The organism is Brevundimonas sp. 01N35 (assembly GCF_056399785.1).
Genome location: NZ_JBFTRZ010000008.1, coordinates 1 through 55,281, shown reverse-complemented (window position 1 = coordinate 55,281; position 55,281 = coordinate 1). Strand labels below are relative to the sequence as shown.

The following is a 55,281-nucleotide window of genomic DNA, read 5'->3' as shown; positions in this document are numbered from 1 at the left end:
ACAGGGTGCGGGCCGACTGGCTGGCGCACAGCAGGGCCCGCTCGTCGGCCTTGCCGATGACGATGTTGGAAGCCGACAGGTTGCAGAGGATGCGCGCCCCGGCCAGGGCCGCCCGCGTCGAGGGCGGCTGCGGCGCCCAGAAGTCCTCGCAGATCTCGACCGCGAAGACGAAGCCCGGCCGGTTGGTCGCTTCGAAGATCAGACCCGGCGCGAAATCGACGCTCTCGCCGTTGAGGACGACCGAATCCTCGGACCGGCTGGCGGCCGGCGCGAACCAGCGCTTCTCGTAATATTCGCGGTAGTTGGGCAGGTAGGTCTTGGGCACCACGCCCAGCACCTCGCCGCCGCCCCCACTGCCGCCAAGAACCACGGCGCAGTTGAACAGGGCGTCGCCGTTGCGGATCGGCGCGCCGACCACGGCGATCACCCCCGCCTGATCCGCGACCTCGGCCAGTTCGGCGATGCGGTGCTCGACCTCCTCCAGCAGGGCCGCCTGCATCAGCAGGTCGTCGATGGCGTAGGCGCTCAGCGACAGTTCGGGGAAGACCAGCAGGTCCACGCCCGCCTCGCCCGCCTGACGGATCAGCCGCGCGTGCTCCTCGGCGTTGGCGGCCGGGTCGGCGACATGAACCACCGGGGTCGCGGCGGCGACGCGCACAAAGCCGTGGCGGCGCGGGGCGTGGAAGGTATGCGTCTCGGACTTCGCCATCTATTTTCTGCTCCTGCCGGCCGCGCTGTTGAGGTTTCAGACCTCCACGCTTTCCTCCCCTCGTCATCCCCGGCCTTGTGCCGGGGATCCATAAACGCGACGCCGACCCATTCAGACGCCGAGCCCGACCGACCAGCGCAGCGTTTATGGATTCTCGGGACAAGCCCGAGAATGACGCAGGAAAGAAAGCGGCGAAGCGCTCTCAACCCAAGTTCCGCAATCCATATAGGTTCACGTCTTGAAGCCAAAGCGCCCAGGCGCCGCGTCCGCCGGTCTCCGTCGAACGGTGGGAAGTTCGTGACCTGCGAACCGGCGTCGGCTAAGGCTCAGGCCATGAGCGATACGCCCAAAAAAGGCTGGTTCCAGCGACTGAGCGCGGGTCTGTCCCGCTCCTCCAAACAGATGACCGAACAGGTCGTCTCGACCTTCGTGAAGGAGCCTCTGTCCGAAGAGGCGCTGGAGCGTCTGGAAGAGCATCTGATCGAGAGCGACCTCGGCCCCGCCGCCTCGGCCCGCATCGTCGAACGCTTCCGCGAGCTGCGCTTCGGCAAGTCGTCCGACGAGCGCGAGGTCAAGGAAGCCCTGGCCGAGGCCGTGGCCGCCGAACTGCTGCCGCGTCAGGCGACGTTTGACCCCCTCAGCGGGCCCAAGCCCTATGTCGTCCTGTTCGTCGGCGTGAACGGCTCGGGCAAGACCACGACGCTGGGCAAGATCGCCTCGGACCTGACCGCCAAGGGCGCCAAGGTGATGATCGTCGCCGGCGACACCTTCCGCGCCGCCGCCCGCGAACAGCTCAAGGTCTGGGCCGAACGCGCCGGGGCCGATTTCGAGAGCCGCCGCGACGGCGCCGACGCCGCTGGCCTGGCCTTTGACGCCTATGCCAAGGCGAAAGCCGAGAACTACGACGTCGTCCTGATCGACACCGCCGGGCGCTTGCAGAACAAGTCGGCCCTGATGGACGAACTGCTGAAGATCGTCCGCGTGCTGAAGAAGGTCGACGCCGAGGCCCCGCACGAGACCCTGCTGGTGCTGGACGCCACCGTGGGCCGCAACGCCCTGGAGCAGGAAAAGGTCTTCGGCCGCACCGCCTATGTCTCCGGCGTGGTCATGACCAAGCTGGACGGCACGGCGCGCGGCGGGGTTCTGGTCCCGGTGGCCCAGGCTTCCGACGCCCCGATCAAGCTGATCGGCGTCGGCGAAGGCGTCGACGACCTGCAACCCTTCGACGCGCGCGCGTTTTCCCGATCACTGGTCGGCCTCGAGGACTGAAGCAGATGAGTGAACTTTCGCGTCGCAATTCCAACATCCGGCAGGCCGTCGATTTCGGCGCTCTCGTCGCCTTCATGACCGCCTACGCCGTCAACCGCTTCATGCGCGGTCTGGAAGGGCAGGAAGCCCTGGTTCAGGCGACCTGGGTGCTGGTCATCGCCTCCGCCCTGGCGCTGATCGCAGGCTGGCTGATCGAGAGGCGCCTGGCTCCCCTGCCCCTGTTCACCGGCGCCTTCGCCCTGGTGTTCGGCGTCCTGACGCTGGTGTTCCACGATCCCGACCTGCTGAAGATCAAGCTGACCATCCAGAATGCGGTCCTGGCGGCCGTGCTTTTGGGGTCGATCCCCCTCAAAAAATACGCCTTCAAATACCTGCTCGGCGCGGCCTTCCAACTGACCGACGCCGGTTGGCGCGGCCTGACCCTGCGCTACGGCCTGTTCTTTGCCGCCGTTGCGATCGTCAACGAGGTCGTCTGGCGGACGCAGTCCGACGACACCTGGGTTGCGTTTCGAGGCGGGCTCTGGATCGCCTCCGCAGCCTTCGGCGTCTGGCAGGTCTTCTTCATCATGAAACACGTCATCAAGGACGAGGACGCTGAGCCCATCTCGCCCGACACGGGACTGTAACGCGCGCCTCTCCCTCGTCATCCTGGCCACGCCCGCCAAGCCCGCAAGGGCGCCGAGCCGGGACCGCCACAGACGCAACCTTGGGCTGGGCGCGGCGTTTTTCTGCGGTCCCGGATAGCGGCTGCGTCGCTTCCGGGATGTCGCGCCTCAAGTCGTATGAAAGCGCGATAGCCCTGACGAAATGTAGCCTTACCGTCGTCAAAGCGTAAAGCGCGGCTGTTAGCTGTCACGCTGTCCGGCGCGCCGGAACGGGGATCGAGGACGATGGTCAAGTCGGGCAAGCAGGCGAAGATCAAGGGCGGGCTGGCGGAATCGCCCAGCCACCTGATGCACCGGGTGTTGCAGCTCTCGCTCGACATCTACGCCGAAGAAGCCGGGCCTGACGGCCTGACCCAGCGTCAGTTCGCGGTGCTCGAAGCGGTGTCGGCGCGCTCGGGCCTGACCCAGACCGATCTGGTCAAGGCCACCGGCATTGACCGCTCGACTCTGGCCGATCTGGTCGCCCGCATGACGACCAAGGGCCTGCTGCAGCGCGAACGTTCGGCGCTGGACGCGCGGGCCAAGGCGGTGCGCCTGTCGGCCGAGGGCGAAGCCGCCCTGATCGCCGCCCGCCCTCGCGTCGAGGCCGCCGACAAACGCATTCTGGCCCTGCTGCCCCGGTCCAGGCGCGAGGGCTTCCTCGACCTGCTGACCAGTCTCACCGACGCCGCCGACGCGGCGCCGGAACAGGCCCGCGCCGAAGCCAAGGCGGCCCGCAAGGCGGCCAAGGACGCACGCAAGGCCGAGAAGGCCGCCAAGAAGGCTCTGGACGGCGGAACGAAGCCGAAAAAGAAGAAGAAGCTCGTCGAACCGGCGATCGACGCAGCCGCGACCGAAGCGGTCGTCATCCCGCTGAAAGACGCGGCGAAGGCCTAAAGCGAAATCGGTTTGGACACCGATCGCGTCCAAACTCGGATATTGGCTCCAGCATCATGCCGTGAATCAGGCTCTAGACCCTGATATCCAGCAGCGAACCCGGCCGCTGATAGCGCGCGGCCGGCGGGGCTTCCTGGGTCTGCACCGACCGCACCGGCGTGTCCGCCCGCGCCTCGACCGGGGCGGCGGCGATCGGCGCGCTGACGCCCATGGCCGCGCGGAAGAAGGCGGACTGGGAGGTTCTCAGGGCATGGGCCGCGCCGCCTGCGGCAGGCGGGAAGGCCGGACGGTCTGAAGGAATCGCGGACATGGGCCGACGATCCGCCCAAACGGTCTAGATATGGTTAATGCGCGATTCACCGTGTTTCGCGCCGGATGACTTCAGCGCGGCGGCGCCTTGAGCGCATCCACCAGCTTCTGCAGATCGGCGTCGGTCAGGACCGGTCCCGACGACTTGGCGACGATGGTGCCATAGGCGTCCACCGCAAAGCTCTCCGGCACGCCCGAGACGCCGAGGTCCAGCCCCGCCCGCCCCTCGCGGTCCACCAGCACCAGAGCATAGGGGTCGCCCAGTTCGTCGAGGAAGGCGCGGGTGGCGACCGGCTCGTCCTTGTAGGCCACGCCGACGACGTTGATCCCCTGCGCCTTCAGCTTCATCAGCTGCGGGTGCTCCAGCCGGCAGGGCGCGCACCAGCTGGCGAACAGGTTGACGATCATCGGCTTGCCGACGCCCGCCGTCTTCAGGTCCAGCCTCTGGTCGGTCTCGACGTCGCCTTGCAGGATCGGCAGCACCGTCTGCGGGATCGGCTGGCCGACCAGGGCGTCGGGCTTGTACGAACGGCCCTCGCCCGGCGCGCCGGACATCGTGTTCAACTGGACCATCAAGAAGACGCCCAAGGCGGCGAGCGCCGCGATCGGGATCAGGGCGAACCAGCGGTTCATTTGCGGGCCTCTTCCAGACGGGCCAGCTCGCGCTTCCAGCGACGGGCGGCGACCAGGGCGCGCACCGAAATCGCGGCCAGAGCGACGGCGCTGATCGCCCAGGACGACCAGACGAAGACGCCGTAGGGGCTCATGTCGAGATCCAGCATCGGCGTCTCCCTAGGCTTCTTGCGCGGCGCGGGCGCGCAGCGTCAGGACGCGGCGACGGCGCACCTCGGTGCGGATCGACGTCAGCCAGATGGCGCCGAACAGCATCCCGTAAGCCGCCATCATGGTCAGCAGGGGCGTAAGGTAAGCCGGATCCAGACTGGTTCCCCCAGCGCGCAGCAGCGAGGCCGGTTGATGCAGGGTGTTCCACCAGTCGACCGAGAACTTCACGATGGGCAGGTTGATCAACCCGACCAGCCCCAGGACGGCGGCGGCGCGCCCGGCCTTCTGCTCGTCGTCGATCGAGGCGCGCAGGGCCATGTAGCCGAGGTAGAAGAGGAACAGCACCAGCACCGAGGTCAGCCGCGCGTCCCAGACCCACCAGGTCCCCCACATGGGCTGGCCCCACAGCGAGCCGGTGATCAGGGCCAGGCCCGTGAACACCGCGCCCGGCAGGGCGGCGGCGCGCGCGGCGGCGTCGGCCAGAGGGTGACGGAAGACCAGGGCGAAGAAGCTGGAGACGCCCAGCGCCGCATAGGCGCCTAAGCCCAGGGTCGCGGCCGGCACATGGATGAACATGATCCGCACCGTGTCGCCCTGCTGATAGTCGGCGGGCGCGGTGAAGCTGAGCCAGGCGCCGACCGCCAGCAGGACGACCGCCAGCCCCCACAGCACCGGCGTGACCGGGCGGGTGAAGCGCATGAAGCGGTCGGGATTGGCGAGGCCGAACATGGTCCGCCGCTTACGCGGCGCGGCGCCCGACGGCAAGCGGCCCTGAAGTCGCGATCAGCAAAACAGCGGCGGGCGAGACAGCCCCGCCCGCCCTCCGTCATCCCCGGGCTTGTCCCGGGGATCCAGAGACTCAGGCGTGGCTAGCGGCCCGCGCCGAGAACTGAGCTTCAGGCATCGTGCGTCTGGATTCTCGGCACAAGGCCGAGAATGACGACCAAAGCGTGCGGCCTACAGCTTGAGCCCGTGCTGGGCCGCCAGGGCCTCCAGCTTGACCATCGGACGCGGCCCCCAGTGGGCGATCACTTCCGAGGCGGCCAGCGAACCCAGGGCTCCGGCTTCGGCCAGCGACAGGCCGCGCGCCAGACCCAGCAGGACGCCGGCGGCGTACTGGTCGCCCGCGCCCGTGGTGTCGACGACCTTGTCGACCGGGAAGGCGGCGATCTCGACCCGCTCGTCGCCGCGGAAGATGACCGAACCGGCGGCGCCGCGCGTCACGGCGGCGACATCGACGATGCGGCCCAGGTGAGCGGCGGCGTAGTCAAAGTTCTCGGTCTCGAACAGGGCGTGCAGTTCGGATTCATTGGCCAGGACGATGTCGGCCGAGGCCTCGATGAAGGCCAGCAGTTCGGCGCGCCAGCGATGCACCACAAAGGCGTCCGACAGGGTGATGGCGACCTTGCGGCCCGCCGCGTGGGCAGCAGCGGCGGCGGCCTCGAAGGCGGCGCGGGCCGGGGCCGGGTCGAACAGATAGCCTTCCAGATAGACGATCTCGCTGGCGCCGATCAGGTCGGCGTCGATGTCGTCGACCGTCAGTTGGTTGGCGGCGCCCAGGAAGGTGCACATGGTCCGCTGGGCATCGGGGGTGACGTTGATCAGGCAGCGGCCGGTGCCGAAGCCGGCGCCCGCGCCGTCTTCTAGAACCGGGGTGTCGAAATGCACCCCCGAGGCGCGGATGTCGTGGCTGAAGACCTCGCCCAGCGTGTCCTTGGCCACCTTGCCGATATAGGCCGCGCGGCCGCCGAACGAGCCGACGCCGGCCACGGTGTTGCCGGCCGACCCGCCCGAAGCCTCGACCCCCGCCGCCATGGCGTCATACAGCATGGCGCTCTGATCCTCGTCGACCAGTTGCATCGAGCCGGCGACCAGCTTGTGCGCCTCCAGGAAGGCGGGCTCGCACGGGCTCAGCACGTCGACGATGGCGTTGCCGACGGCGCAGACGTCGAAGCGGGCGGAGGAGATGGCGTTCTGGGTCATGCGCGCCCCATAGCGGGCCAACGTCGCCGACGCCAGCGCGAGGCTTTTCGCCGCCGTCGAAAACAGCCTATGCAGGTCGCCGCTGAGGAGGAGCCAACATGATCGACGTCGCCGTCCTGACCCCCGACCCCGCCGACCCGTCCTACGCCGGGCAATGGCCGGGCGTGCTGGATCGTCTGTCGGCGGCGCTGGCCACGGCGGGGATCAAGGCCCGGCCGACGCCCTGGACCGATCACGTCGAGAGCGCCCACGACCTGACGGACTTTGCCCTGATCCTGCCCCTGATCGTCTGGGGCTACCACCGCGACCACGAGCGCTGGGTGCAGGCCTGCGTGACCTGGGCCGAAGCGGGGGCGCCCCTGGCCAATCCCGCCGAGGTGCTGCGCTGGAACTCCGACAAACGCTATCTGGCCCGGCTCGCGGAAAAGGGCGTCGACATCCCGCCGACCATCTGGACCGACCACGCCAGCCCCGCCGTGGTCGAGGCCGCCTTCGCCGCCACCGGGGCCGAGCAGTTGATCGTCAAGCCGACCGTCTCCGGCGGCGCCTGGCGCACGCTCAAGGTCTCGGCCGGCGACCTGCTGGAGGATGTGCTGGCCGAGGCCCCGGAAGGCGGGGCCATGATCCAGCCCTTCCTGCCGACCATCGGCACAGCGGGCGAAACCTCGCTGCTCTTCTTCGGCGGCGAACTGAGCCACGTCGTCAACAAGCGCCCGGCCCACGCCGACGAGTTCCGCATCCAGGTGCAGTACGGCGGCCAGTATCAGCGGCTGGACCAGGCCCCCGAGGGCGCGCTGTCGCTGGCCGAACGCACGCTCGCCGCCATTGACGAGCCGCTTCTCTACGCCCGCATCGACATGGTCCCCGACGCCGACGGCCGCTGGCTGCTGATGGAGGCCGAACTGATCGAGCCCGATTTCTACCTGAGCGCCGCGCCCGAGGCCGGCGCCCGCTTCGGCCGGGCGGTGGCCGACCGGCTGGGGCTGTAAGCCACCCTCTTCTTCCGTCATCCTCCGGCAAGCGGCGCAGCCGCGCAGACCGGGGGATGACGGAAGGGGTCAAACCCCGACGAAACTCGCCCGCGACGGACACAGGTCCGAGATCACGCAGGCCAAGCATTTGGGCCGCTGCGCCAGGCAGGTGTAGCGGCCGTGCAGGATCAGCCAGTGGTGGGCCTTGGGCAGCCAGGCCTCGGGCACCACCCTGTGCAACTGGGCCTCGACCTTGTCCGGCGTCGCCGCATTGGCCAGGCCCAGGCGGTGCGAGACGCGAAACACGTGGGTGTCCACAGCGATGGCCGGCTCGATGCCCAGTTCGTTCAGCACCACGCTGGCGGTCTTGCGCCCCACGCCCGGCAGGGCCTGAAGGTCCGTCCGGTTCAGCGGCACCTCGCCGCCGTGCTGCTCGACCAGCATCCGCGCCGCTGCGATGACGTTCCTCGCCTTGGTGCGATAGAGGCCGATGGAGGAGATCAGCGGGATCAGCCCCTCCTCGCCCAGGGCCAGCATCTTCTGCGGCGTGTCGGCCACCGCGAACAGGGCCTTGGTCGCCTTGTTGACCCCCACGTCGGTCGCCTGCGCCGACAGGGCGACGGCCACCACCAAGGTATAGGGATTGACGAAGTCCAGCTCGGTCTTGGGGTCGGGCATGACGCCCGACAGGCGCACGAAGATTTCCTCGACACGGTCCTCGTCCGGCGGCCAGCCGATCACGGCCCCGACCGGCGCCTTTTTCGGCGCGCGCGACCGCTTGCCGGGCGGCGGGGTCAGGGCGGCGCGGACGGTCTTGGAAGCGGGGCGTTTGCGGACGGTCATATCCTCGCTTCGCCTTCCCGCGCGGCCAGGTCAACGGGGCGCCGGCGACACGCTGCGACGAAATCGCGCAGGGGCCTCTTGATTTATGGACGGACCTGTCCATTTTACGCGCCGGATTTGAAAAGAGCTGTCTCCCCCATGGCCCTCCCCGCCCCTTTGAAGAAACGCCTGCTGCTGATCGTCGGCGGGGTCGTCGGCGTCGCCCTCATCGTCGGGGGCGTGGTCTGGTGGCAGGGCAAGCAGCGCTGGGAGGCGACCGACAACGCCTTCGTCCAGGCCGACACCGTCCTGGTCAGCCCGCGCATCAGCGGCTCCGTGATCGAGGTCCTGGTCAGGGACAACCAGCGCGTCGAGGCCGGTCAAATCCTGGCCCGTTTGGACGACGCCGACGCCAAGGCGGCCCTGGCTCAGGCCCAGGCCAACCTGACCTCGGTCAAGGCGGCGGTCGACAATGTCGACGCCCGCGCCGCCCAGGAACAGGCCACCATTGCTGAGCGGGCCGCCGCCGTGACCCAGGCCCGCGCCCAGGCCGGACTGGCCCACGCCCAGGTCGACCGCTACGGCAAGCTGGCGGAACAGGGCTGGGTGTCGCAGCAACGCATCCAGACCGAGCGCGCCTCGGCCGAAACCGCCGCCGCTTCGGTGGAGCAGGCGCAAGCCGCCCTGACCGCCGAACAGCGCGCCGCCGCCGTGCTCGGCTCGACCCGCAACCAGAGCGTCGCCGCCGTCGAACAGGCTAGAGCCCTGGTCGAACAGGCTCAGCTGACCCTGGACCGCACCGTCATCCGCGCCCCCGTCGCCGGGGTCGTCGGCGCGCGCGGCGTCCGCGTCGGCCAGGTGGTGCAGGCCGGCGGACAGATGATGTCCATCGTCCCCCTGCAGGACACCTACGTGGTCGCCAACTTCAAGGAGACCCAGGTCGGCCGCATGCGGTTGGGCCAGCAGGTCGAGATCAAGGCCGACGCCTTCCCCGGCCAGTCCATCGTCGGCCACGTGGACAGCTTCGCCCCCGCCACCGGCTCCGAATTCGCCCTGATCCCGGTCGAGAACGCCACCGGCAACTTCACCAAGATCACCCAGCGCGTCCCCGTGCGCATCGTCGTGGATCACCGCGCCTCGGGCGAGCCGGTCGCCCTGCGTCCCGGCCTGTCGGTCGAGATCAAGGTGGACCTGAAGAGCCAGGGCGGCGCCGCCTTCGCCGACGCTCATCTGGGCGAGGTCGCTGTCGCGTCTCTGGACCCGGTTCGGTGAGAGACGGCGCTCCTGTCGGCGCCGCGTCTGGCGTCTCGGCCGCTCCAGCCCAGCCCGAGATCAACTGGCCGGTCCTGCTGCTCGGCTTCGCCGGCATGGTCATCGGCCAGTTCATGGCCATTCTGGACATCCAGATCGTCGCCGCCTCCCTGCCCCAGATCCAGGCCGGGGTCGGCGCCTCGGCCGACGAGATCAGCTGGATCCAGACCGCCTATCTGATCCCCGAGGTCGTGATGATCCCCCTCTCGGGATACCTCTCGCGACTGTGGGGCACGCGCCCCCTGTTCCTGGCCTCCTGCGCCGGCTTCCTGATCATGAGCGTGGCCGTGGGCCTGTCGTCGTCGGTCGAGATGATGATCTTCTTCCGCGCGCTGCAAGGCTTTGTCGGCGGGGCCATGATCCCGACCGTCTTCGCCGTGGCCTTCACCGCCTTCCCGCCCGACAAGCGCGTCACCGCCAGCGTCATCATGGGTCTGATCGTCACCCTGGCCCCGACCGTCGGCCCGACCCTGGGCGGACACCTGACCGAAGCCCTCAGCTGGCGCTGGCTCTTCTTCATCAATGTCTTCCCGGGGATGCTCGTCCTCTTCCTGGTCAGCCGCTACGCCCACTTCGACAAGGGCGACGCCCGCCTGGCCAAGGGCTTCGACTGGTGGGGTCTGGGGCTGATGGCCGCCTTCCTGATGAGCCTGCAATTCGTGCTGGAGGAAGGCGCCAAGAACGACTGGCTGGCCGACGACCCCATCCTGCTGCTCAGCGTCGTCGCCGCCGTCTGCGGGCCGGCCTTCGTCTGGCGCTCGCTGACCTATCGGAATCCGATCGTCGAACTGCGCGCCTTCTCCAACCGCAACTTCCTGGTCGGCGTCGTCATGACCTTCATCGTCGGCGCGGCCCTGTTCGGCGGCACCTTCCTGATGCCCCTCTTCCTGGGCCGGGTGCGCGGCTATTCGGCGGCCGAGGTCGGCACCACCATGGTCGTCTCGGGCCTGGCCATGTTCGCCACCGGCCCCTTCGCCGGTCGGCTGGTGCGCAAGGTGGATCCCCGCATCCTGATGTTCGCCGGCTTCATCCTGTGCGCCTGGGGCATGTGGGACGCCCGCGCCGTGACGGGCGAATGGGGCTTCTGGGAATTCGCCGGGGTCCAGGCCATGCGCGGCGTCGGCGTCATGATCGCCATGATCGCCTCGCAGCAGGTCACCATGTCGACCCTGCCGCCGCACATGGTCAAGAACGCCTCGGGTCTGGTGAACCTCAGCCGCAACGTCGGGGGGGCCTTCGGCCTGGCCATCCTCAACACCTCTCTGACCCAGAACACCGCCCTGCACATGGTCGAGCTGACCAGCGCCATCGACCAGTCCAACGTCGCCGTCAGAACCATGATGGCCGGTCTGGCCGAACGCTTCGCCGGCTCCATCGACCCGCACGCCTCGGCGATGAAGGCGATCTACGGCATGCTGCAGAAACAGGCGACGACCCTGGCCTTCGGCGACGCCTTCGCCCTTCTGGGCGTGGCCTGCGCCTGCGCGGCCTTCGTCACCCTCCTGTCCAGGCCCGTGAAGGCCCCGCCCTCGCCCGAACCGTCCGAGATCCACTGATGCCGCGCATTCCCGGTCAGATCGACGAACGCAAGAGCGAGGCCATTCTCGCCGCCGCCTCCGAGCTGTTCGTCGAAAAAGGCGTCGGCGCCTCCATGGCCGAGATAGCGCGGCGGGCGGGGGTGTCGAAACAGACCCTCTACAACCGCTACCCCTCCAAGGCCGAGATCGGCCGCGCCCTGGCCGCGCGCCGGTCGGACGCCATCACCGCCCCCTTGCGCGGCGGGGACGCCCCCGAAGCGGTTCTAGCCGCCGTCGCCGAGGCCCTGATCGTCAAGATCAGAGAGAGCCAGAAGGGCGCCTCCCTGCGCGGCGTCGCCTTGCTGTCGCCCGAGGCCCCCGAACTGGCCGCAGCCATCTATGACGCCGGGCCGGGCGAATCCTTGCGCCGTCTCGCCGCCTGGATGGCCGAGCAGGACCGGCGAGGCGTGCTGTCGACGCCCGACCCCATGCATGCCGCCGAAATCTTCTCGGGCATGACGCTCGGCCATGGCCATCTGCGCGCCATTCTCGGCGTGCCCCACCCGCCCGTGGCCGACGTGCCGGCGCGGGCGCGCGAAGTCGCCCGTCGCTTCTTCCGCGCCTTCGCCGTCGACTGACCGGCGCGGGCCGGCCCGTCAGGCGGCCAGTCCGGCGGCCAGTCCGGTGCGCCGTCGGATTGGCCTGTCGGGTCGGAAGGGCGTAAAGGCCGGACGAAATCCTGTCCTCGCGGAGCCCCCATGCTGATCCACCTGTCGTCCTGGCCTGAAATCGACGCGCGCCTGAAGGACGGCGCCCCCCTCTCCAAAACCGTCATCGTGCCGATCGGCTCGAACGAACAGCATGGCCCGACCGGCCTTCTCGGCACCGACTGGCTCTGCCCCGAGATCATCGCCCACGCCGCCGAAAAGGGCGACGAGCGCCTGATCGTGGCCCCGACCTTCAACATCGGCATGGCCCAGCATCACCTGGCCTTCGCCGGCACCATCTCCTTGCGCCCCTCGACCTTCATGGCCGCCATCACCGACTGGGTGTCGTCGCTGGCCCGCCACGGCTTCGAGCGGATCTATTTCCTCAACGGCCACGGCGGCAACGTCGCCACCATCGAGGCGACCTTCGCCGAGATCTACGCCGAGTGGTCGTTTGTCGAAGAGCAACCGCCCTTCGTGCTGAAGCTGCGCAACTGGTGGGACCTGCCCGGCGTGCACAAGCTGTGCGAGGAAATCTTCCCCGTCGGCCACGGCAGCCACGCCACCCCGTCCGAGATCGCCGTGACCCAGGCCGGCTATCCCGACCGCATCAAGACCGCCGACTACAGCCCCAGGATCGCCCCCATGGGCCCGATCCGCGACGCGCTGGACTACCGCGCCCGCTTCCCCGACGGCCGCATCGGCTCCGACCCCGCCCAGGCCAGCCCCGAGAAGGGCCAGCGCATCATCGACGCCTCGATCCCGGCGTTGATCCAGGACGTCTCGGCCTTCGCCGCCGAAGTCCTGCCCTGAACCCAATAGGCCTGATCCGCTTGCTCGACGGGCGGAACAGGCCCACGGTCCCCGCATGAACCCCATAGATCAGGCCGCCCGCACCGCCCGCGCCGGACAGGAGACGGCCCAGGCTTCGGCCGAGGTCATCGCCCGTCGAATGACAATCATGGGCGAGGCCATGGCCAATCCCCTGCGCGCCGACCACGCCGAACTGGGGCGGATGGGCACGGAAAAGGTCGAGGCCCTGACGGCCTCGGCCGGCGCCGTCGCGGCGGGCGCGCTGGATCTGGCCGAACAGGGCGGCCGCATCGCCGGTCGCGAAGGGGCCGAGGCCTCGGCGCATCTGACGCGTCTGGCGAGCGCCGACAGTCTGGCCGGGGCGGCGGCGCTGCAGGCCGCCTGGGGCATGGGCGTCTGGTCGCGCGCCGTGGCCGACGGCTGGAGCCTGGGCGCCGCCCTGCTCAAGACCCAGGCCGAGGCCCTGTCGCCGATCCACGCCGCGGCCGTCGCCAACGCCGCACGCCTCAAACGCTAGATCATCTCGACGGGATGGACGGCGTGATGGAACGTCGCCCCGACCTGCGGTGTTGCTTGCTGTAGTCCAGCAAGGAGCCCGACATGGCCGAGCAAGACCCCAAGAAGACCAAGGACCCGCACCCCGGCATGATGGGCGACGGCACCGAAGAGCAGAACCTCAACCAGCCCGGCGATCCGTCCAAGCGGATTTCGGAAGAGGAAGTCGACAACGCCTTCACCAAGGACCCGAAGATCGTCCCGAAGAAGTAGGCGCTCCCCTTCCCGTTCATCCCGGCGGACGCTGTGATCCAGTTCTTTGGCGACAAGCGCCTCTTTGACCTTCGGAAAGCCATGTCCGCCGTGGCGCCTGTGTCTCTCACTGGATTCCGGCGTCCGCCGGAATGAACGGAGAGGATAGGTTCAGGCGGTGCGGATGACACCCCCGCGCGCCTCGACCGGCCAGGGCGTCAACTTGCCGCCTGCACAGGGACCGCCGACGCACGATCCGCTCAGCGGCTCGAAGATCGCCCCGTGCCAGCCGCAGATGATCAACGAGCCGTCCGGCGTCAGATAGCGGTCCAGCTCCATAGCGATGGGGAAGCCCGCGTGCGGGCAGCGGTCCACCCAGCCCGCGATCTGGCCGTCCTTCTTCACCACAAAGCCGTGGAAATAGGCCTCGCCGATCTGCAGCACGAAGCCGCGCGAGCCGGGGTCGGCGATGTCGCCCTCGGCGCACAGGGCCACGTTCGGCGGCGTCTTCCAGACCCGCTGACGCGGCGCGGCTTCGGCAGCCGATTCGACGGGCTCGGGCACTATTCGCGTTCGGGCTTGAGCGGTCGGGTCAGCAGGGCCTCGATGGCCGCGTCCACCGTGGTCTCGCCCGCCAGCACGGCGGCGACCGCCTCGCAGATGGGGGTTTCGACGCCCAGTTTTCGGGCCAGTTCGCGCACGGCGGGCGCGCTCTCATAGCCCTCGGCCACCGAGCGTTTGCCAGCCAGAGCCTGCTCCACGCTCATGCCCTGACCCAGGGCCAGGCCCAGGCTCATGTTGCGCGACTGCGGGCTGGAGCAGGTCAGCACCAAGTCGCCCAGACCGCACAGGCCGGCGACCGTCTCGGCCTTGCCGCCCAGGGCCTGGGCCACGCGGACGATTTCAGCAAAGCCGCGCGTGATGACGGCGGCGTGGGCGCTGCGGCCCAGTTCGCGGCCCTCGACGATGCCACAGGCGATGGCCAGGACGTTCTTCAGCGCCCCGCCCGTCTCGGCCCCGATCAGGTCGTCGGCCAGATAGGGGCGGAAGACCGGCCCCGACAGGGCCGTGGCCAAGGCCACCGCCATGGCTTCATCCTCGCAGGCGATGGTCACGGCGCTGGGCAGGCCGCGCGCCACCTCGGCGGCGAAGCTCGGCCCCGACAGGACGGCGGGCGTGGCCGAGGGAATCGTCTCGGCCAGGACGTCGGTCATCAGCTTCAGCGAGCCGCGCTCGATGCCCTTGGCGCACAGCACGATCGGCAGGCCGGGCCGCGCATAGGGGGCAAAGGCCGTCAGCGTCGCCCGCATATGCTGGGCCGGCGGCACCGCCAGAATCAGATCGCAGTCGGCCAGATCGGCCAGGTCGGCGGTGACATTGATGGCCGAGTCCAGCTCGACGCCCGGCAGGAAGGCGTCGTTCACCCGCCGCGCGCGGATGCTCTCGATCACCTCGGGTTCGCGCGCCTGCAGCACGACCGCCAGGCCCGCCGCCGCTGCGCTCTGCGCCAGGGCCGTGCCCCAGGCGCCGCCGCCGATTACGCCTGCTGTGTGAAATTCCATGCCTACTCCGGTCCCCCGACCACCGCGCGGACGAAGGGCCGTCAGGCCTTCGCGCCCTTGCGGCCCGTTTTCTTGTGAACAGGATCGGCGTTCGCGCGCGCCTCGTCCAGAGGCCATCGCGGTCGGGCGGCGACATCAATGTCCGAAACCATGCCTTTTTCCAGCCGCTCCGCCCCCGCCAGCGCGATCATGGCGGCGTTGTCGGTGCAATAGACCATGGGGGGCGCCAGGAAGCCAAAGCCGTGCTTGGTCGCCAGATCCTCCAACATGCGCCGGATCGTCTTGTTGGCCGCCACCCCGCCCGCGACCACAAAATGAAGATGCTCATGCGCCTCAGCATAGGCCACCATGGCCCGCTCGGTCCTCTCCGACAGCTGGCGCGCGATCGCCTTCTGCACTGCGTCGGCCAGATCGGCCTTGTCCTGATCCGTCTCGCAGGTCTGGGCCAGCCGCGAGGCCGCCGTCTTCAGCCCCGAGAAGGAGAAGTCGCAGTCCTTGCGGCCCAGCAGCGCCCTCGGCAGCTCAAACCGCGACCCGTCGCCGGACGCCGCCAGCGTCTCCAGCGCCGGCCCGCCCGGATAACCCAGGCCCATGGCCTTGGCGATCTTGTCGAAGGCCTCGCCCGCCGCGTCGTCGATGGTGGTGCCGAGGCGGCTCATGTCGCCGATGCCGCGCACCTCCAGCAACTGGCAATGCCCGCCCGAGACCAGCAGCAGCAGGAAGGGATAGGTCGTCTCCGCTCCCAGCCGCGCCGACACCGCGTGGCCTTCCAGGTGGTTGACCGCGATCAGCGGCAGGTCGCGCGCCAGCGCCACGGCCTTGCCGTAGGACAGACCCACCATGACCCCGCCGACCAGACCCGGCCCGGCGGTCGCCGCCACGCCGTCGAGCGCGGCATAGCCGATCCCGGCCTCGGCCATGGCCCGGCGGGCGACGCCGTCGATCATCTCGACATGGCTGCGCGCGGCGATTTCCGGCACCACGCCGCCGAAGGCCGCGTGCTCGTCGATCTGGCTGTGAATGACGCTGGACAGGACCTCGGCCCCGCTCGCCGACAGGCGCACCACCGAGGCGGCGGTCTCGTCGCAGCTGGTCTCCAGGCCCAGAACCGTCAGCACGGCGCCGGGGGCGCGGCCTTCGGCCCCACCCGCGCCAAGGCTCGGCTTGGTTGCCCCCGTCGTTCCGCTGCTATAGTCCGCGCCAGTGTTCATCGGGCCCGAGGTAGCGGCCCGTTCCCCCTTTCGCAACGGGCTGCGCGACTTCATGACCCCGCTTCTTCGCATCGGCACCCGCCGCTCCAAGCTGGCGCTGGCCCAGTCCGGCATGATGCAGCGCGCCATCGGCCGCGCTCTGGGCATCGCTGAAGCCGACATCGAACAGCTCGTGCCCCTGGTCGAGATCGTCACCACCGGCGACCGGGTTCAGGACCGCCGCCTGCTGGAGATCGGCGGCAAGGCCATGTTCACCAAGGAGATCGAAGAGGCCCTGCTCGACGGCCGCATCGACGTCGCCATCCATTCGATGAAGGACGTGCCGGCCGAACAACCCGCGGGTCTGGCCATCGCCGCCGTCCCGGAACGCGAGGACGCCCGCGACGGCTTCATCAGCGAGCATTTCGCGGCCTTCGCCGATCTGCCCCACGGCGCCCGCCTCGGCACCGCCTCGCTGCGCCGGCAAGCCCAGGCCCTGTCCCTGCGCCCCGACCTGCAGATCGAGATGCTGCGCGGCAATGTCGACACCCGGCTGCGTCGCCTCAAGGACGGCGACTTCGACGCCATCCTCCTGGCCTGTTCGGGCCTGAACCGCCTCGGCCTGTCCGAGGTCATCCGCGAGCGCCTGTCGCTCGACGCCTTCCTGCCCGCCCCAGGTCAGGGCGCCCTGGCCATCCAGACGCGCGAGGACGACGCCTCCGCCGACTGGACCCGCGCCCTCAACCACGACCTGACCGCTCTCGCCGTCGCCGCCGAGCGCGGCGCCATGTCGGCGCTGGAAGGCTCGTGCCGCACCGCCATCGGCGCCCACGCCGTGATCGAGGGCGACGCGCTGCGTCTGACCACGGAAATGCTCAGCCCGGACGGCTCGGCCCGCTGGCGTCGCGCCGGCGAGATTTCCGGGGTGTCGGCGACGACCGCCCACGACGACGCCCGCCTTCTAGGCCAGCGCCTCGGCGCCGAGGTCCAGGCCGAGGCCGGCGACCAGAAGATCGACCTCTAGGCCATGGGTCCGATCCGGCGCGTCTGGATCACCCGCGCCCAGTCCGGCGCCGCGCGCACCGCCGCCCGGCTGACGGCGCTCGGCTTCGAGCCCGTCGTCGCGCCCCTGCTGACCATCCGGCCTCTGCCCGACGCCCTGCCCCGTTTCTTGGCTGCCGCGCCCGACCTGACCACGGTCGCCGCCCTCGCCTTCACCAGCCCCAATGGCGTCGAGGCCTTCGCCGCCTTGGTTCCCGCCCCCCTGCTGCGCGACCGCCCGGTCTTCGCCGTCGGCGACGCCACCGCCGAGGCCGCCCGCGCGGCGGGCTTCGCCGACGCCCGCTCGGCCGCCGGCGACATCCACGCCCTGGCCCGCCTCATCGCCGCCAGCCCGATCGACGGCCTGATCCTCGCCCCCGGCGCCCGCGAGCCCGCCGGCGACCTCGCCGCCCTGCTGCCCGACCGCGCGATCCAGCGCCTGCCGGTCTACGCCGCCGAGGAAACCGACGCCGCCGTCCCCGCCGCGTTCGACGCCGTCCTCGTCCACTCCCCCCGCGCCGCCCGCGCGCTCGCCGCCGTCCTGCCGCCCGCGGCCGCCCGAAACCGCCTCGCCGTCTGCATTTCTGCCGCCGCTGCAGCCCCGCTGGCCGCCCTCAGCTTTGCTGAAATCCGCACCGCCGAGGCGCCGGATGAAACATCCATGCTGACAGCGCTTGGCAAGTCCGCCCGACCCGTATAAAGAGCCGACCTCGCGCGGCTCTCCGACACTTTTGTGGGGCCGCCGACCGGAGCCGCTTTAGCTCAGCCGGTAGAGCACATCATTCGTAATGATGGGGTCAGGTGTTCGAGTCACCTAAGCGGCACCACCTCTCCTGAGTAGCGTTAGACAGGACGGCTCCCCGCGATGGGCGTAGAGGCGCTTCCGCTTGGGAGTTGCGTGGGTTCCTAGTGGGAGCGCTTCCGCAGGGAACTCAACGACGCCGTTTCAGATTTTGACTTGTAATTGAGGTTCGAAACACCGGCTCAATGGGCTGACCGGCAGCTTATCCCCCTATGTCCGATCTGACGCCCAAGGCCAAAATAAGGTGCTCAGAACGCGCTCTGGAACGGCATGGTGGCGATCATTATTTCACTTCGACGCGGACGTGGCGCGCAATGCGCGAGCCTATGAATGGCGGCATATCGTAGGTTGCGGACTCTCGCGAATCTTCATGATACGAAGAACTTGGGCAACTTCGCCCGCTAGCTAGCTGAGCCAACTTGGACTCTTATCTCGCCTTGGCAGAAAACGTCTTGCGGGCCGCTCGTCGGCCGCTAGCCGCGCGCGAGATTCTTGAGAGCGCCTACGCCTTAGGCATCGTGCCGCCCCAACTCTTTGGGAAAACCCAGCAAAAAACGCTAGGAGCGCGGCTTAGCGAGGACGTTCTGCTGCGGCGGGACCGTAGTGCGTTTTTTCGTACCGAGCCTGGCAAGTTCTTTCTTACAGAGTTTCTAGAAGACGCGACCGTCCCAGAGAACTATCGAACGCCCATCGTCGCTCGGCGAAGGGAGCGCGAGCTCCAGCGAGGCCGCTTCATCGCTGTACGCGAGCGAGAACTGACAGCAGCGGCACCAGAAGCTCGCCGCGCCGAGGCTCTTCAAGTGCTTCGGCGACAAGATTTCCGATACTTGGACTCGCTTAGCGAAAAGGCCAAAGACGAGCTCATCCTTTGGTCCTTCGTGATGGTCACCCGGGGCGACGATGTGCTGACCTATCGTCATGGCCGTTATCGGGAAGGCCGCGATGCCTTTCTCCAGCGGCGCTCAGTCGGGTTTTTCACACCAGTGGTGGATATCGACCGCGACCTCTTTGATCGCGGTGATCACGGTGTTGTCGCTAGCGGCGTGCGCGCAGTAGTGCTGGACTTGGATATGCCCAGAACCGTGTCGCATGACGCGGAATATCAAGAGTTAGCCAGACTAACTGACTTCCTTGTCCATCACGACAACGCGTCATCCGACAGCCTCCTTGCAATAGTAAGGTTTGACTGTCCTCAGTGGTTTGAGCCGCTTACCCGCAGGCTCGCCATTAACGACATGGCATGGCTCAGTCTTCGCACCCCGGTGAACCACCTCGAAGACTTCGACCCGTGGTCCCAGAGGGTGCTCTGCGGCAACGCCGTTGTCGCCCATGCGGCATCCCGGGGCGGTTTCTGAGTGCAGAAGGCGGTCGGGTTAATTCCGCAGGCGGAAGAGGATTACATCTTCCTGCTGCTTGGCCATACAGAGTCGGAAGGAAAGGAGCGCGGGCTAGAAAGGCTTTGCGGCCACTACCAGCGCGGCCTGCGACTCAGAAAGCCGCACCCCTTCTACTTGGCGTTCATCGGCTGTTTATACCATGCGACTCCAAGCGTCCGCAGGTGGGCCCTCAACGCCATCGCGGTGGCTGGGAAGAAGCATGAACATCTCCAATCTGTCCTGGACGCAATCGACCGTGACAGAGGTGATGAGGATATCTTCGCGGCGGGCATTGGCGCTCTTGTCGCACTGACGACCAGCGATGAGCGTGCGCCACTCCTTCAGCGAGCAAACGTGGCGCTGGAGGGAACTGCGCTCCTCGCAGCCGCCCAACAAGCCGACAGTTTCAAAAGCGAACTTGCCAAGCAGCGCGTGAACATCGAGACCGCCTCTCCGCCAGAACTGCGGCTGGCCGCCGTGCTGCTCGGCCTAGGCAAAGCTCCCGAACATCTGTTCGATCTGGGTCACGAAAACTCTGCCGTTATCGGTCGGTTGGATGCCCACCCGGATGCGCTAGTTGCTCAGTACGCCGTTTGGTCCATCTGCGAGCATCCGGCTCTCGGCCTTAGCCATATGTCGAGTTCCGTCCGTGACATCGAAAGCCGACCGGAACGAGTGCGTGGTTACACGTACCGGCTTATTACACAAGACGACGTGGTCGCCGAAGCGCACCGAGAGTTTATTCAGCTGGGATCAGTGGACCCTTCCGGCCGCGCACGCACCGGGTTGGCATGCGGCCTAGCAAAGGCGTTCTTTGATGGCTTGGAGGGGATGACCCTCGATTGGCACGATGCGGAGCAAGATCAGCCGATCAAGGAAGAGTTGCTGGACCACGTCGTGCGCTTCTCGGAGCGATCTGCGATCTACGAGGACAAGGCATATATGGAGTACGAAGCCGCCGCGCTCGGCAGCCTCCGACGTGCTCGGATGCGGGCCGCTGCCCAAGGCCTGCCGATCTACGCCCGATTCAAAAAGTTGGACATCGCCGGGGAGACTGGTTCCCTATTCGGAAACCTTCCACTGTTCGGTGAGACTCGAATGACCACGATCAACGCTACAACCGTCAATGCAGGCCTGATTGGGGACCACGCTAGGGTTGGAGGCGATTTGAAGGTCATCAATCAGTCGGCCGAGCGGGCGACCGAGGAACTGAAAGCTATCAAGACGATCCTTGATGAAGCTGGAAGTGACGCCTTGATTAAAGAGGGCAAGGACTTGGTCGCGGAAGCGACAGCGAAACCTACAAAGGGAACGATCACCAAGGTCCTAAAATGGATGAAGGGACTAGCCGAGGGGACCGGTTATCTCGCCGCTACGGTTGAAGGGTTCCGAAAGGGATACGAGGCTTTAGAGGGGCTCCTAGATGGTCTTCCCGACTTCTAATAACTCTTGGAATGTCCCCGCCCTTAGCTGCCGAGATCAGTTATCGACGTGGCGATCTCGCAAAACTCGATAACGTCCACCCTCCCGCTGGTACGGGGTGGGTCCGACGTGGGGAAGGCCTTCAGCACCTATCCGCGAGCGTTGCGATCCAAAGCATCACGCGGAAGCCGAGCTCACTTATTGGAACCATTCAGACCTTGCCGTCGGTTTCGTCAGCTACGTCGTAAAACTCGTATTCGTCATCGACGACACGCATCTGCCATCGGTGGCCCAGCGACAGGAGCGCCTGGTTGATCCAATCGACGGATACCACCGAGCGATCGTACCATGCCTCGTCGCGATCCAAGGGATGGCCTTGCCTGACAAACTCGACGAGTTTCAGGTCTTCGACAATGATCCGTCGAGCTTTGTATTGTGGAGTATCAGGCGAATCCCCACCCCGCCCAGGCTCGTTAGCCTGGGATCCATAAGGAGTTTTGATGTGGCCCGGGCGGTACTTAATCCCAAGCATCCCGGCCAGTTCTTGGTCCATAGCGGACCGGCCACCTCGACCGCCGCGCCCATCCGACTGAGGTGCCTCGCCGCCCATGCCACCGTAGGAGTGATGGTTGTCGCCAATGGCCTCAGCATCTCCTCCGGCTCCGCCCGGTCCGATACCGCCACGGCCGCCACGGCCGCCAACGGCCACGCTGTTGTCGCCCCTGACGCTCGCGTCGCCGCCCTTACCGCCACCGCCTACAGTCGTGCCGTCGCCTCCGGCTCCTCCTTGGGCCTTGCTACCATCACCCTCAACTTCAGCTCGACCGCCGTCGCCACCACCAACCTCGGTCATAGGAACAACCTTCCATGTCAAACATCGTAGACGGATTGCCCTTGGATCATTGGGCTGCTGCGTATCGGCCTGGCATCGTCGAGACGGCCGCCGAAACCTTTGTATACACGCGCGCCGGAGATGGCCTTCGCATTGCGTTTGGAAACTCCGGCCCTGTCATTGACGAGGCAGGAACTAGAGTCCCAGTGTTCCACCACGCGGTCAGTGTTCCGGCGCATCTCGCCGTTGAGTTGGCTCGCTTGATCCTCGCTCACTACGCGGCCCCAGGGCGCGCCGCCGGCGTCGTCCCCCCTCAGCCATGACCACCATCGCCGCCGCGCGCAGTGGATCCTCGTCCGCGCGCGGTGGCATCACCCCCGTCACCCCCCACAGAAGAACCGCGCGATCCGCCCCCGCCGCCAACGGCTTCCGAGTTCTCGCCCTCAGCGTTGGCCTTGCCCCCCCTACCGCCCCCGGCGGTGGGTGCTCTGGCGCGTATCGCGAGCCATCCGGCCCAAGCAAAGAGGCAGATCGTTAGAACGACAGTAGCGGGGACTAGCCAACTCGGGGGATCGTCGTAGTAGGCATTAATTGCGGCCGAGAAACCGCTCGTCGCGATGCCGAGGAGCAGCGGCACCCAGAACGTGTTGATGATGCTTCGCACGGGATGCTCTTCCATCTAGACTGACAGTTGAACCAACAGCGCGAGCATCGATAATGCAACCCCCGACTCAGAGCGCCGAAGCCGAGCTGGCCAAGACCGCCACAGCTACCTACGCCAACCGAGTCTTTGTCGACGCGGTAGAGGGCATGGTGCGGATCGCTTTCGGCGAGCTGTCAGAGGGGGGGCCCACGCACTTTCGGCAAGCCGTGGTGATGACGCCCGCGAACGCGTTGGCTCTTCAGGAACTGCTCGGGTCAATCGTGAAGCGCGTTCACACTGGGCCGACGTCAGCGAACTAAGGTAGCCAAAGACAAGCGGCCGACAATTCCTGCTCACGCTAGAAGTCTGCCTGAAGTCTTGGCCAACATCTAAATCGCCGAAGCCACCAGACTGCGCGGTTTCCGGCATCTTATATGAAGTAGATTCAGGGTTGTTCCTGTGCCTAGTCACTACCTGGATTCTTCGAATGCGGGAGCCGGAGCCGACTTAGAGAATCACTGAATCGGCAACCCTCAAGGGGTCGTCAGTCATGATCCCCTAGGCCCTCCACTCCGACCACTGCCAACCTCCTCACCGCCTACCAACCCAAGCCCTCGTGACCACCGTCACGGGGGCTTTTTCTTTGCCCAGAAAGGACTCAATCCATGCTGAAGCTGACCGACCGCGCCGCTGTCACGGCCGCACTAACCGACCAAACTCTCGACCCCGAACTACGAGCTCTGATCGGGTTACGTGCATGGCAGCTCGACGACGTGCGACGCCAACCGCTTGGCGAGACCATACAGTTTGTTGTCGTCCAACCGAGCGACACACCCACCGAGATTCACAACGCGGTGGGCTTCCCGATCACCTGGGACCAAGCCGATCAACCGGGCTTCGAGTGGATGGAAGACCACGGCTCTTGGTTCGAGCTCGCCTACGTCCTCACCGACGACCTCGGCATGATCGTCTTCGTAGCGGACCATGCCGACACCGACTTCACCCTCCGCTTCAACTGCCTAGGCCTAACCGATCGCCCTAAACTCAAAGAGAACAAATCATGAACTATGACACCCACATCTCGCCGCGCCAATCCAGACGAACCATCCGCCCCAAGCCCTCACGACATCGTCGCGGGGGCTTTTTTCTGGCCGAAAGGAGCTCTTCCATAGTTTACCTGAGCCACTGGCGCGGCGAATAGGATGCGGCGGCTACTTACCCTCATGACGCTGATCGTCGTGCTTGCGATCATCAAGGCGTCAGTAATGGCGCTCGTGATCGCGCTACTCCTAGCCCTGCTCTTCGCTGTTCTCACCCGGCCGTGCGAAACGCTCATCTTCTTGGGCGCTCTAGTGATGCTGGGATTTGCAAGCGCACAGCCCGTCATCTGTATTATCATCGTGGGTGTCGTCGGGCTCGCAGTGGTGATGGTCGGCGCGAGACGTAGATCGCATGGCAAGCTTCTCTTGACCGACGATCATGAGCGACGTTGACGCCGAGCTATCCGGCTAAATTGCAACTTCGCCAGGAAGCCGCTTCATCACCTCGCCGAAGAGCTTCGTGGGATCTGCATTCATCGCCTTCGCTAGTGCGACGAACTCCAACACGTCCACCCGGCGTTGGCCGCGCTCGATGATGGAAATGAAGGTCTGATCCTTCCCAACCCGCTTGGCGACCTGCGCCTGCGTTAGCCCTGCTGTCAGACGCGCCTCAACAAGCACCTCAATGAGGTGGCGATGATCGCCGCCAAAGATCGTTTTGGGCATCGAGTGCGTCGCCGATTTAAGACCGGCGATTCACCTATATGGAAAATTCCCGTAGGCAGTTTTTCCGTTTGGTAGGTATGGAACATTCCATATTTCGGAGATCTCTGAACTGGCCAGGAGGAGCCGGGATCAGGTTAGGCGCGGACTACGGCTCCCCGCCCCAGCGGCTCTCACAGACCACAGTGCCTGTCGGCCGGACTGCGATTGTCCGACCGCCCTGAAGAACGCGTCAAGGTATCAATCAAGGAGAACTTCATGCTCACTTACGTCCTAGCTGCCACTCTGCTGATGCAGTCGCCCGCCTCGGCGCAGTCGGCTCCCGCATCTCAAGCGACCACCGAAAATTCGATTGTCGGCAAATCAAATGCCCCCGCCTGGGGCAATGCTGAAGTTGCCGACTACCTCTGGACATTTGGACCTGACAAGGTCGTTGCCGAGGACCCCTTCGCATCCCCAACATCGCCAGTGCCGCCGAAGAATGTGGTGCTGTCGTTTCCAATTCCGCCACGCGCGAACTCGCTTTTGACCTACTGGACCTATGATCGCGACGCTCAAACCATGACCATCGTGGCCGGCGAAAACGATAACGCCGCATCAGGCTCGGCTAGGGTCAACGAAATCCCGGTGGGCACAAATCCAGCCATGCGCGGCTGGGCGCTGACTGCTCGTCGTGGTCCGCCAAGGTTGGCATTCAGTGGCAGGCGTGAAGTCCAGGTGCGGACCCGACATGTCACCGGCTTTGGTCAGGTACAGACCTACGCCACGCCGGGACAGAGGCCGGACGCCCGCGTGTTTCAGTACACCTTCTCTATTGAGCCTGAGGCGGCGCGGGCTCTGTCAGGCGAGTTGGAGTTGCGCGTATTCGGCAAGGCGCGCCCGTGGCGCGGGGAGCAGCGAACTTTCTGTGTCACCGACTACAGCGCGTTGAGCAGCGGAATTGAGGTTCGCCCCTGCTTCCTCACAGGGGACCTAGAGACTTATCAGGTCATAGATAAGCGCGACGGTTCGGTAATCCACGAATGGGACGCGAGGTAGGCGGAACGTCCTACAATGGCAGCAGCTAGGCCATATTCGCCGAGAATGCTGACGGCAAAGTAGGGGGCGATTTCGATCAAAAACGGGTCGCCCCCGCCAAATTCGTCTCAAACCACAACATACGGATAATTCGACGTTTTTTGGAGGCGGTCCAATCCCGTTGACTTAGCCCTATTCCATATCTCGTGGATAGGCAGTCTTGCGAGGCCTTATGACCGAACCAATCCACCCAAATCCCGAGAGCGAAAAGAGCAAACCGTCCATCCGCGTATCACCGGGCGACATGCACCTGGCCAGCCACGAAGCAGAGCAGGTGTTGGCCGCCACCGGCTGGTACTTCACCAGCGCCGGCATGCTCGTCCGGATCGTTGATCGCGGCAAACTCGGTATCGCGACCGAGCAGGTGAACGAGCAAACGCTCAAGGCCGTGTTATCGGCCATGATCGATTGGGAGCGGAAAGGCCGAGACGGCGTCTGGGTCCGCTGCGACCCTCCCCATGACGTCGTTAAGGCGCTCCTATTCGGCCAGGATCGCCATCATCTGCAACCGCTCAACGGGTTGGCCCGGCAGCCATACTACGCGCCAGACGGGCAGTTGATCGCTCAACCAGGCTATGATCCCGGCACAGCAATATATGGTGCTTTCGACGCATCGGACTATCCGCCCGACGACCCCACGCGCGAACTTGCCGAGCATTCGTTGGCCTATCTGGACCGGTACCTCGACGAGTTCGAGTTTGGATCGGCCATAGATCGATCCACCGCCCTCTGCGCATTCCTCACTGCCGTAAGCCGCCCGTCGCTCTCTGTCGCTCCAGCATTCAACATCACCGCCACGAGCTCGGGCAGTGGTAAAAGCTATTTGGCAGACATCATCACAGGGTTCGCTGGCCCAGACGAGCCTTACAGGGTGAGCTACCCTTCAGGCGCAGAGGAAGCGGGCAAGCTCATTGTAACGGTGCTGCTGGAAAGGCCTGCAGTCGTTGTCTTCGATGACATGCAGACCAACTGGAAGCCGCTCGGCCCCATAAACAGGATGCTGACCAGCCCCACGACCACCGAACGGCTGCTAGGCACAAATCGGAGCGCCACGGTCGCGACCAGAGCGCTATTCATCGGCACCGGAAACAACACGGAACCAGAACGCGATCTCCGACGACGGGTCGCCACAATCCGGATCGCACCGCGAAACGAAACGCCAGCCCTTCGATCATTCCGACGTGACCCCGTCGCCGAACTGCGGAAGCGTCGCCCGAAAGCCGTGAGATGCGCCCTGAACATCATCGGCGCTTACCGCGCGTCGGGCGAGACGATGAAGGACCTCCCCACTATCGGCACGTACGAGGAGTGGTCTTTACAGTGTCGCCATCCGCTCGTCTGGCTCGGCCTGCCAGATCCGGCCCAGAGCCTGATCGATCAGGTGTCCCACGATCCAGAGCGACAGTCCCTGGCTGAATTCCTCGACGCCTGGCACCAGCTCTTCAGCTCGAAATCGGTGACAGTCCGAATGCTGATCGCCAAGGCTGAACAGCATTCCGGATTTATGGAAGCCCTGGAAGAGCTTCCCATCATGGACGGTCGATACGTCAATCGAGGCAAGCTCGGCTGGTTCATCAGCAAGAACCGAGGCCGAAGAGCCGAGGGGTTGCGTATCGAGCCGGGCGATAGCTCCGAACGACGCTCCTGGAGAGTGGTCGCTGACTAGGCGGTCATGACTTCGGACCCACGCTCGACGCCACACGGCTGAACGGAAGGGGGTAAAGGGGCGCTCACCCTCTTTCCCCCTTTTCGACCACCCCGACCCGCCTTCGGAGCGGTCCAGACGCGGCCCTCAGGGCACGCTCCGGGCCTCAGCATGACCCGGCCCATCCCCGCCCCAGACGCGCCGCCTCAGCGGCCAACTCTAGGGCCACGCGGGCACGCCCCGGCTCCCCACCACCCTCACCCCCAACCCGCCGCGCCCCATCGCGGTTCACTGGCGCTCGCGCGCCAATCACTCACCGTGAAAGGAATCCACCATGCCCAAGGCCCACCTGACTCAGACCTTCGTCGCCAACGCCGGTTGCGAGATCGGCAAGAAGAAGACCGACTGGTATTGCACCAACACCACTGGCTTCGTGCTGGAGTGCCGCTGCACCGGCGGGAAGACCTATTACCTCCGCTACGTTGATCAGGCCGGGGGCCAGAAGCAGTACAAGATCGGCGGCTATCAGGACGTCACCTTCGCTGCAGCCAAGAAGAAAGCTCAGCATCTACGGTCAGAGGTGGTGATGGGCGGCGACCCCGGCGCGAAGAAGGCGCTGGCCAAGTCGGTGCCTCTGTATGGCGAACTGGCGTCCATGCACCTCGAGGCCGTCAAGGATCAGAAGTCATACTCCAGCATCGAAATGTGCATGCGGGTCCACATCATCCCCAAATGGGGGAAGACGCGCCTGACCGACATGAACAGCCGGTCTGTGGCCCAATGGCTGAGCGAGAAGCGGGCAAAGGGCTTGTCCCCGGCGACGGTGGAGAAGCTGAGGGTGCTCCTCGGCCGATCCTTCGTCCTGGGCTCCAGTTGAGACGTGCCGGGCACAGACAGGAATCCGACACGCGGCATACCTCGCAAGCCACTCAATAATGGCCGTGAACGCTTTCTTTCGGCTGAGGAGGCGGCACGGCTGAGGGAGGCGGTGGCGGCGTCTCAGAACACGCAGCTTCAGCACATCGTCGGCCTGCTGCTCCTCACCGGAGCACGACTGCGCGAGTTGCTGGACGCCCGATGGGAGAACGTCGATGTCAAACGTCGGTCCTGGCTCATCCCGACCAGCAAAACCGGCAAGCCGCGCCATGTCCCGCTTTCGACTGCCGCCTTGGCGATCATCGAAAAGCTGCCGCGCTTCAAGGACTGTCCTTGGCTGGTGCCGAACCCCGACACCCGCCTGCCCTTCGTGTCGATTAAACATGCTTGGCAGAAGGCGATTAAGGTGGCGAAGCTGCCGGGCCTACGGCTGCATGACCTGCGGCACTCGGCGGCGTCGTTCATGGTCAACAGCGGCGTCGATCTGTTCGCTGTCGGCAAGGTGTTGGGCCACGCCAGCTATCAATCGACCCAAAGGTACTCGCACCTGGCCAACGACACCCTGCTGAAAGCTGTCGAGGCCGGGGCGGCGAAGCAGGCCTGTTAAATATCTTCTCCGCCCCGCGCGCTGGCTTAGGCTGGTTCACGGGGCGGGCACCGGCCCTCAATACTGAGTGATTTTGGCGAACGCCGATTGACAAAAGGCATCGCTCGTCCGTCATGATTGACAATCATAACGGGTGAACGGAATGGACAATTTACGGCAGGGAACAGTTGCCCTTCAGGCGGGCGAAATATTCCTCGGAGATCGAGGAGTATTTACAGAAACTAGACAGATATATTTAGAGAGTTTCTCGGTAAAACTTAAGGACGGCTCCGTTAATTGGGCCGACGCAATTTACGTCAGCACAGCATCTGTGCACGTTTGGCAGACTGGCTCGGCGAAATTTCCCGACAACAGAAAGTGCCACATCGAGACCATAGACGCTAGGTTCATCAGAGATATCCTCCTGACGGACGATGCCGGAAGGCAGACAAACAAGGGGAGATCGGAAATTGCCATACCGAGAGCACCTAAGCACACAGACGGAAACCAAGATTGCAATAGGTGCTTGAATGCAAATCATCATTTATCTCAATTACAATCTCACCTCGGCAATTATCAATCTTTCAAGCTTGATATAGATCAAGATCTGATCAGAGTTAGACAGATACTAGAACTTATCGGCACCGTAACGCCCTAGTCTGCCTGCTGCGGTGCGAACGCGCCAGGCCGGTGATCGTGACCGGGTCGGACAAGATCGAGATGTGTATGACGGCACAAGGGGAGGTCGCGCGGGAACTGCAGCGGGCGCTGCCGGGGTGCTCTCGCGGTCGTCAAATGATGGCGTGGTTTTATTGCTCATCGGCGGCGAGCTCAAACACACTAGATACGATGGTTTAGGTGGCCATTTTGGCAACGAAGCTGCCGAAAGCTTCGCTGCACATAATGGTGGCGGTTAAGCCAGCGCGAATAGAGCACATCAGGGCTTGGCGAGGAACTTGCCGAGGGCAGCAGCAATGCTGGGATCTAGGCCGCCGTCCTCTTTCACAATGCCATCGGGTGTGTTTCGGAACAGCGCACTGAGGATCACCTGACGGTCCGCTTCAGAAGCAGCGCCATTTTCGATCAAGGCGAGATAGGTCTCGGTCATCGTGGCCCGCTCTTCAGCATCTTGCTTGAGGTGGTGTTGGCTGAGGTAGAGTTTGGTTAGCAAGCGCCCCACCCAAAATACCAGACCAGCGCAAGAGGCTAGCCCAGCAGACGCCACAATGAAGATCGCGTTAGGAAATGGAGGCGCGTTAGGAACCTGAGATTCCTTCACCGACGTTATTAGCGAAACGCCTGTTTCATTGAACGCATAGGCCATGCCTGCGAGGGCCACAGGGAAGAAGAAAATAACCCAGAGTCGCGCCCAGTATTCTGCGTTCTCGTGCTCGGTCGCCTTGTCCTTCCAGTATTTGACTGGCGCAGCGAGCCCCATGTGCTCTTTGTAGGCCGCCTCCACGTCCCGAATGCTGGATATTGCCTTGCCTTCGGTCACGCGTGCTCGCTTCGCATACCGCAACCAGCGACGCGCCCGCTGCTGAGACCATCGCCTACCTGCTTCGCCAGCCTCGTGAAGAGTTGTATTCCAGTCTCGCTCCCTCTCGGCCTGCTCTTCGGCGGCAGACTCTTCGATACGTTGGAGCGCGGCTCTAAATCGCTTGCGCTCCGCCATAAATTGACCAGAGGCATTCGACACTTCGAGTAGCTCTGGGTTTATCGCGAGAAAAGCGCCCCTCGCCTGCTCTGGCGTGTTCGCACTGCCTACCGACACCAGGCGACCAAGGACCGCAAAGGCAAAGGCCGCAGCCTCACCTCCTGCATCGGCCTTGACCCTAGCCAGAATTCGGCCTCGTTCACTTCTCGGATGAATGGGTGCGTACCCATCGGTCAGATACTGAGAAATCGACGGCGCTAGATCGGATGGTTGCCGCCCCGAGGAACGCAGGGCTTCGGCATCGCTGATCAATTGCATCACACGAGAGGGGATGTGCCCCTTAATGTTGGCTGGATCAGCGAAGGGTGTCCCGGGCAGCCAATCCCAGAAAGATTGCATTGCATTGAGCCACTTCATGACCTTCGGCCACCCAGTGAGCCTCCAGTCAGATCCGTCCGCCATGCGGAACCTTAATATGTTCTGATTGACGTCGTCTTCTGCCACAGCAGCTCCCCCCAGAGCATTTTCAGCCTTTGCTGAAGAATGGCGATACGCCAAAATTTGCACTGGTTCCACTCGTGCATCTTTTCGACGCTGTCACCTCTGACGCGCCCCCTTTTTCATCCAGCCATGACAAGAGTCTCAGGTGATTTGCCGTTCTGTTTGGTGGCTGCGTTTGCATAAGCCTGCGGCGTCAGCCAGGCGTTGAAAGCGACGTGGATTGTCAGACCAGATCGATGCGGCCTTGCCGCAGGTATGGCGCAGGTCGATTTTTGAGCCGTTCCCACATTAACGCGCGCAAACTAGGAAGCCATGTAATCGCGAGCTCACCCCGTTTTGGGAAGTGGCTGGGTGGACACGCCGCGAGGCTGCCGACATAGTGCCAGAACTCAAGCAGGCGTTGGCTTGTACGACTGTGCTTCCCTGAAATTCGTAATGATGGGGTCAGGTGTTCGAGTCACCTAAGCGGCACCACCTTTCCTGAATAGCGTTAGCCTTAAAGCCGAGCCCGGATGGGCCGGAAGGCGCTTCTGCTTGGGAGTTGCGTGGGGTCCCGGTGGGAAGCGGTTGAACAAATCTAGGTTCACGGCAGCGCCTCAAGCCTTGCCTTAGATCGTCAGTTGATCTCCCGGCGCAGCGGATGCCGCACCCCCTGGCTCTCTTGTGCGAACATCAACGTTTTTTCCATATCCCCAAGCCTCGCCGACTGAACATTGCAACGTACGCGCCGACCGGTTCCTTAGCGCGCTTGACCGGTTTGGTTGTTCGTCACTAGGTTCGTTAGAGAGCTAAACGGCAGAAATTTCAGATCACCGTAGCGATAGGGGATGCTTGTGGAACTACTGAGCCAGCCATTCACCGGCCAACTTGGAAACCGTCTGATTGATTTGCTGGATTCGGGAAAGTATCACACCCTAAACATACTGGTCGCATTTGCGAAAACGAGTGGCGTTCTAAGGATTAAAGCAGCAATCGGGCAGTTTAGGTCGCACGGAGGCAAGGTAAACGTCATAGTAGGTGTTGATTTAGGCGGAACCTCCCATGAAGCTCTAACATCACTTCTTACCAATACTGATTCTCTGGCGGTGGTGCATTCGGAAAAGCGCCAAACTTTTCACCCCAAGATTTACCACCTTGAAGGAAGCGAAGGGGACCTCCTGATTGTTGGGTCGAACAATCTTACAGGTGGAGGCCTTTGGACGAACTTCGAAAGCTCGTTAATTGTACAGACAAACGATTCAGAAGAGAGTTCGAAAGTGCTGAATTCTCAGCTACGGGACTATCAAAAGATCCTCTCCGGTCTCAAAGATTCATGTCTGAATATTAGCGACCAAAGCGACATCGATACGCTGCTTCACAACGGCTACCTGCTCAAGGAAGTGGATGCACAAGTGCGCCTGGCCAACGCCTCCAGAAAAATGGGACCGAGCAAACGCTTATTTGGCAACGGCGTGCCAGCACCGATACCTCAACTTTCTGCACAGCCTCCCAAAGGCCCAGCAGGCTCAAAACCAGCCATAATGCCTTCACCTTCTCCTACGGCACTCCTGGCCAATCCGCTCGATTCACAAACGATTTGGCTTGAGACAAGGAAAATGACTGGCGGGTCGACTAATATCCTCGATTTATCGGCAAAATCTAAGATCTCTCTAGGGGATCCCTCCGGAACTCCGTTCGATCTCGGCGATCCAAAATTTATGCGGGGCAGTGTCGAATTCTTTGGACTAGATCCATCTGTCACCAGCCATACGAAGGATATCGTGCTGAACTTCGAAGGCGTCGACTATGAAGGAAACACAATACTGTTTCCCGTAGGAACGAAGGCCAACGGGACTTGGAGGTTGCAAATCAAGGGGAAGAGTGCGACCGGCTACAAAATTACTGACACCTTCCGAATTAAGAATCCAAAAGCTTACCTAGCCCAAAAGATTGTCGCATTCACGAGGATTGATGATGGATATTACCTCTTGTCCGTTTTCTCAGATACTGACTTAAAACGCTTCGAAGCGGCATCAAAAATACTCGGCTACAACGGCATATCGTCTAACGCTAGACGGGTCGGGATACTTTAAAACGGCGTCAGCCATTCCTCATGTCTTCCCATCTTAACCCCGCTAATACCCCCCTTTGCTCCGCCGAAAGCAAGCCTTGAGGATCGATCATTCAAGGCCGACGCCTCAGAGATGAACAACGGACAATCATTTAATTCCCGAAAGCGCGTAACGAATGACGGGACGTCAAATCTGTACGCGTAGCCAGTCGTGTTCTGGTAGGGCGGATCTATATAAACGACAGAGTCCGACCGAAGTGGCTCGCGAAGAATGGTACTGATATCGGCGTTAAAGCACGTAATCCCTTTCATGCCCTGAACAAGCGCGCCAATCCGGCGGCGCAACTCTGTCGACGAGGGCTGCATTGGATTGGCGGGGCTGCGGCGCACACTGGTAGCCGTTGGTTCCCAGTAGTCCCTGAAGCAGGCATTTGCCCACCTCTCCCCGTCGCGCCAGATCTGCTTTCCTCCGAAAGAGCAGGCCTGGAGTATCGGGTATAGCTCAGCCTCGTGGTCGCCGATCGCAAGCGCCGATAGAGCCGAGACATGCGCCTTAACGACCCGCTTGTCTGTCGGCAGCTTGGACAATAGCTGGTCAAAAACATCCATATCGAATGCGTCTGAGCCAATCGCCTCCCAGAAAACTCCCCAAGAGCTGATGTCGAGCATGACAATGCGCGACGGGTCAACGCCTCTATTAACCAGCTCAATCGATATGGCGGCTGATCCACAGCACAGATCGTAGAAGCGGACATCCGAACCCACAGCAGCGTCTAAGAGGCTGTCGGCGATTTGAGCTGCTACGCGCTGCTTACCCCCTTGATATGCGCAGGGCACGCGCAAGCTAGTGTTCAAGTCTGCTTCCTACGAACAATAATTCTAGCATAAGCGCGGCGACCATCGATTATACCCACCCCACCTTTATCGTCAGGGTGTGGGCTATAGCCCACATCTTTCAACGTCGTCGCCGGCACGCTCGAGCGCGCATTGCCGTTCGCGAGCATAACTATATCGAACTGATCGGGATTGTACTTGTCTAGAAATGTAATAGGCACACCCATCAAACCATCATAATCGACTGGAATATTCTTAGTTCGCCCGACATCTATGGCGTCGTAGTTCTCATATGTTGGATAATCGTCGGGATGGTAGAAGCGAGTTAGTTCCAGTCGCTCCGTTCGCTCTCTCACATGGATGTTGGTGAACCAGCGCACGCCTTTGACTCGGATGAAGCGTCGCCCATCCTCGTCGATACCGCAGCCAGCGGCGCTCAGCGGGTAACTGTCGGGCACGTGAAAGCTGCGATCACCCGAGCGTATCGATTTGCCGTACCAAACGCGGTTATCGCGAAAAAGGGGGAAAATCTCTCGAGTAGTGACGGCGTTCATGTTGCCCATAACGATGAACTTCTTGCCGTACTTATCCAACTGGCGGATGTAATCGCGAAAGAGGCTGAACGGCGGATTGGTGGCGACTATGTCGGCCTCTCTGAGCAAGGCCACACATTCGGCTGACCGAAAATCCCCGTCCCCGGCGAGGGGTGACAAAGAGTTGCCCGGCATGGCGAACAGAGCCTCTATTTCGGATGGGCTGTTAGGGCTGCCGGAGGAGTCGCAGGGGATCACAGTCACAACCGCTTTAAAGCCGCGCGAGCTTCCTCCGCTCGCCAAGAACGACGGCTCTGCGCGGCAAGACGAAACTAGCTTTGCCAGCTTCAGCTTTGCGAAGTTCGCTACGAAGTACCGGAAGAAGGCCGATTCAAAGGGATCATCGCAATTACAAAATACGGTCTTGCCTTCTAGATAGCTTCGGTAGTGACGTACCTCTTTCTCGACGTCTTCGTACCGCGTATAGAACTCGTCCTTTTTTAGGTTGAAAGCATTATTGAGATTTCCATTACCCGAGCCCTTCACCGAGCTCACAATCTCCGGCGTCATGTCGTATGGCATAATGTCACAATCAGAAGCCTATGGCGCGGATACGGTTAGGCATGAGAGCGTGGCCCACCACTTACTATTCTAACACTTTCACACAAGCTTTAGCAGATCGCTGATCATACAAAGATGTCGCAGCTACTCTAAAAAACCTGCCGATATTCTCACGCAGACGATTCTAGCACGCTCGATTCGCACCGACAACGCCGTCTTGGATGCGAGCGAGACTATGCTGCACCAAGTCTGCCGGACGAGTTTTGTGTGGATGGGCACTCCGCCCTGAAAATCCTGCGGCCGTTTGAGAATGCTCAGTATCGGCCGATCAGCTCCTGATGCCGCTGCGTGAAGATCGATGACGACCACGCGCGCAGCCTGCGCCATCTTATAAGAATAGGCGTGATACGGCAGCTCGTGGTGAAAGGGCTAAATCCTCAATACCTTCGATAGCTTCCTCGTCACCCTTTCAAATAGCTGGGCAGGATCGGCGTTCATGGCCCTGGCCAGCGCCACGAACTCCAGCACGTCCACTCGGCGCTGACCACGCTCGATGATGGACACGAAGGACTGATCCTTTCCAACCTTCGCTGCCAGTTCGGCCTGCGTGAGCCCAGACGCCTGACGCGCTTCAACGAGCACCGCAACAAGGTGTCGATGTTCTCCGCCGAAGATCGTCTTGGGCATCGAATGAGCCGCCGAGTCCAAACCGGCAACCCACCTATATGGAAAATCCGCTTATGCGATTTTTCCCTTTTCTGTATGGAATGTTTCCATACTCAGCGAACGCGATTCACCCGCGTCAAACCCTGGAGACCAACGCCCCCACCCGACATCAGTCGAAACGCCACTCCATCCCGAAAATGAAACGAGATCGCATTCAATGAATAAGAACGTAGTTCGCATGGGACTGGCAGCCATTGCCGCCTTCTATGTGGTGATCGGCGGCCTATGGGCATCCGACTACTTCCCACTCCGCCAATATTATGCCCAGACCGAAATCAAAAACGATCTCGCTGACAAACTGGGCTCAATCAACGCATATAAATCGAGGAAATATCAAGAAGCATCGAATGTCGAGCTAAAGTATATTTTGGCGCACCCCGAACTGTTTCGAACAGAGTCCAGGCTAACCTTCTATCAGTCGCTCCTTCTATGGGCGACCGTGGCATTCGGCGTAAGCGGCAGTGTCCTCTTCATGACGCGCGGCAAGCGTGGCGCTCAGGCCGTCCAAGGGAACATCCAATGAAGCGGATCCTTTTCGTCGCCCTAACCACGGGCGCATTGGCGATTGGAGGCTGCGCCTCAGCACCCGCCCGGACACCCGGAACCTATGTCAGCCAAAGCGAGCCGGTATTTCTGATCTCTGAAGCTCAGGCTGATCAGATCCTGGTGGACGCCATGAATGTGGAGTTCGGCACCAGTCCGATTGTACGCATTGAACACCCCAACAAGGGCTATCAGGCCTCCATCAAGTTCCTCTTCGACAGCCACCAGATCATCGCCACCATGGTTCCCTCCAGGGGCCGTAAGGCTGATGGCTCCGTGCAAGACGGCTACTATTTTACCGTCACGCACAGCGGGACCATGCCGCTTTCAGGCATGTCGCGCTCAAAAAACATGAGGGAAAGGCTTTCTGAGGCCGCCACCGCCCTGTCGCCCAGCGTCCCGGCGGCACGGTAGAGGAACTCCTCAATTTGTCCGTCGCAGATGACGGCCTGCAAGCCGACCCGTCATCTGGCGGATAGGAAGTCGAGGTTCTTCATCGACTTTGCGCCGTTCACTGGGACGGCCTGACACCCATCCAAACTCAATCTGCATCGAGCCCTCGCGACCACCATCGCGGGGGCTTTTTTCATGCCCGGAAAGGACATCCAGACCATGCTATCCCTGAATGACCGCGACGCGGTTACGGCCGCGCTCACAGACCCGACCCTCGACCCTGCCCTCCGCGCCCTCATTGGCCTTCGGGTGTGGCAGGTGGACACCGATCGTCGCCGCCCCCTTGGCGAGATTCTTCAGATCGTTGCCGTCCAGCCCGGCGACACGCCTGAGGTGATCCATGCCGCTGTCGGCTTCCCCATCACCAGCGATCAGGCCGAACAGCCCGGCTTCGAGTGGATGAACGACCACGGCTCATGGTTCGAGTTGGCCTACGTCCTCACCGACGACTTTGGCATGCTGGTCTTCGTGGCTGACCATCCCGCGACCAACCACACCCTTCGCTTCAACTGCCTGGGCGTTGCCGACCGGCAAAGCCCCGCCTGACGCCTCTTTCACCTCTCTCCGCCGAGTCATCCGCCATCCAGCTCCCCACAACCGTGGCGGGGCTTTTTTCATGCCTGAAGGAGTTCCTCCGTGCTTTCACTGAAGACCTGCGCCGCCGTGGCCGGTGCGCTCCACGACACCGACCTGGATCGCAGTCTGCGCGATCTGATCCGCCTTCGTGCTCGACAGCTTCACGCCGGCCTGAAAAGCCACCCATGGTTCTTCGTCATCCAAGGAGGAGATACGTCCGATGTCATCAATCGGGCGCTCGGCTTTCCCATCACAGGCGACTACGCCGAACTCCCTAGCTGCGACTGGATCAAGGACCATGGGCTTTGGTTTGAGATCGCATACGGCCACACCCGCGTCTTCGTCGAGAACGGTCCAGGGACGGAGCTAGGCATCCACTACCTCTGCCTCGCTCACTTCTGGACCGACACCGATACCGACACCGACGAGCGACGGGCGTGAGCCGCTTCCTGACGTTTTTGACGGTCTGCGTCGTCCTGGCGATCTTCCGGGCGGCACTGGCAGCGCTCGCGGTCGGCCTAGGGATCATCCTGCTCTACTCGTTCATCACGAGGCCGCGTGAGACCCTCGTCTTCTTCGGCACCCTCACGCTGTTCGGTCTTGCGAGCGTGAAGCCAATCGCTTGCATCGTAGCCATCGCCCTACTGGTGGTCGCGGCAGCGGCTTGGCAAAAATCTCGACGCCCGCTGCTTTTGACGGACCAGAGCGAACAGCACTCGCCAGCATCGAACCCGCTAGATCGAGACCCGCCCGGATAGCCGGCTCGTGAAGTTCGAGGACAAGCTTCTGGGACGCCGGAATGGGGACGATCTTCGACCGATTTTGAGGTCGTCCCCGCCTTGGCCCGCCCAGACGCTAACCTACGCATAATGCGCGACTTTCAATCCAATCCAGCAAACCCGTTGACTTAGCCCTTCTTCGCATTGGGCGGGGATCAGTCTGCGAGGTCAAATGATCGAGCCAACAGAAGACCAAAAAAGGATGCCTTGTGAACCTTTGCAGGGGACGCCAGACGGCTCCGCGTGCGGTCCGATTTCACCAGGCGACGCCACCTCGAACAAGCACACCATCGAAGAGAGGAGGATGATGCTGACAGAGATTGGCGTGTACTTCACCAGCATCGGCTGGCTCGTTCATCATGACGGTCGAGGCATGTCTATCGAACAGGTTAGAGAGCAGACGTTTCTGCAGAACCTGTCGTGCCAAGACCAATGACCGAGGGTAACGAGATCGGACCGTTCCCGGACCGTCCGCCCCCGCGATCGGATCGCCCGCCAGCCACGATCGCAAACGTCGAACACCTGCTGAAGTATGCCGGCATCAGAGTGCGCTACAACGAGGTCAGCAAACGCGATGAAATCCTGATCCCCGATAAACAGGGATCACTGGATAACGTCGATAACGTCACCATCACCTACATCATCAGTTTGGCTGCCGAGCACCATATCCCCACCGGCAATGTCCCTGGCTTTGTGGAGGCCATCGCCAACAAGAATGCGTACAACCCGGTCAGAGACTGGATAAACAGTCGGCCATGGGACGGCATAGACCGACTGCCTGACGTCTACGAGACTGTCGTTCAGGCCCAAGGGTATCCCGACAGCCTGAAGCACGTGATCCTCCGCAAATGGCTCCGCAGCGTCTCTGCGGCGGCAACCCGAACCAGTTTTCGGAGCCGAGGCGTCCTGACCCTTCAGGGCGCACAGGGGGCTGGGAAATCCAGCTGGATTAAAGCCCTGATCTCCGACCCGGACCTAGCCGATCGCATGATTAAGCTCGGTCACCACATGGACCCTTCCAACAAGGACTCACTGATTGGAGCCATCGCGTTTGCGATCACTGAAATCGGCGAACTCGACAGCTCGTTCAAGAAAGACATCGCTAGACTGAAGGGCTTCCTGACAGACGATACAGACCGGGTTCGCCGGCCCTACGATCGTCGGGAGTCGAGCTATCCCAGACGGACGGTGTTTGCTGCAACCGTAAACGAGCACCAGTTCCTTCAGGATCCTACCGGGAACACGCGATTCTGGACGATCCCGATCGCCTCTCTGAACTGGCGACACGGGATCGACATGCAGCAGGTGTTCGCCCAGCTGGCGCAGGAAGTAGAGGACGGCGAGACATGGTGGTTGGCAGTCGATGAGGAGCGTCTTCTCAACGACCTGAACTCACGCCACAGCACGGCCAGCCCCGTTGCTGAACGCCTTGCGGAGATGGTCGATATCGATCGGATCGGAACGGAAGGTCTTGACGCAATGTCGGCCACACAGGTTCTCGAATGGCTTGAACTCCCGCTGACCAACCCAATGGCGCGCGAAGCGGGGGCTGCTCTACGAAGTCTGCTAGGCGATCCGAAGAAGATCAACGGCACGATGAAATGGCGGGTGCCGATCCGCACCGATGATGGGTTCAGCCCTCCCAAGCAGTGGGTAAAACCGTCCTGACCAGTCGCCGAGGGGCACCGAGAGGGGGTGGGAGGGGGTAGAGAAATGGTTGAGATGATCGGTCCGAAAGACCGATCAAGACACCGAATTTCCTCCCCCCACCCCCTCGCTGCCACCGGGCGTGTGCCGCCATTCCCGGCCCTTCAGTAGCTTGTCGGCGGGAAGCGTGACCGTTGTTTCCAGCCCCTGCGTTGGCCTGCCTACAATGGTCTTGGCGATAACGCGGTCCCCTGAGGCCCGCTCTGGGCACCCTTAGCCCGGCTATTCGACCGCCCCAGCCCCCGCCCAGCCGGGCCACCCTGAGGCAAACGCGGGCACGCCCCGCTCCAAGCCTCCCCCTCCACCGCAAACCGCCTCCCGCTGCGCCCCTCGGCAACGCGTGATGGCGCTCGTCTGAACTCAACCCATCACAAGGGAAATCCCCATGCCCAAGGCCCACCTGACTCAGGCCTTCGTCGCCAACGCCGGCTGCGAGGTCGGAAAGAAGAAGACGGATTGGTACGACACAATCGTCACCGGCTTCGTGCTGGAGTGCCGCTCCACCGGCGGCAAGACATACTATCTCCGCTACGTCGATCAGGCCGGTTGCCAGAAGCAATTCAAGATCGGAGGCTATAACGACGTCACCTTTGCCGCCGCCAAAAAGAATGCCCAGCAACGCCGCTCAGAAGTGGTGATGGGTGGCGACCCCGGCGCTCAGAAGGCGCTGGCCCGATCCATCCCGCTCTATGGCGAACTCGCAGTCATGCATCTCGAGGCCGTGAAGGATCAGAAGTCATACTCCAGCATCGAGATGTGCATGCGTGTTCACATCGTTCCGAAGTGGGGGAAGACGCGCCTGACCGACATCAACAGCCGGTCTGTGGCCCAGTGGCTGAGCGAGAAGCGGGCAAAGGGCTTGTCCCCGGCGTCCGTGGAAAAGCTAAGGGTGCTCCTCGGCCGATCCTTCGTCCTGGGCTCCAGTTGGGACGTGCCGGGCACCGACAGGAATCCGACGAGAGGCATACCCCGCAAGCCGCTTAATAACGGCCGTGAACGTTTCCTATCAGCAGAAGAGGCGGCGCGGCTGAGGGAGGCGGTGGCAGCGTCTCAGAACACGCAGCTTCAGCACATCGTCGGCCTGCTCCTCTTGACAGGTGCACGGCTGCGCGAGCTGCTGGACGCCCGATGGGAGAACGTCGATGTCAAGCGTCGGTCCTGGCTCATCCCGACGAGCAAAACCGGAAAACCCCGCCACGTTCCGCTTTCGACGGCCGCCGTGGCGATCATCGAAAAGCTGCCGCGCTTCAAGGACTGCCCGTGGTTGGTGCCGAACCCCGACACCCGCCTGCCATTTGTGTCGATCAAGCACGCTTGGCAGAAGGCTATTAAGGTGGCGAGGCTTCCGGGTCTCAGGCTGCATGACCTGCGGCACTCGGCGGCGTCGTTCATGGTCAACAGCGGCGTCGATCTGTTCGCTGTCGGCAAGGTTCTTGGTCACGCCAGCTATCAGTCCACGCAGCGGTACGCGCACCTCGCCAATGATACCTTGCTCGCTGCCGTAGAGGCAGGCGCAGCGAAGCAAGCGGGGGCCTAACCCTCACCCCGCCTCGCGCGCTGGCTTCGGCTGGTTCGCGGGGCGGGACCCCCTTTTTTTCGCTCCGTGCATATCGGACGTTCGGCGGCGTACCGTCTCGTTCTGCACATGGCTAGGTTGATCTCTCACCATTAATGGTAGAGCTTCAAGCTTTATAAAGGGCCGAACTATGCAGCCAAGGGTTTGGGGTGCCTTGCTCATCTTCCTGGGCTCATACCTTCCGCTGGCTGTGATCCTCGCAATGCAGGACGTGGATCAGATCGTCCTGCAGCGGCCGGTTTGTCGTGACATGTCTACGTTCGCGGAAACTTGCGCTCTTCCCCTAAAACATCCGGTGATGGCGCTTAGTTTTGTGGTGGTCTGTTTAATCAGTCTTTCGGTGGCAATCGTCGCTTTGACCCGATTACGGATGGGCTCACCGATCGTGCTGTCTTCCATCAAGCACGTGCCGTCTGACCTCATGAATTACACGCTTCCATATGTCGTCACCTTTATGAGTCTCGACTACGGCGACACGCCCAAGCTTGCAGGTTTTCTGGCTTTCTTAGGCTGGATGTTCTGGCTCACATTCCGGTCTGGCCAGCTGATGATGAATCCTGTGCTGACTATTTTCGGGTGGCAGCTCTATGAAGTCGCCTACACGTACGTCGGGGGCTCTACGACCGAAAGGCAAGCCGTAGCGCTGGCTAAGGGCGACCTGACACCAAACGCGACAATCTCGCACCAGACGATACAAAACATCATGGTCATCAGAGGGAAGAGCTAAGCTGATGGCGGAACTCGACAACCTGAAAGTCTTTGATGTCGATGGCGCGACAGTCAGCGTCTGGACTTTCAAGAAATCACTTCCAACCGGTCAACCGCCAGTGTTCACAGGCCGATGGATCGATGTCGACGGTGATTTAGCCGAAGCTTTGAAGCAGTCGGTATCGTCGGCGCGGGAAGAGATCACTGAGACGCCTCCCTATACTTTGCTGGCGCAAACCAACGAAGGCAGTGCTTTGATCTTGGGCGCTGACGAGACACACGCGCCTGCCATCGTGCGACAAACCGAAGATCCCACGCCCCAGAAGAAGGTGCGGCGGCTAAAGGAAATCAACAACTCGGCCTTCTACGTCGTGAAGTTTGTTTCGAACGGACAGACCCTCCACGGCGTCCGGAAAACCAACGATTCGTGGCGCAGCAGAAAATCTTCGACCGTTCTCGATGTGCTGTTCACCGACGAAGGCTTGACGCTAGATGCGACGCCTAGGTTCAGCCTTTCACGTCATTTCGATTTCCTGATCCATGACGGCACCGTGTTCGTGCTTGACAAAGGTCGCTTCGAAACCGTGCTTTCCTATAAGCAGGCGCATGCAACGGAATTCGTGGCGCTCCAGGGTGAAGCCGATTTCATTGCTGCCTTTGTCGATGTTGCGCCTCTAATCGCATTCGTCGGTGCCAACAAAATCCACCTACGACGTGCTTGCGCGATACGTGAGCGCGGAAACTTCCGGGACGCGGATTTTATGGACCGGCTTCGTAACGAGCACTTAGAGCTAGGCTTCGCCTTCACATTTGACGCTCAAGGGCGGATCGTCTGCACAGAAGCCACGTGTCCCGATATCATCAAGGCCCTGTTAGACCATCGGCTCGACTCACGTCTTTCGCGCCGAATTTACGATGTCGAGAATACTGAAACGGTGAGGTGAGGTCCGCTCGCGGAGAGGGAGACTCGCTCACCCATTTGACGCAACCGGTCCGGGGGTGAAGAGACTTGGAATGTCCTGACGGCTCGTCAGGCCGATCTGCTGAACAAGTTTGGAGGTTCGGAGCACCAGCGCCATAGCTGGCTTCACGGCGCAACCAGATCCACTATTAATGGCGTCGTTCGCGGGTATGGCGCAGGTCGGAATTTCGGCGGTTCCCACGTTAAGTCGCGTAACTTAGGAGCCGCCGGCATCGCCCCCTCGGGCCAGTCTGGGAAGAAGCTGGGTTGGTGCTCCTGACCTCGGCAAAATCTGGCCCAAAGCCTTTGTCCGCAAGGCCACCAGGCAGAGGGTAGAGTAGCCTTCGTAATGATGGGGTCAGGTGTTCGAGTCACCTAAGCGGCACCACCGTCCTTCCAGACATTGAGATCTGAAAAGACCGGCTTCGGCCGTCGAGCCTTGCCGTGCGCCGACATCATTCCGCGCTACGTTTCGGTCATCACTTGAACGTATAAGCATATCTTTATATGTCTGTCGGCCTCACCGTCTTGCAGGAGCCTGCCTTGGCCCGTTCGTCGTTTCTGTTTACCTCCGAGAGCGTCTCGGAAGGCCATCCCGACAAGGTCGCGGACCAGATCTCCGATTCGATCGTCGATCTGTTCCTGTCCAAGGACCCCGAGGCGCGCGTGGCGTGCGAGACCCTGACGACGACGAATCTGGTGGTGATCGCCGGCGAGATCCGCGGCAAGGGCATCATGGACACCGAGGGCAACTGGGCTCCGGGCGTCGAGCAGGAGATCGAGGACACGGTCCGCAAGGTCGTGCGCGACATCGGCTATGAGCAGGACGGCTTCCACTGGAAGACCTTCGAGTTCCAGAACCACCTGCACCCGCAATCGGCCCACATCGCCCAGGGCGTCGACGCCGGCGAGGACAAGGACGAGGGCGCGGGCGACCAGGGCATCATGTTCGGCTACGCCTCGAACGAGACGCCCGAGCTAATGCCGGCCACCCTGCAGTACAGCCACAACATCCTGAAGGCCCTGGCCGACGCCCGCCACTCGGGTCAGGAGCCGGGCCTGGAGCCGGACGCCAAGAGCCAGGTGACGCTCCTCTATCAGGACGGCCGTCCGGTGCGCGCCACCTCGATCGTCGTCTCGACCCAGCACAAGGCCAACCTGAGCCAGAGCCAGGTCGCCGACATCGTCAAACCCTATGTCGAGAAGGTGCTGCCTGCGGGCTTCATCACCGCCGAGACCGAGTGGCACATCAACCCGACCGGCACCTTCGTCATCGGCGGCCCTGACGGCGACGCCGGCGTGACCGGCCGCAAGATCATCGTCGACACCTACGGCGGCGCAGCCCCGCACGGCGGCGGCGCCTTCTCGGGCAAGGATCCGACCAAGGTCGACCGCTCGGCCGCCTACGCCTGCCGTTACCTGGCCAAGAACGTGGTGGCCGCCGGTCTGGCCGACCGCTGCACCATCCAGATCAGCTACGCCATCGGCGTATCCAAGCCCCTGTCGGTCCACGTCGACCTGCACGGCACGGGCAAGATCGACGCCGCCGTTCTGGAAGCCGAACTGCCCAAGCTGATCGGCGGCGCCACGCCGCGCGCCATCCGCGAACACCTGGGCCTGAACAAGCCGATCTACGCCCGCACCGCCGCCTACGGCCACTTCGGCCGCACGCCGGACGCCGACGGCGGCTTCAGCTGGGAGAAGACCGATCTGGTCGACCAGCTCAAGGCCCTCGTCTGAGGCCATTAACCGGCTGAAAACAGGGGGCGTCGCGGTTTCGGCCGCGACGCCCTTTTCGTATGCAGCGGCCACGCCGCAATCATGCCCTTGCATCGCGAGGCGTCTGGTCCTTTAAGCCAGCCAAACACGCCTCCCCGCGTTCTCCTGAAAGGATCTTTCGACCGATGACCTCGCCCGCCCCCAAAGACCGGCCGATCAAGAAAGTCGTCCTCGCCTATTCGGGCGGGCTGGACACGTCGATCATCCTGAAGTGGCTGCAGACGGAATACGGCGCGGAGGTCATCACCTTCACCGCCGACCTCGGCCAGGGCGAAGAGCTGGCCCCGGCCAAGGAAAAGGCGCTGAAGCTGGGCATCAAGCCCGAGAACATCTTCATCGACGACCTGCGCGAAGAGTTCGTGCGCGACTTCGTCTTCCCGATGTTCCGCGCCAACGCCCTCTATGAAGGCCAGTATCTGCTGGGCACCTCGATCGCGCGGCCGCTGATCGCCAAGCGCCAGATCGAGATCGCCCGCCAGCTGGGCGCCGACGCCGTCTGTCACGGCGCCACCGGCAAGGGCAACGACCAGGTCCGCTTCGAACTGGGCTACTACGCCCTGAACCCCGACATCCACGTCATCGCCCCGTGGCGCGAGTGGGAGTTCCGCAGTCGCGAGGCCCTGCTGGACTTCGCCGAGAAGCATCAGATCCCGATCTCCAAGGACAAGCGCGGCGAGGCCCCCTTCTCGGTCGACGCCAACCTTCTGCACTCCTCGTCCGAGGGCAAGGTGCTGGAAGATCCCGCCGTCGAGGCCCCCGAGTTCGTGCACCAGCGCACCCTCTCGCCGGAAGCCGCCCCCGACGTGGCCACCGTCATCACCATCGGCTTCGAGAAGGGCGACGCCGTCTCGATCAACGGCGAGGCCATGTCGCCGGCGACCCTGCTGACCGCCCTGAACCAGTACGGCCACGACAACGGCATCGGCCGTCTGGACCTGGTCGAGAACCGCTTCGTCGGCATGAAGTCGCGCGGCGTCTATGAGACCCCCGGCGGCACGATCCTGCTGGCCGCTCACCGCGGCATCGAGTCCATCACCCTGGACGGCGGCGCCATGCACCTGAAGGACGAGCTGGCGGTCAAGTACGCCCACCTCGTCTACAACGGCTTCTGGTTCTCGCCCGAGCGCGAGATGCTGCAGGCGGCCATCGACTACAGCCAGCAGAAGGTCTCCGGCACGGTCCGGGTCAAGCTCTACAAGGGCAACGCCACCGTCATCGGCCGCGAGAGCGAGAACAGCCTGTACGACCAGGACCTGGTGACCTTCGAAGAAGGCGTCCAGGCCTATGACCACCACGACGCCGAGGGCTTCATCAAGCTGAACGCGCTGCGTCTGCGCGTCCTCGCCAAGCGCGACGCCCGCACCAAGGGCTGACTCCAGGGCGCCTCCAACAGCCCCCCTTCCCCCTCGAGGGGGGAAGGGTCGGGGATGGGGGTGAGGGCGCGACATGGCCGATGGAGCGCATGAGGCGAATCCGCGTCTCCTGTGACCTATCGGGCACGACCTGCCTCCACCCCCGCCCAACCCTCCCCCCTCGAGGGGGAGGGCTTCGATTTAAGAATTTCCGACACTCGACAGAGTTTCACGGCGCCAAGCTGGCGCTTGCTCTCGGCGTCCGACAAGGCCAACTTGGGGATGTGACCGACCGAAACGGTCGGTGTTGTCCTGCGGCGAGCATCAAGCTCCCGCCCTGCCGGAGCCTCCCTGATGTCCCTGCGCCTGACCCTCGCCGCCGCCGCGGCGACGCTCGCCTTCGCCGCGCCCGCCTTGGCCCAGAACGCCGCGCCCGCCGCGCCCGCCGAGGCTGCGCCCGTCCAGGCCAAAACGCCTGCCGAGGTCGAGATGGAGGCCCGGGCCGAGGTCTTCCAGGCGCGCATGGAGACCCTGCAGACCGAACTGACGGCCGTGGTCGAGGCCTCGGGCGGCGACCAGTCCAGGAGCATGGCCGAGGTGGACGCCGTCCTGGGCCGCTACCAATCCGATTTCGAGACCTTCGCCGCCAGCTTCGAGACCTTCATCGACACCCAGCTGGCCGCGGCGACCGACGACGCCGAGCGTCAGGAACTGACCGAGGCGCGCGCCAAGGTCGGCCCCGCCATCCGGGGCATCGCGCCGCAGATCCGCATGGCCGTACAGCAGGCCATCGCCGCCGAAGCCGCCGCGCCCGCCGCGGCCGCGCCTCAGTAAGGGCTTCCACAGGGGCGGCCCGTCGCGCCGCCCCTCGCCTTACCGCGATTTCACTTGAGGCCGAGGCGGGTTCGACCGACCTTCACAGCGTTCGCCGAAGGAGCCTCGTGATGATCCGCGCCCTGTCGCTCGCCGCCGCCCTCGCCCTGCTGCCCGTGTCGGCCGCCGTCGCCCAGGAGAGCAAGACCTCGGCCGAGACCCAGCTGGAGGCCGCCGCGGCTGAATTCGAGAAGAAGATGGAGGAGTTCGGCGAACGCGCCGAAGCCATCCAGGCCGACAAGGCCCTCGACGAGACGACCAAGGGGCTCCGCGTCGCCGCCCTGTGGTCGCAATACCAGCCCCATGTCGCCGCCTTCACCACCATGGCCGCCGCTCAGGCCGGCGAGATCGCCCAGCAGGCCCTGGCCGAAGTGGACATCGAGGCCGTCGTGACCCAGGCCCTGGCCGGCGTCGCCCCCCTGGTTCAGGGCCTGGCGACCCACAGCGCCTGGGCCAACCCCGACCCCGACCAGTTGGTCACCTACGGCCTGGCCGCCGACTACGCCCTGAACAAGTCGATGGGCGGCGCGGAGGCGGCGATCGCAGGCCTCGAGGCCCTGCCCGCCCCGCCGGCGCCGTCCGCGCCCCCGGCTTCGCCCGCCAAGATCTGATCCCGACGCTCTGCGCGCTTGACCTGACCGGCCCACCGCCGGAAAGGGGTTCGTATGGCCGCGCTTCCCGTCGATCCCCACCTCTACGCCGCCTTCCTCGGCGTCATGGCTGTCATGGCCATCACGCCCGGCCCCGCCAACCTGTTCGCCGTGGCGACCGGGATGGAAAAGGGCCGCGCCTCGGCCCTGATCGGCGTGGTCGGCATGAACGCCGCCACCCTGGTCTGGTTCGGCGCCGCAGCCCTGGGCCTCGGCGCCCTGGTCGCCGCCTTCCCCCAGGTCTTCCGCGTCGTCGCCGTCCTCGGCGCCCTCTATGTCGCCTGGCTGGGGATCAAGGCGCTGAAGGGCGCCTTCACCACCGCGGCCCAGCCCGACCATGTCGAGATCAAACGCGGGCGCAGCGCCCTGATCGACGGCTTCACGGTCCAGATCGCCAACCCCAAGGCCATCCTCTTCTTCACCGCCGTCCTGCCGCCCTTTCTCGACGTGAACCGCCCCGTCGTCCCCCAGCTGGCCTTGTTCGCCCTGGCCACCATCGGCATGGATGTCCTGTCGATGAGCGCCTACGGCCTGGGCGGCGCGGCCCTGGCCGACCGGATGAACGAGCCCCGCTTCAAGCGCGGCTTCGGCCTGTTCGTCGGCGGGCTGCTGATCCTCGCCGCAGCCCTGATCGTCGCCAGATTACGCGGTTAGACTATTTGTGTTCGCCGCAGGGGAACTGGGCCGTTCACACCTCGTTCAGCACCACGGACGTTCAATGGACGTTCCAGGAGAACCTCCCATGAAAAATCTTCGTAAAGCGCCGGTTCTGCTCGCCCTCGCCGGCGCCATGGCCCTGGGCGCCTGCGCCACCGCGACCCCCTACCAGCCCGCCGGCATGAACGGCGAGCGCGGCGGCTACGCCGAGCAAAGGCTGGAGGCCAATCGCTTCAGCGTCAGCTTCTCGGGCAACTCCGTCACCTCGCGCGATCAGGTCGAGATGTCCCTGCTGCTGCGGTCGGCCGAACTGACTGTCCAGAACGGCTATGACTGGTTCGCCACCGTCACCCGCGCCACCGACCGCGACACCCGCTTCTACACGACGCCCGATCCCTTCTACTACGACCGCTACGGTCCGTTCTGGGGCCCGCAGTGGCGCTTCCACCAGCGCGGCTTCTGGAGCACCTGGGATCCCTACTGGGGTCGTGACCGCGACATCCGCCAGGTCGATCGCTTCGAGGCCACGGCCGAGATCGTCATGGGCCGCGGACCCAAGCCCGCCGGCGACCCCACCGCCTTCGACGCCCGCGAGGTCATCAACAACCTTGGCCCGCGCGTAACCCGGCCCGCGCCTAAGTAAGACGTAAGGGCGCTATCGCTCGCCGCGCGGCGGCTCGCTGCTTGAGCGCAGAGTGATGAGAGCCTGAATTCAAAACGCCCGCCTCAGCGATGAGGCGGGCGTGGCTGTATTAAGTGAGCGCCTTTCCTCCCCACTCGTGGGGAGGGGGACCGCGTAGCGGTGGAGGGGGCGGCGCAGACGGCTGACGTGGAGTCGCCCCCTCCGTCACGTCGCTATCGCTCCGCGCCACCTCCCCATGAAATGGGGAGGAAAGCCTTCGCCTCACCCCACCCGAGGCGTCTTCAGCCGCCGCTTGTTCGAATGCGTATCCGGCGCCGAACCCAGCGCCTCCGGCACCTCGCCCTTGAAGTAGAACCGCTGCCAGGCCTCCTTGGCCGCGTCGGGGTCGCCCGAGGCCAGGCGGGTGTTGAAGTCGGTGCGCGCCCGGTTCCAGGCCTCGAACTGCCCCTTCATGCCGGGGTTGGAGTCCAGCGAGCGGATCACCGGCTCGAACGCCTCCACCTTGCGGTGCTCGACGGGCAGGATGAAGCAGAAGGGCTCGCCCTTCTCGAACTTGACCCGGCCCGGCCGCGTGAAGATCCAGTTCATGGTGAAGGGGAAGGGCAGCCAGTCGGTCTCGATCAGGCCGGTCAGAGGCTGGATGCCGTCCTTGACGTGATTGGGCGACCCTTGCGCCAGCATCCCCCAGCCCGGCGGCGTGCGGAACAGATACTGGGGATGCATGGTCAGCACCCCGCGCGAAAAGTGCGAGGTGACGAAGTGGTCCAGCTCCGGCTGCGGCCGGTCCGGCGTGATCTTGATGTCGGACTGGGACGGCCCGCCGTTCCATTCGGCGGTGAAGCCGAACGGGCAGAGGATCTCCCACCCCGTGGTGTTGGCCATGGTCAGCGGCAGGCAGCGATAGGGGTGCCGGCTGGCGAAGGCGTCCATCCAGTTGCGCGACTGGCGACCCGGCACGAGGTCGCACGGCCGAGCGTTCATCGGATAGCATTCCAGTTCCAAGACGCGGCTCCCAAACAGGTCGAACAAGGGGTAACGAATAGGGTCTACCTCCCCTATCGCCCCCGCCGCCCGCCCGACAAGGCCGAGATGACCGACACCGCCGCCGAACGGACTGTTCCCGCATACGATCGCGACCGCCTCCTGGCCTGGATGGCCGAGGCCGGGATCGCCCAGACCACCCACGACCACCCCGCCGTCTTCCGCGTCGAGGAAGGGCTGGAGCTCAAGGCCGCCCTGCCCGGCGTCCACACCAAGAACCTGTTCCTCAAGGACAAGAAGGGTCGACTGTGGCTGATCTCGACGGCCCAGGACACGGTCATCGACCTGAAGCGCGCCCACCGGACGCTGGGCTCGGACCGCCTGTCCTTCGGCAACGAGACCCTGATGTGGGAGACGCTCGGCGTCCGCCCCGGCTCGGTCACGGCGCTCGGCCTGATCAACGACCTCGACCACCGCGTGACCTTCGTCCTCGATCGGCGCCTGTGGGAGGCTGACATCGTCAACTTCCACCCCCTGACCAACACCGCCACCACCGCCCTGGATCAGACGGCCTTCCGCCGCGTCCTGTCCCTGCTGGGCCGAGACCCCCTCGTCGTGGACTTCGACGCCCTGGATTGAGCCCGGACGAAACGCCGGCCTGGCGACGGTCTTCTGTGCAAGTCAATTGCACGGCGCCGTCAGAAAGCTAGTCGCCGCAGACGGGCGGCCTCATAAAGGGGTTCATAGCGCGCCGGCGGCAGGTCGGCCGCGAAAGGGATAACCCTCATTTGATCGAGCAATATGGATGGTCCGATCTGCTGGAGACGACCTTCGCACCGCACGCGCGCGCAGGCCACACCCCCGGGCGCGTCATTCTCCAGCAACGGGACGGCTATCTGGTCGTCACGGATGAAGGAGAGCTGCGGGCCAAGGCCTCGGGCCGCCTGCTTCACGAGGCCAAGGAGATCGGCCACCCGGCCGTCGGCGATTGGGTGGCGCTTGCGCTGAACCCGCAAGAACGCACCGCCACCATCCATGCCATCCTGCCGCGCCGCACCGCTTTTGTCCGTCGGGCGGCCCACAGTACGCGCGGGCTGCAGATCATCGCCGCCAATATCGATGTGGCCTTTGTCGTCACCTCAATGAACGCCGACCTCAATCCTCGCCGGATACAGCGCTATCTCGCCGCCGCCTGGCAGAGCGGGGCTCGGCCTGTGGTGGTTTTGACGAAATCCGATCTCTGCGACGATCCGCAAGCTCAGGCTGCCGAGATCGCCGCCCTGGAGACCGGTTGTCCGGTGCTGGTGGTCTCGGCCCGGCAAGGCCTCGGCCTCGACGCCTTGCTCGCTCAGGTGAAGTCAGGCGAGACCTGCGTGCTCATCGGCTCGTCTGGCGTCGGCAAGTCCAGCCTGGTCAACGCCTTCCTGAACGAGAACCGGATGGCGACCCAGGCCATCCGCGAGGACGACGACCAGGGGCGCCATACCACCAGCCATCGTGAGCTGATCCTCCTGCCCGGCGGGGGGATGATCCTCGACACGCCCGGTATTCGCGAAGTGGGCCTGATCGACGCCGACGAAGGCGTGAGCGCTGTGTTCGACGACATCGAGCGCCTGCCTCAGGACTGCCGGTTCAACGACTGCAGTCACGCGAACGAACCAGGCTGCGCCGTGCGCGCCGCGCTGCAGAGCGGGGCCCTCGACCCCGACCGCTGGGCGCACTTCCAGAAGTTGAAGCTTGAACTGGCGGCGTCCGAAGAAAAGGCGGAACGCACGGCCAAGGACGCCGAGCGTCGCCGCCTCGCGGCGCTTCAGAAGCGATACCGCGCCACCAAGAGGAATGATCGGGGCTCCCAGGATTGATCACGCGGCGGGCGCCCGGTCACGAAGGGGATAGTTTTGCAGAATTGTAGCCTGCTCCCGCCCGCAAACGGGCTAGGTGAGGGCTCCAGACTCAAGAGAGATGACCATGCCCGCCTATACCATCGTCACCACCAGTGCGACCGAAGGCAGCGAAGCCGCCGAGGTCAGCACGCTTACGGACGAGTTCGGCAACGAGAGCGAAGCCCTGGGCTACTCGCGCCGCATGGCCGAAGAAATGGTCAGCATGGCCGGTCAGCTGCTGCTGGACTTCGACTACAGCAATGTCGGCCTCTACGACGGCGACCTGCTGGATGAGGATCTCAACCCGGAGCATCCGGCGTTCATCGGCATGTGGGTGCTGGATAACGACGGCGCCGCCTTCGTCACCGCCGAAGAATTCCGGGAAGGTGAAGCTGAGGCCGACCTCCCGTAACCGGGAGTTCGAGGCCTGCTGTCGGCGCAGATCAGGCTTCAACTTGAGACCAGAGCGGACGTCGGCTTCCCAACCCCTGGCTGGCGAAAAACGCCAAGGCCTGCTTTCGGCGTCGAGGCCCATGACCGAAATCGACCCATGTCGGACCTTCCGAACGTCCATTGAGGAATGACGGAGGGAGGGTCGCGCTGCCCCACTCCCACGAATAACCAAAGCCAACTTGCCGCGTAAATTCAGGCGTGCCAAACCGCTGATATCTATTGGGAGATTCTAGTGAGAAACGTGTTTGCGGCCTTAACCTTCGGGGGTTTGCTTGGGGGCCTGGCGCTAGGGGCCGCGCCAGGCACAGCGTCAGCCGCACCAGTAACGTGGACCGTGCCGCCGACCACTCTGCCAGACGGCGCGACGGTGAGCGGAACGTTCGTGTACGACACGAGCACGTCGACCATCAGCAACGTCAACATCACTCAGACCAACGTCCGTCCTGGGACGTACACATTTCTCGCTAATTTCCCGAGTGTATATCGTGGCGGGCAGCATACAGCGAACGTTGCCTTGGGGGACGAGACGTGGTGGATCAATACGACCGGCATCCTGGCAAACGGCGGAAGCTATTCGGCTGCAGCGATCGGAACTGGAAATTGCATTTCGATGACAGGAGGGGTTTGCACAACCGCAAATACCGCGAACTCGCGAACTAACGTCACGATCACCAGTATCGCAGCTTCCCCGGTGCCCACGCTTTCCGAGTGGGCGATGATCCTGTTCGGCGTGTTGCTGGCCGGCGGCGCGGCGCTCTTCGTCCAGCAGCGCCAACGGGCCGTCTAGATCGATCCTCCGAAAATCTGAACGGCTCCGCTGGCATGGCGGGACCGTTGTCATGTCGGCTAGCCACCCCTAGCCGAAGCTCCCTACGTCGGCTTGTCGGCCGCGAGGTCAATGTCCGGCTCCAGGCTGGGTGCTAATTTCGCAAACCGACCCTCAACGGACTTTGGGCTGCCCCGCAGTTTGATAGACCTCAAAAAGGTGGGATGCGGACATTGCGGCGAAAAGGGCTTGCAGGTCACCTTCACCAACGACCTGCAAGTCGGCCGTGAAGCCGTCCCAAGTCAGCGCAATATCAATCGGCCCAAGTCGATATAGTCTCATTTCCTCTAGCGGATTTCCTACAGTTTGGAGTTTCTCGGCTCCAAACTCCAGCAACGCCCTCTCGACACCGTCTAGATCATCTCCGGCGTCATGGTCGGGGAGATTGATCTCGCCAGAACTGTCGCGGTGCATGATGCGAAGCGGTTTGCTCATATCAGCAGAATGCACACCAGGATGTCCGCTTGCCACCCTTAGCGGACCTCGACGGCGACCGCTCTCCGGCCTAGAGGCCAATGTCCGCTTCCGGCGACAAAGCCATGGACCGAAATCGACCCATTGCGGACCTTCAGCGTTGAGCGAAGAGGCCGCTAAAACTCCTCAGCTCAAAACGCTCAACCGAACTGGGGCCGCCGGTTGTGGGAATGGAAAACTCTACCAAGCCCACAACAGGGCAGACCACGCTTGTCGTCGTGCCGCGTTCGGAAGTGGCGTTAATCTCGTTGCACGGCCACGACCAATACGTCCTAGGGCGGGTAGTGTAGCGAAACTCGCCGTTCAAAAATCGGGCGGCGGCAGTGACGACAATAGCGGCTGTCCACCCCATGTCCGATAGCAACTGATCGAACCTCGGCTGCATGGTGTCAGAGGATCGCCGAACCCGCCCTTCGCCAAGGTTTCTCGATCGTCTCTGTACTCAGACCATGTTTCACCCGACCTCGGATCAGCGAAGAGATACATGCCTTGGAAACCGCCTTCCGTGGCTTGGTAAGCCACATTAAAGGAGGCGTCGGTCCGGCTCGGTGTTGTTTCAAGATCTGGCGCAGGTGATGGTTCAGAACAACTCGCCAGTGCAACCAGAAAGACGGTAATCAGAGCGTTGCGCATTGCCGAAAGTTGACACTGATTAGGCCCGCTTTCCACCCCTAGCTGAAGTTGGGGGTGTCCGCTCTCGGGCCGTCTGGCCAAGGTCCGATTTCGGGCAGGATGCCTACGACGCAAATCGACCCGTTGCGGACTCTTCAGGTTCGGAGAACTATCACTGCTTCTCGAACGGAGGCCTGCGATGAGGCTTTGGGCGGCTTTTACTGCGATGATGGCTGTGTCGGCGTGCGCGACCGCGGGTCCGCAGCCGGTCTCCAATGACGTGAGGACCGCGGTCATCTTTGGGACGGTAGGCCAGTCAGAGTGGTGCCCTGCCGGCAATGTGAGAGTGGACCTCGAAACCGGCCGATATGCACTTACTCATCGGGCTCCGCGCACAGTCTGCCGGGATGCCAACCTTGAGCGACCAATCTCTGAAGGCCGGTTGGATGGGGCGCAACTCCGCGCTCTTGAACAGGCTTTTCAACGAGCGGTGAGGCATGGACTAAACGACTGCCGAGCGGGAACTAGGCCCGAGGATATCATCGTAAGCAATGGAGGGGTTCCGGTGCTCGTCGTGACAGACGGGCGAGGGACAACCTCAGCTCCGACAGAACTCAACTGTTGGAGCGACGCCGGACGGGAGTTGCACCGCTTGCTGGACACAACATTCCCCTCATCCCGCTGAGTCCGAGTAGACTTGCAAGCGGCCCCCATGAATGGCCGCTTTCCACCCATTGCGGACGTTTCTGCTGACCCGCCTAACTCTCGGCCAGCATCAGCTTGGCAGAGGTGACCGCAATGCTGATCGCGATCATTGCGGAGAGCACGACGATCCCACCGCCCAATATCGCCAAGGCCAGTGCTGACCAGACCTCAGTGGCAGATGACATCTCCGGAAGAGCCCGATTGACCCCACCTGTCACGAAGCCGGCGATGACAAGGGACATTCGGATCCCCCGGGTCGCTCTGAGAGCAGCCAATGGTCCGATCAATTTGGTCGATTTCGCCTGCATCACCGGCCACCCCGGGAGCAGCATGATGAAAACAAGCGAGACGATTAAAAGCACTCCCGAAAAAGCCATGCCCGCGCCGTTCTTGTAAATCGCCGAGAGCCACAACAGGCCCAACGTGAGAGCGGTAGGCAGCATCATCACTACCGATGTGATGACGAACCTAATGAAACCGGCCACGCTGAGGCGACTGTCCATCATTGTCATAGAAATCGCGTAGAGTAGCACGCCCCAGCCGAAGAAAAGGGCCGCGCCAACGGCGTAATCAATCAGCAGAACATCCGGCCTATGCGACCAGAAGATCAGATCAGCCGCTGCGGCAGCGGCGCCCGCAATCCCAAGATACGTCAGTCCCCGCTTGGGAATGGTGCCGAACTCGGCAAACGCAAGCTGGGAAAAGTTCTGGAGGTCGATCGTTCGCGTCATGACCTGAGCATGATGCCAGGCAATGTGAGGCGCAACAGATGCGTCCGCTTTCCACGGTGGGCTCAACTGATCGCTGCAACACACGCAGCGAAGGTCTCCGCTGGCGTCCGATAGAGCAAGGTCTTTCTTGGCCGTTCGTTGAGCTGTCGGGCGATGGCGCTGAGCTGGGCCTGGCTGTGGAGGGACAGGTCGGTTCCGTG

59 protein-coding genes, 1 tRNA gene and 1 pseudogene (1 of these 61 only partly in view) are annotated in these 55,281 nt (G+C 63.4%); 41 read left to right on the top strand and 20 right to left on the bottom strand.

Going from position 1 to position 55,281, the window contains the following annotated elements:
• On the bottom strand, positions 1-709 hold the start of the coding sequence (locus AC1DJ5_RS09955; RefSeq protein ID WP_477020476.1) for an NAD(+) synthase. 1,352 nt of this gene lie to the left of the window's left edge; 709 of the gene's 2,061 nt are visible here — the first part of the coding sequence; it begins with the start codon at positions 707-709; the stop codon falls past the left edge of the window.
• A gap of 333 nt (positions 710-1,042) precedes the next feature.
• On the opposite strand from AC1DJ5_RS09955, the gene ftsY reads away from it, so the two are divergent.
• The 3 genes from ftsY to AC1DJ5_RS09940 all read left to right on the top strand — a co-directional run bounded on the left by ftsY (position 1,043) and on the right by AC1DJ5_RS09940 (position 3,519).
• Complete coding sequence (gene ftsY / locus AC1DJ5_RS09950; RefSeq protein ID WP_441455133.1) at positions 1,043-1,978, top strand: signal recognition particle-docking protein FtsY; 936 nt, start codon at positions 1,043-1,045, stop codon at positions 1,976-1,978.
• A 5-nt stretch (positions 1,979-1,983) separates the two neighbouring features.
• The gene (locus AC1DJ5_RS09945; RefSeq protein WP_441455135.1) at positions 1,984-2,604 is read left to right on the top strand and encodes an inner membrane-spanning protein YciB; all 621 of its coding nucleotides are present in this window, start codon (positions 1,984-1,986) and stop codon (positions 2,602-2,604) included.
• 264 nt (positions 2,605-2,868) lie between these two features.
• Entirely contained in the window at positions 2,869-3,519 is a 651-nt protein-coding gene (locus tag AC1DJ5_RS09940) for a MarR family winged helix-turn-helix transcriptional regulator (RefSeq protein ID WP_477020475.1), read from the top strand.
• Between the two features lie 73 nt (positions 3,520-3,592).
• Here AC1DJ5_RS09940 and AC1DJ5_RS09935 read toward each other — a convergent pair whose 3' ends face one another.
• The 5 genes from AC1DJ5_RS09935 to AC1DJ5_RS09915 all read right to left on the bottom strand — a co-directional run bounded on the left by AC1DJ5_RS09935 (position 3,593) and on the right by AC1DJ5_RS09915 (position 6,594).
• Positions 3,593-3,829 carry a hypothetical protein gene (locus tag AC1DJ5_RS09935; protein ID WP_441455137.1) on the bottom strand — a complete coding sequence of 79 codons (237 nt, stop codon included), beginning with the start codon at positions 3,827-3,829 and terminating at the stop codon, positions 3,593-3,595.
• Between the two features lie 71 nt (positions 3,830-3,900).
• Positions 3,901-4,461: a DsbE family thiol:disulfide interchange protein gene (locus AC1DJ5_RS09930; protein WP_441455138.1), complete on the bottom strand. Its 561-nt coding sequence runs from the start codon at positions 4,459-4,461 to the stop codon at positions 3,901-3,903.
• On the bottom strand, positions 4,458-4,610 hold the full coding sequence (ccmD, locus tag AC1DJ5_RS09925) for a heme exporter protein CcmD (protein WP_441455139.1): 153 nt from the start codon (positions 4,608-4,610) through the stop codon (positions 4,458-4,460). The genes AC1DJ5_RS09930 and ccmD overlap by 4 nt, the downstream gene beginning before the upstream one ends.
• A 10-nt stretch (positions 4,611-4,620) precedes the next feature.
• A complete protein-coding gene (locus AC1DJ5_RS09920) occupies positions 4,621-5,340 on the bottom strand; it encodes a heme ABC transporter permease (protein ID WP_441455140.1) in 720 nt (239 codons plus the stop codon).
• A gap of 228 nt (positions 5,341-5,568) precedes the next feature.
• Positions 5,569-6,594, bottom strand: a complete 1,026-nt coding sequence (locus AC1DJ5_RS09915) for an adenosine kinase (protein ID WP_441455142.1) — start codon at positions 6,592-6,594, stop codon at positions 5,569-5,571.
• A gap of 98 nt (positions 6,595-6,692) precedes the next feature.
• Here AC1DJ5_RS09915 and AC1DJ5_RS09910 point away from each other — a divergent pair, with 98 nt between their 5' ends.
• Positions 6,693-7,583 carry an ATP-grasp domain-containing protein gene (locus tag AC1DJ5_RS09910; protein WP_441455143.1) on the top strand — a complete coding sequence of 297 codons (891 nt, stop codon included), beginning with the start codon at positions 6,693-6,695 and terminating at the stop codon, positions 7,581-7,583.
• 69 nt (positions 7,584-7,652) lie between these two features.
• Here AC1DJ5_RS09910 and nth read toward each other — a convergent pair whose 3' ends face one another.
• The gene (gene nth / locus AC1DJ5_RS09905; protein ID WP_441455144.1) at positions 7,653-8,408 is read right to left on the bottom strand and encodes an endonuclease III; all 756 of its coding nucleotides are present in this window, start codon (positions 8,406-8,408) and stop codon (positions 7,653-7,655) included.
• Between the two features lie 138 nt (positions 8,409-8,546).
• Between nth and AC1DJ5_RS09900 the strand changes: the two genes are divergently transcribed.
• The 6 genes from AC1DJ5_RS09900 to AC1DJ5_RS09875 all read left to right on the top strand — a co-directional run bounded on the left by AC1DJ5_RS09900 (position 8,547) and on the right by AC1DJ5_RS09875 (position 13,503).
• Complete coding sequence (locus AC1DJ5_RS09900) at positions 8,547-9,659, top strand: HlyD family secretion protein (RefSeq protein ID WP_441455145.1); 1,113 nt, start codon at positions 8,547-8,549, stop codon at positions 9,657-9,659.
• The gene (locus AC1DJ5_RS09895) at positions 9,656-11,254 is read left to right on the top strand and encodes a DHA2 family efflux MFS transporter permease subunit (RefSeq protein WP_441455146.1); all 1,599 of its coding nucleotides are present in this window, start codon (positions 9,656-9,658) and stop codon (positions 11,252-11,254) included. Before AC1DJ5_RS09900 ends, AC1DJ5_RS09895 begins: the two co-directional genes overlap by 4 nt.
• Positions 11,254-11,853, top strand: a complete 600-nt coding sequence (locus AC1DJ5_RS09890; RefSeq protein ID WP_441455147.1) for a TetR/AcrR family transcriptional regulator — start codon at positions 11,254-11,256, stop codon at positions 11,851-11,853. The genes AC1DJ5_RS09895 and AC1DJ5_RS09890 overlap by 1 nt, the downstream gene beginning before the upstream one ends.
• A gap of 120 nt (positions 11,854-11,973) precedes the next feature.
• Positions 11,974-12,735 (top strand): creatininase family protein, encoded by a 762-nt coding sequence (locus AC1DJ5_RS09885; RefSeq protein ID WP_441455148.1) that lies wholly within the window; start codon positions 11,974-11,976, stop codon positions 12,733-12,735.
• 55 nt (positions 12,736-12,790) lie between these two features.
• A complete protein-coding gene (locus AC1DJ5_RS09880) occupies positions 12,791-13,252 on the top strand; it encodes a phasin family protein (protein ID WP_441455150.1) in 462 nt (153 codons plus the stop codon).
• 83 nt (positions 13,253-13,335) lie between these two features.
• Positions 13,336-13,503, top strand: coding sequence for a hypothetical protein (locus tag AC1DJ5_RS09875; RefSeq protein ID WP_441455151.1), 168 nt, complete (start codon positions 13,336-13,338; stop codon positions 13,501-13,503).
• A gap of 150 nt (positions 13,504-13,653) precedes the next feature.
• Here AC1DJ5_RS09875 and AC1DJ5_RS09870 read toward each other — a convergent pair whose 3' ends face one another.
• From AC1DJ5_RS09870 to tsaD, 3 genes are read right to left on the bottom strand one after another with little or no spacing between them, the layout of a single operon-like run.
• Positions 13,654-14,046 (bottom strand): Rieske (2Fe-2S) protein, encoded by a 393-nt coding sequence (locus AC1DJ5_RS09870; RefSeq protein WP_441455152.1) that lies wholly within the window; start codon positions 14,044-14,046, stop codon positions 13,654-13,656.
• A complete protein-coding gene (locus tag AC1DJ5_RS09865; RefSeq protein WP_441455153.1) occupies positions 14,046-15,044 on the bottom strand; it encodes an NAD(P)H-dependent glycerol-3-phosphate dehydrogenase in 999 nt (332 codons plus the stop codon). Before AC1DJ5_RS09865 ends, AC1DJ5_RS09870 begins: the two co-directional genes overlap by 1 nt.
• A gap of 41 nt (positions 15,045-15,085) precedes the next feature.
• A complete protein-coding gene (tsaD, locus tag AC1DJ5_RS09860; RefSeq protein ID WP_441455154.1) occupies positions 15,086-16,309 on the bottom strand; it encodes a tRNA (adenosine(37)-N6)-threonylcarbamoyltransferase complex transferase subunit TsaD in 1,224 nt (407 codons plus the stop codon).
• On the opposite strand from tsaD, the gene hemC reads away from it, so the two are divergent.
• The 5 genes from hemC to AC1DJ5_RS09835 all read left to right on the top strand — a co-directional run bounded on the left by hemC (position 16,308) and on the right by AC1DJ5_RS09835 (position 20,896).
• Positions 16,308-17,258, top strand: coding sequence for a hydroxymethylbilane synthase (hemC, locus tag AC1DJ5_RS09855; protein WP_477020474.1), 951 nt, complete (start codon positions 16,308-16,310; stop codon positions 17,256-17,258). The two genes, tsaD and hemC, sit on opposite strands and share 2 nt — an antisense overlap.
• 3 nt (positions 17,259-17,261) lie before the next feature.
• Positions 17,262-17,975, top strand: coding sequence for a uroporphyrinogen-III synthase (locus tag AC1DJ5_RS09850; RefSeq protein ID WP_477020473.1), 714 nt, complete (start codon positions 17,262-17,264; stop codon positions 17,973-17,975).
• A gap of 51 nt (positions 17,976-18,026) precedes the next feature.
• Positions 18,027-18,102 (top strand) — tRNA-Thr (locus AC1DJ5_RS09845).
• Positions 18,103-18,496: 394 nt separating this feature from the next.
• Complete coding sequence (locus tag AC1DJ5_RS09840) at positions 18,497-19,432, top strand: HTH domain-containing protein (RefSeq protein WP_477020472.1); 936 nt, start codon at positions 18,497-18,499, stop codon at positions 19,430-19,432.
• Positions 19,433-20,896 (top strand): hypothetical protein, encoded by a 1,464-nt coding sequence (locus tag AC1DJ5_RS09835; protein WP_477020471.1) that lies wholly within the window; start codon positions 19,433-19,435, stop codon positions 20,894-20,896. It begins immediately after the preceding gene.
• Positions 20,897-21,086: 190 nt separating this feature from the next.
• Here the strand turns inward: AC1DJ5_RS09835 and AC1DJ5_RS09830 are convergent, their stop codons facing one another.
• Complete coding sequence (locus AC1DJ5_RS09830) at positions 21,087-21,728, bottom strand: hypothetical protein (RefSeq protein WP_477020470.1); 642 nt, start codon at positions 21,726-21,728, stop codon at positions 21,087-21,089.
• Between the two features lie 1,287 nt (positions 21,729-23,015).
• Here AC1DJ5_RS09830 and AC1DJ5_RS09825 point away from each other — a divergent pair.
• Both AC1DJ5_RS09825 and AC1DJ5_RS09820 read left to right on the top strand, forming a co-directional pair.
• A complete protein-coding gene (locus tag AC1DJ5_RS09825; RefSeq protein WP_477020469.1) occupies positions 23,016-23,414 on the top strand; it encodes a hypothetical protein in 399 nt (132 codons plus the stop codon).
• Between the two features lie 159 nt (positions 23,415-23,573).
• Positions 23,574-23,843 (top strand): hypothetical protein, encoded by a 270-nt coding sequence (locus tag AC1DJ5_RS09820; protein WP_477020468.1) that lies wholly within the window; start codon positions 23,574-23,576, stop codon positions 23,841-23,843.
• Between the two features lie 15 nt (positions 23,844-23,858).
• On the opposite strand, the gene AC1DJ5_RS09815 is transcribed toward AC1DJ5_RS09820, so the two are convergent.
• Positions 23,859-24,116: a helix-turn-helix domain-containing protein gene (locus AC1DJ5_RS09815; protein WP_477020467.1), complete on the bottom strand. Its 258-nt coding sequence runs from the start codon at positions 24,114-24,116 to the stop codon at positions 23,859-23,861.
• Between the two features lie 255 nt (positions 24,117-24,371).
• On the opposite strand from AC1DJ5_RS09815, the gene AC1DJ5_RS09810 reads away from it, so the two are divergent.
• From AC1DJ5_RS09810 to AC1DJ5_RS09795, 4 genes are all read left to right on the top strand, one after another.
• Positions 24,372-25,151 (top strand): hypothetical protein, encoded by a 780-nt coding sequence (locus tag AC1DJ5_RS09810; RefSeq protein WP_477020466.1) that lies wholly within the window; start codon positions 24,372-24,374, stop codon positions 25,149-25,151.
• Between the two features lie 211 nt (positions 25,152-25,362).
• Positions 25,363-26,856: a hypothetical protein gene (locus AC1DJ5_RS09805; RefSeq protein WP_477020465.1), complete on the top strand. Its 1,494-nt coding sequence runs from the start codon at positions 25,363-25,365 to the stop codon at positions 26,854-26,856.
• Between the two features lie 313 nt (positions 26,857-27,169).
• Positions 27,170-27,712, top strand: coding sequence for an Arm DNA-binding domain-containing protein (locus AC1DJ5_RS09800; protein ID WP_477020464.1), 543 nt, complete (start codon positions 27,170-27,172; stop codon positions 27,710-27,712).
• Between the two features lie 3 nt (positions 27,713-27,715).
• Positions 27,716-28,318 carry a site-specific integrase gene (locus tag AC1DJ5_RS09795; RefSeq protein WP_477020463.1) on the top strand — a complete coding sequence of 201 codons (603 nt, stop codon included), beginning with the start codon at positions 27,716-27,718 and terminating at the stop codon, positions 28,316-28,318.
• 916 nt (positions 28,319-29,234) lie between these two features.
• Here the strand turns inward: AC1DJ5_RS09795 and AC1DJ5_RS09790 are convergent.
• Entirely contained in the window at positions 29,235-30,530 is a 1,296-nt protein-coding gene (locus tag AC1DJ5_RS09790) for a DUF6161 domain-containing protein (RefSeq protein ID WP_477020462.1), read from the bottom strand.
• Positions 30,531-31,288: 758 nt separating this feature from the next.
• On the opposite strand from AC1DJ5_RS09790, the gene AC1DJ5_RS09785 reads away from it, so the two are divergent.
• A complete protein-coding gene (locus tag AC1DJ5_RS09785; RefSeq protein ID WP_477020461.1) occupies positions 31,289-32,527 on the top strand; it encodes a phospholipase D-like domain-containing protein in 1,239 nt (412 codons plus the stop codon).
• Here the strand turns inward: AC1DJ5_RS09785 and AC1DJ5_RS09780 are convergent.
• From AC1DJ5_RS09780 to AC1DJ5_RS09770, 3 genes are all read right to left on the bottom strand, one after another.
• Positions 32,524-33,360 (bottom strand): hypothetical protein, encoded by an 837-nt coding sequence (locus tag AC1DJ5_RS09780; protein ID WP_477020460.1) that lies wholly within the window; start codon positions 33,358-33,360, stop codon positions 32,524-32,526. The genes AC1DJ5_RS09785 and AC1DJ5_RS09780 overlap by 4 nt on opposite strands.
• Positions 33,357-34,442, bottom strand: coding sequence for an adenine-specific methyltransferase EcoRI family protein (locus AC1DJ5_RS09775; RefSeq protein WP_477020459.1), 1,086 nt, complete (start codon positions 34,440-34,442; stop codon positions 33,357-33,359). The genes AC1DJ5_RS09780 and AC1DJ5_RS09775 overlap by 4 nt, the downstream gene beginning before the upstream one ends.
• A gap of 420 nt (positions 34,443-34,862) precedes the next feature.
• Positions 34,863-35,120, bottom strand: coding sequence for a helix-turn-helix domain-containing protein (locus AC1DJ5_RS09770; RefSeq protein ID WP_477020458.1), 258 nt, complete (start codon positions 35,118-35,120; stop codon positions 34,863-34,865).
• A 217-nt stretch (positions 35,121-35,337) separates the two neighbouring features.
• Here AC1DJ5_RS09770 and AC1DJ5_RS09765 point away from each other — a divergent pair, with 217 nt between their 5' ends.
• The 15 genes from AC1DJ5_RS09765 (at position 35,338) to AC1DJ5_RS09695 (ending at position 48,416) form a co-directional block, all read left to right on the top strand.
• Positions 35,338-35,682, top strand: a complete 345-nt coding sequence (locus AC1DJ5_RS09765; protein WP_477020457.1) for a hypothetical protein — start codon at positions 35,338-35,340, stop codon at positions 35,680-35,682.
• On the top strand, positions 35,679-36,116 hold the full coding sequence (locus AC1DJ5_RS09760) for a hypothetical protein (RefSeq protein WP_477020456.1): 438 nt from the start codon (positions 35,679-35,681) through the stop codon (positions 36,114-36,116). The genes AC1DJ5_RS09765 and AC1DJ5_RS09760 overlap by 4 nt, the downstream gene beginning before the upstream one ends.
• A gap of 174 nt (positions 36,117-36,290) precedes the next feature.
• Positions 36,291-36,701, top strand: coding sequence for a hypothetical protein (locus AC1DJ5_RS09755; protein ID WP_477020455.1), 411 nt, complete (start codon positions 36,291-36,293; stop codon positions 36,699-36,701).
• Positions 36,702-36,791: 90 nt separating this feature from the next.
• Positions 36,792-37,172: a hypothetical protein gene (locus AC1DJ5_RS09750; RefSeq protein WP_477020454.1), complete on the top strand. Its 381-nt coding sequence runs from the start codon at positions 36,792-36,794 to the stop codon at positions 37,170-37,172.
• Positions 37,169-37,489, top strand: coding sequence for a hypothetical protein (locus tag AC1DJ5_RS09745; protein ID WP_477020453.1), 321 nt, complete (start codon positions 37,169-37,171; stop codon positions 37,487-37,489). The genes AC1DJ5_RS09750 and AC1DJ5_RS09745 overlap by 4 nt, the downstream gene beginning before the upstream one ends.
• A 453-nt stretch (positions 37,490-37,942) precedes the next feature.
• Positions 37,943-39,178 carry a VapE domain-containing protein gene (locus AC1DJ5_RS09740; RefSeq protein WP_477020452.1) on the top strand — a complete coding sequence of 412 codons (1,236 nt, stop codon included), beginning with the start codon at positions 37,943-37,945 and terminating at the stop codon, positions 39,176-39,178.
• 424 nt (positions 39,179-39,602) lie between these two features.
• Complete coding sequence (locus tag AC1DJ5_RS09735) at positions 39,603-40,754, top strand: tyrosine-type recombinase/integrase (protein ID WP_477020451.1); 1,152 nt, start codon at positions 39,603-39,605, stop codon at positions 40,752-40,754.
• A 193-nt stretch (positions 40,755-40,947) separates the two neighbouring features.
• Positions 40,948-41,520 carry a hypothetical protein gene (locus tag AC1DJ5_RS09730; RefSeq protein WP_477020450.1) on the top strand — a complete coding sequence of 191 codons (573 nt, stop codon included), beginning with the start codon at positions 40,948-40,950 and terminating at the stop codon, positions 41,518-41,520.
• A 4-nt stretch (positions 41,521-41,524) separates the two neighbouring features.
• Positions 41,525-42,445, top strand: a complete 921-nt coding sequence (locus AC1DJ5_RS09725; RefSeq protein WP_477020449.1) for a Kiwa anti-phage protein KwaB-like domain-containing protein — start codon at positions 41,525-41,527, stop codon at positions 42,443-42,445.
• 560 nt (positions 42,446-43,005) lie between these two features.
• Entirely contained in the window at positions 43,006-44,202 is a 1,197-nt protein-coding gene (gene metK, locus AC1DJ5_RS09720; RefSeq protein WP_477020448.1) for a methionine adenosyltransferase, read from the top strand.
• Positions 44,203-44,366: 164 nt separating this feature from the next.
• Positions 44,367-45,614, top strand: a complete 1,248-nt coding sequence (locus AC1DJ5_RS09715; protein WP_441455160.1) for an argininosuccinate synthase — start codon at positions 44,367-44,369, stop codon at positions 45,612-45,614.
• Between the two features lie 333 nt (positions 45,615-45,947).
• Entirely contained in the window at positions 45,948-46,427 is a 480-nt protein-coding gene (locus tag AC1DJ5_RS09710; RefSeq protein WP_441455161.1) for a hypothetical protein, read from the top strand.
• 110 nt (positions 46,428-46,537) lie between these two features.
• Positions 46,538-47,077 carry a hypothetical protein gene (locus tag AC1DJ5_RS09705; protein WP_441455163.1) on the top strand — a complete coding sequence of 180 codons (540 nt, stop codon included), beginning with the start codon at positions 46,538-46,540 and terminating at the stop codon, positions 47,075-47,077.
• A 54-nt stretch (positions 47,078-47,131) separates the two neighbouring features.
• A complete protein-coding gene (locus AC1DJ5_RS09700) occupies positions 47,132-47,770 on the top strand; it encodes a LysE family translocator (RefSeq protein ID WP_477020447.1) in 639 nt (212 codons plus the stop codon).
• A gap of 88 nt (positions 47,771-47,858) precedes the next feature.
• Entirely contained in the window at positions 47,859-48,416 is a 558-nt protein-coding gene (locus tag AC1DJ5_RS09695; protein ID WP_441455166.1) for a CC0125/CC1285 family lipoprotein, read from the top strand.
• Between the two features lie 261 nt (positions 48,417-48,677).
• Here the strand turns inward: AC1DJ5_RS09695 and AC1DJ5_RS09690 are convergent, their stop codons facing one another.
• Entirely contained in the window at positions 48,678-49,418 is a 741-nt protein-coding gene (locus AC1DJ5_RS09690; protein ID WP_441455168.1) for a DUF6065 family protein, read from the bottom strand.
• An 87-nt stretch (positions 49,419-49,505) separates the two neighbouring features.
• On the opposite strand from AC1DJ5_RS09690, the gene AC1DJ5_RS09685 reads away from it, so the two are divergent.
• From AC1DJ5_RS09685 to AC1DJ5_RS09670, 4 genes are all read left to right on the top strand, one after another.
• Complete coding sequence (locus AC1DJ5_RS09685) at positions 49,506-50,036, top strand: prolyl-tRNA synthetase associated domain-containing protein (protein WP_477020446.1); 531 nt, start codon at positions 49,506-49,508, stop codon at positions 50,034-50,036.
• 149 nt (positions 50,037-50,185) lie between these two features.
• Positions 50,186-51,259 (top strand): ribosome small subunit-dependent GTPase A, encoded by a 1,074-nt coding sequence (gene rsgA, locus AC1DJ5_RS09680; RefSeq protein ID WP_477020445.1) that lies wholly within the window; start codon positions 50,186-50,188, stop codon positions 51,257-51,259.
• Between the two features lie 106 nt (positions 51,260-51,365).
• Entirely contained in the window at positions 51,366-51,692 is a 327-nt protein-coding gene (locus AC1DJ5_RS09675; protein WP_441455172.1) for a hypothetical protein, read from the top strand.
• 423 nt (positions 51,693-52,115) lie between these two features.
• Entirely contained in the window at positions 52,116-52,520 is a 405-nt protein-coding gene (locus AC1DJ5_RS09670) for an IPTL-CTERM sorting domain-containing protein (protein WP_441455173.1), read from the top strand.
• A 153-nt stretch (positions 52,521-52,673) separates the two neighbouring features.
• On the opposite strand, the gene AC1DJ5_RS09665 is transcribed toward AC1DJ5_RS09670, so the two are convergent.
• From AC1DJ5_RS09665 to AC1DJ5_RS09655, 3 genes and pseudogenes are all read right to left on the bottom strand, one after another.
• Positions 52,674-52,994, bottom strand: coding sequence for a hypothetical protein (locus AC1DJ5_RS09665; protein ID WP_441453853.1), 321 nt, complete (start codon positions 52,992-52,994; stop codon positions 52,674-52,676).
• Positions 52,995-54,403: 1,409 nt separating this feature from the next.
• Positions 54,404-55,081, bottom strand: a complete 678-nt coding sequence (locus AC1DJ5_RS09660) for a hypothetical protein (RefSeq protein ID WP_477020444.1) — start codon at positions 55,079-55,081, stop codon at positions 54,404-54,406.
• Between the two features lie 62 nt (positions 55,082-55,143).
• A pseudogene (locus tag AC1DJ5_RS09655) lies at positions 55,144-55,281 on the bottom strand (IS30 family transposase); the annotation flags it as partial.

Coding starts and splice junctions, on each gene's coding strand:
- ftsY (WP_441455133.1), top strand. CDS start 1,043: ATGAGCGATACGCCCAAAAAAGGCTGGTTCCAGCGACTGAGCGCGGGT.
- AC1DJ5_RS09945 (WP_441455135.1), top strand. CDS start 1,984: ATGAGTGAACTTTCGCGTCGCAATTCCAACATCCGGCAGGCCGTCGAT.
- AC1DJ5_RS09940 (WP_477020475.1), top strand. CDS start 2,869: ATGGTCAAGTCGGGCAAGCAGGCGAAGATCAAGGGCGGGCTGGCGGAA.
- AC1DJ5_RS09935 (WP_441455137.1), bottom strand. CDS start 3,829: ATGTCCGCGATTCCTTCAGACCGTCCGGCCTTCCCGCCTGCCGCAGGC.
- AC1DJ5_RS09930 (WP_441455138.1), bottom strand. CDS start 4,461: ATGAACCGCTGGTTCGCCCTGATCCCGATCGCGGCGCTCGCCGCCTTG.
- ccmD (WP_441455139.1), bottom strand. CDS start 4,610: ATGCTGGATCTCGACATGAGCCCCTACGGCGTCTTCGTCTGGTCGTCC.
- AC1DJ5_RS09920 (WP_441455140.1), bottom strand. CDS start 5,340: ATGTTCGGCCTCGCCAATCCCGACCGCTTCATGCGCTTCACCCGCCCG.
- AC1DJ5_RS09915 (WP_441455142.1), bottom strand. CDS start 6,594: ATGACCCAGAACGCCATCTCCTCCGCCCGCTTCGACGTCTGCGCCGTC.
- AC1DJ5_RS09910 (WP_441455143.1), top strand. CDS start 6,693: ATGATCGACGTCGCCGTCCTGACCCCCGACCCCGCCGACCCGTCCTAC.
- nth (WP_441455144.1), bottom strand. CDS start 8,408: ATGACCGTCCGCAAACGCCCCGCTTCCAAGACCGTCCGCGCCGCCCTG.
- AC1DJ5_RS09900 (WP_441455145.1), top strand. CDS start 8,547: ATGGCCCTCCCCGCCCCTTTGAAGAAACGCCTGCTGCTGATCGTCGGC.
- AC1DJ5_RS09890 (WP_441455147.1), top strand. CDS start 11,254: ATGCCGCGCATTCCCGGTCAGATCGACGAACGCAAGAGCGAGGCCATT.
- AC1DJ5_RS09885 (WP_441455148.1), top strand. CDS start 11,974: ATGCTGATCCACCTGTCGTCCTGGCCTGAAATCGACGCGCGCCTGAAG.
- AC1DJ5_RS09880 (WP_441455150.1), top strand. CDS start 12,791: ATGAACCCCATAGATCAGGCCGCCCGCACCGCCCGCGCCGGACAGGAG.
- AC1DJ5_RS09875 (WP_441455151.1), top strand. CDS start 13,336: ATGGCCGAGCAAGACCCCAAGAAGACCAAGGACCCGCACCCCGGCATG.
- AC1DJ5_RS09865 (WP_441455153.1), bottom strand. CDS start 15,044: ATGGAATTTCACACAGCAGGCGTAATCGGCGGCGGCGCCTGGGGCACG.
- hemC (WP_477020474.1), top strand. CDS start 16,308: ATGACCCCGCTTCTTCGCATCGGCACCCGCCGCTCCAAGCTGGCGCTG.
- tsaD (WP_441455154.1), bottom strand. CDS start 16,309: ATGAAGTCGCGCAGCCCGTTGCGAAAGGGGGAACGGGCCGCTACCTCG.
- AC1DJ5_RS09850 (WP_477020473.1), top strand. CDS start 17,262: ATGGGTCCGATCCGGCGCGTCTGGATCACCCGCGCCCAGTCCGGCGCC.
- AC1DJ5_RS09830 (WP_477020470.1), bottom strand. CDS start 21,728: ATGACCGAGGTTGGTGGTGGCGACGGCGGTCGAGCTGAAGTTGAGGGT.
- AC1DJ5_RS09825 (WP_477020469.1), top strand. CDS start 23,016: ATGCTGAAGCTGACCGACCGCGCCGCTGTCACGGCCGCACTAACCGAC.
- AC1DJ5_RS09820 (WP_477020468.1), top strand. CDS start 23,574: ATGACGCTGATCGTCGTGCTTGCGATCATCAAGGCGTCAGTAATGGCG.
- AC1DJ5_RS09815 (WP_477020467.1), bottom strand. CDS start 24,116: ATGCCCAAAACGATCTTTGGCGGCGATCATCGCCACCTCATTGAGGTG.
- AC1DJ5_RS09810 (WP_477020466.1), top strand. CDS start 24,372: ATGCTCACTTACGTCCTAGCTGCCACTCTGCTGATGCAGTCGCCCGCC.
- AC1DJ5_RS09805 (WP_477020465.1), top strand. CDS start 25,363: ATGACCGAACCAATCCACCCAAATCCCGAGAGCGAAAAGAGCAAACCG.
- AC1DJ5_RS09800 (WP_477020464.1), top strand. CDS start 27,170: ATGCCCAAGGCCCACCTGACTCAGACCTTCGTCGCCAACGCCGGTTGC.
- AC1DJ5_RS09775 (WP_477020459.1), bottom strand. CDS start 34,442: ATGACGCCGGAGATTGTGAGCTCGGTGAAGGGCTCGGGTAATGGAAAT.
- AC1DJ5_RS09770 (WP_477020458.1), bottom strand. CDS start 35,120: ATGCCCAAGACGATCTTCGGCGGAGAACATCGACACCTTGTTGCGGTG.
- AC1DJ5_RS09765 (WP_477020457.1), top strand. CDS start 35,338: ATGGGACTGGCAGCCATTGCCGCCTTCTATGTGGTGATCGGCGGCCTA.
- AC1DJ5_RS09760 (WP_477020456.1), top strand. CDS start 35,679: ATGAAGCGGATCCTTTTCGTCGCCCTAACCACGGGCGCATTGGCGATT.
- AC1DJ5_RS09755 (WP_477020455.1), top strand. CDS start 36,291: ATGCCCGGAAAGGACATCCAGACCATGCTATCCCTGAATGACCGCGAC.
- AC1DJ5_RS09740 (WP_477020452.1), top strand. CDS start 37,943: ATGACCGAGGGTAACGAGATCGGACCGTTCCCGGACCGTCCGCCCCCG.
- AC1DJ5_RS09735 (WP_477020451.1), top strand. CDS start 39,603: ATGCCCAAGGCCCACCTGACTCAGGCCTTCGTCGCCAACGCCGGCTGC.
- AC1DJ5_RS09725 (WP_477020449.1), top strand. CDS start 41,525: ATGGCGGAACTCGACAACCTGAAAGTCTTTGATGTCGATGGCGCGACA.
- AC1DJ5_RS09715 (WP_441455160.1), top strand. CDS start 44,367: ATGACCTCGCCCGCCCCCAAAGACCGGCCGATCAAGAAAGTCGTCCTC.
- AC1DJ5_RS09710 (WP_441455161.1), top strand. CDS start 45,948: ATGTCCCTGCGCCTGACCCTCGCCGCCGCCGCGGCGACGCTCGCCTTC.
- AC1DJ5_RS09705 (WP_441455163.1), top strand. CDS start 46,538: ATGATCCGCGCCCTGTCGCTCGCCGCCGCCCTCGCCCTGCTGCCCGTG.
- AC1DJ5_RS09700 (WP_477020447.1), top strand. CDS start 47,132: ATGGCCGCGCTTCCCGTCGATCCCCACCTCTACGCCGCCTTCCTCGGC.
- AC1DJ5_RS09695 (WP_441455166.1), top strand. CDS start 47,859: ATGAAAAATCTTCGTAAAGCGCCGGTTCTGCTCGCCCTCGCCGGCGCC.
- AC1DJ5_RS09685 (WP_477020446.1), top strand. CDS start 49,506: ATGACCGACACCGCCGCCGAACGGACTGTTCCCGCATACGATCGCGAC.
- AC1DJ5_RS09675 (WP_441455172.1), top strand. CDS start 51,366: ATGCCCGCCTATACCATCGTCACCACCAGTGCGACCGAAGGCAGCGAA.
- AC1DJ5_RS09665 (WP_441453853.1), bottom strand. CDS start 52,994: ATGAGCAAACCGCTTCGCATCATGCACCGCGACAGTTCTGGCGAGATC.
- AC1DJ5_RS09660 (WP_477020444.1), bottom strand. CDS start 55,081: ATGACGCGAACGATCGACCTCCAGAACTTTTCCCAGCTTGCGTTTGCC.